Here is a 57,671-nt window from a genome sequence, read left to right as displayed (position 1 = left end):
CACGGCCCAGGTGCTGGTCGCCGAGCAGCGGCGCACCGCGGTTCGCGTGGAGGTCGAGCTGCACCCCGCGGAACCGGGGCCGGGCTATGAGTTCCGGGTCGATGCGTTCCTCTCGGCAGAAGGACTCTCGCGCGAAGACACCGAGACTCTGCTCACGGCCGCGCACGCCCGCTGCCCCGTGTCGAAGCTGATCCGCCGGGCGGCGACGGTCGACGTGCACATCGAGGAGTACGCCGCAGCCTGAGGCGCTAGTGTGCGGCGATCACCTCGAGCACGGCCTGACCGTACGCGTCGCGCTTCTTCTCGCCGATCCCGCTGATGCCGCCGAGCTCGTTCACCGACCCGGGTCGACGTTCGGCCAGCGCTCGCAGCGTGGCGTCGCCGAACACGATGTAGGCCGGCACGCCCTGCTCGCGGGCGGCCTCGGCACGCCAGCTGCGCAGCGCCTCGAAGAGCTCGCGGTCGCCCTCTGCCAGCGCATCCGCCGCGGATGCCTTGCGAGCGCGGGTCGTCGTGCTGCGGCCGATTGTGTCGCGACGCAGCGGCACCGGCATCTCGCCGTGAAGCACCCCCGTGGCGGCTTCACCGGGTCCGAGCGTGCCGTACTCCCCCTGTGCGACGAGGATGCCGCGGGCGAGCAGCTGGCGCACGACGCTGCGCCAGTCCTGCTCGGAGAGGTCGGCGCCGATCCCGTAGGTGGCGATCTTCTCGTGACCCATCTTGCGGATGCGATCTGTGGATGCTCCGCGCAGGATGTCGATCAGGTGCCCGGCGCCGAAGGCCTGGTTGCGCTCGCGCTTCAGCCGCACGATGGTCGACAGCAGCTTCTGAGCGGGGATGAGCCCGTCGTACGTGTCGGGCGCCTCGAGGCAGGTGTCGCAGTTGCCGCACGGCTGCGACTCCTGCCCGAAGTACCCGAGAAGGTTCTGCCGGCGGCAGGCGACGGTCTCGCACAGCGCGAGCATGGCGTCGAGGTGCTGCCCCATGCGCATCTTGAACGTGCGGTCGCCCGGACTCTGATCGATGAGGCGCCGTTGCTGCACGACGTCGCCCAAGCCGTAGGCCATCCATGCCACGGACGGTTCGCCGTCGCGCCCGGCACGCCCGGTCTCCTGGTAATAGCCCTCGACCGATTTCGGCAGGTCGATGTGCGCCACGAACCGCACGTCCGGCTTGTCGATGCCCATGCCGAAAGCGATCGTGGCGACCATGACGATTCCGTCCTCGCGCAGGAACCGCGCCTGATTGGCAGCACGCACCTCTGCGGGAAGTCCGGCGTGGTACGGCAGGGCGTCGACGCCCTTGGACGCGAGGTGCTCGGCCGTCTGCTCGACGGATTTGCGGCTGAGGGCGTAGACGATGCCGGCCGCTCCTTCGGGCTGGGAGCGGATGAACTCGACGAGCTGGCGGCGCGGATCGACCTTGGGGACGATGCGGTACTGGATGTTCGGGCGATCGAAACTGGCGACGTAGTGCTGCGCTGTCGTCAGCCGCAACCGCTCGGTGAGCTCCTTGTGGGTGGCACGCGTGGCGGTGGCGGTGAGCGCCATGCGCGGAACGCCGGGGAACCGCTCGGCCAGATCGCCAAGCGCCAGGTAGTCGGGGCGGAAGTCATGACCCCACTGCGACACGCAGTGCGCCTCGTCGATCGCGATCACGCTGAGGACGCCGCGCTGCAGCAACTGCGTCGTCTGCGGTGAGGAAAGGCGCTCGGGCGCGACGTAGACGAGGTCGAGTTCGCCCGCGACGTAAGCGCGCTCCACCTCGCGTCGCTCATCCAGCGACTGCGTGGAGTTCAGGTAGGCGGCGCGCACTCCGTTCGCGCGCAGCGCGTCGACCTGGTCGTGCATGAGGGCGATGAGGGGGCTGATCACCAGGCCCGTTCCCTCGCGCACGAGCGCAGGCACCTGATAGGTGACCGACTTGCCGCCGCCCGTCGGCATGAGCACGACCGCGTCGCCGCCGCCGATCACCTGCTCGACGATCGCCGCCTGGTCGCCACGGAACGCGTCGTACCCGAAGACGGTGCGCAGGGCCTCGATCGCGGTCGGGAACCGCGACGGCGCCGGAGCCGGCTCCGCGGCGAGTGCGGAGGCAGGGGACGTCGGCGCCGAACCCCAGTCCAGCGGCGGCTCCCAGCCGTCGGCGGGCGGCATCCAGTCCATCTCCTCCGGCTCTCCCCACGGTTCATCCGGGTACGGCAGATCCTCGTAAGGATCGGAGGGGAGCTGCGGCATCCCTCCAGCGTAGCCACCACCGCCGACGCAGGGCCCCGGGTGTCCACAGGGGCGGCGACCGCGTAGGTTGGACGGACTGAAGGAGGAGCCATGCCCGACATCACCGTCACCCGCAACGACGACGTCTCTCGCTACGAGATCCACTCCGACGGCACTCTCGCCGGATTCTCCGAGTTCGAACGGCGCCCCGGGGAGTTCCGCTTCATACACACCGAGATCGACCACGCCTTCCAGGACATGGGCCTCGCGACCCGGCTCGCGTCCGAGGCGCTGGCGGATGCCGCGGCATCCGGTGACGCCATCGTGCCGTACTGCTCGTTCATCCGGAAGCACCTGGAATCCCACCCCCTCGAGGGTGTGGAGATCCGCGTTCCCAACCAGGGCTGAAACGCCGCAGACCCAGGGCCACTCGCAGGACGTTCTGCGCAACGCAGAGGGACCGGATGCCGATCGGCATCCGGTCCCTCATTGCGCTGCGGCTACTGCGCGGCGTCGACCGTCACGATCGTGCGCACCTCGGAGTCGCCGTACTGCACGACGCCGAGATACTTCGAGCCGGCCTGCAGACCGGACCACGACAGGTCGTACGAGACGGCCTCACCGCGGGTGGTCTGCAGCGGGTTCGGGGTCGCCGTGAGCGAGCCCTGGTCGGCACCCGTGACCACGTTGGCGTAGGTCATGTCCCACGTCATCGGGTTCGGCGTCGAGTACATGTTCGCCACGACCAGGTAGGTGCCCGCGGTGGGCGCCGTGATGGTCACCCGCTCGTCGGCCGACGCGGTCGCCGACTGCCAGCGCTCGTAGTAGCGCAGGTCGGTCGGGGAGACCACGCGGTAGACCGTCAGGTCGAGGTCGCTTCCCTCGTCGTCGGACGAGTCGAGGTCGAAGCGCGACAGCGTCGTGCCCTCCGGCACGTCCACGATCCAGGTGACGTCCTTGTTCTCGTCGCCGGAGTCCTGGTCGCCGGAGTGCCCCTCGACGGGGTTGGCCTCGTCGACCAGCAGCGTCAGCGGGGTGAGCCCGTGCAGGTTGAGCGGCAGCTCACCGTCGACGCCGGGGGTGATCTCGATCGTCTCGGAGCCGTCGACACCGGCGCCGGAGACCTCGGCCGGTGCGTCGGCCGTGACCGGGAAGACGGCCAGCGGCGAGCGCACGTCGCCGTTCTCACCCTTCCAGGTCAGCAGACCGGTCGCCCACTCCTCGACCGGCGCCGTGGCGTTGTCGAACGTGACCGTGAAGGTCTTCGACTCTCCGGCCTTCGAGAAGCTCAGCGTCGAGGGTTCGACCGTCACGTCGACTCCTGGCAGATCCACCTCGGCGGTGTAGCTGCCGGGCGCCGTCGCCGTCACCGTGCGGGTGACGGTCTGCGCGCTCGCCAGCGATCCGATTCCGATCGACGCGCCGTTGAGGTCGCTGCCGTCGATCGGCTCGATGCCGTCGAACTCCGCGAGCCCGGTGCCCTCGATGTACGCCGCCCACTCCGCAGGACCGGCCAGGTACAGCAGGCCGGGCTCGAAGTAGCGGGTCGGGTCGACCTGACCGGCGCCCTGCGAGAACGGGTCGGTGTTCTTCGATCCGTCGGCGTTCACCGTGTCGTAGGCCGTGGTCATCATGGCCGACTTGATCTCGGCCGGTGCGGCGTTGGGGTGCTCTCCGAGGTAGAGCGCCGCCAGACCCGCGACGTGCGGGGCCGCCATCGAGGTGCCCGACAGGATGCCGAAGGTCGGCTCCGCATCGGGTGCGTTGTTCGTCGCGGCGAGGATGGCCACGCCGGGCGCCGCCACGTCGGGCTTGATGACGTCGGAGCCGTTGGCGTTCATCGGGCCGCGGCTCGAGAAGCCGGCGATCTGCGGCACAGGCGTGGTCTCACCCGTGACGTTCTCACCGATCAGCGTCACCGGGAGGTCGGTTCCGCCCTGGACGTACGCGAGCACAGCCGCGCGGTGTGCGGCCGCGAGGTGCACCGTGGGGACGGCGTGGAAGTCGTTGTCGAGCGAGTCGGCGCCGCCCGGAACGTTCACGAGGACCATCCCGATGCCGCCTGCGTCCTTCACGACGTCGGACTTCTCGGCGCGGGCGTTCTCACCGCGGTCGCAGACCACGATGTGTCCTGTGACCTTCGCGGCGTCCAGCGAGCCTGGCAGGCACAGCGCCGCGCCGTCGCCAGCGGCAGCGTCGCCCGCATAGATCGACGGTCCGGTCACCTCTTCGCCGAAGGGCACGCTCACCGAGGCGCCCGCCTCCTCGAAGCCGGGGAAGCGCACCGTGCCCTCCCAGGTCGGGATCGTGGATGCTGCCACCGTCGTGTACCAGGGCGATGCGTGGTCGGCCGTGACCGGGTCGGGGCCGTTATTGCCCGCGCTGACCGAGACGAAGACGCCGGCGGCGGCCGCGTTGAAGAAGGCGATGTCGTCGGGTTCGAGCACGCTGGTGGCCGCTCCCCCGCCGATCGAGTAGTTGATCACGTCGACGCCGTCGGCGACCGCCGCATCGATCGCAGCGACGAGGTCGCTCAGCGCGCAGATGTCGTCGTCGGTGACAGCGGGGTCGGGTCCGACGTAGCACGCCTTGTAGGCCGAGACCTTCGCCGCGGGTGCGACGCCGGACACGGTGCCGAAGTCGACGCTCTCGACGGAGGCCTCCACGCCGAAGTTCCCCGCCGCGGTGCTCGCGGTGTGCGAGCCGTGGCCGTCACCGTCGCGCGGCGAGAGGTAGTCGTACTGGAAGTCGAAGCCGGCAGCGGCAGCACCGGTGGAGAAGTACTGCCCGCCGACGAGCTTGGTGGAGTAGTCGTGCTTGTCCCAGCCCTGTCCGGTGACGATCGGGCTCTGGAAGGTGCCGCCGTCGGCCTTGTCGAAGTACACGTACGAGCCGTCGGTGTAGGGCTGCCCCTGCGACTTCTTGTGGTTCTGCTTCTTCAGCTTCGCGCCGTCGAAGGAGGGGTGCTCGGGCGCGATGCCGGTGTCGACCACACCCACCACGATGCCTTCGCCGGCGGTGTCCACCCCGCCGGTCTGCTCCCAGACGCCGCCGGCACCTGTGGCGTCGTCACCGAGACCGAGGAAATCGGTGGAGGTCTGCGCCTGCGGGTGGCGGATGCTGTCGGGATAGACGCCGAGTACATCCTTCGAGGCGCGAAGCTTGTCGACCTGGGCGCCGCTGAGATCGGCGCTGAACCCGTTCAGGGTGATCTGGTACTCGGCGTCCGGCGTCACGCCCGCCTGCTTCGCCAGCTTGCGCTGCTCGTTCTTGAGGTGCGCGCGGTACTTCTGCGAGTTCGCGGAGTTCGCGTCGAGCTGCTTGCCCTTCTGAGGCTTGGTCGCCTTGAGGCCGCTGACGCCGCCGTCGTAGGTGGCGAGCGGGTCGCCCTTCAGCACCACAATGTAGTGGCCCGGTGTGCCCTCGATGGGCGTGGGAGTCGTCACCCCCTCTGCTGCGAATCCGGACGTCGCCGTCGATCCGATGAACAACGCGGCCAGGGATAGGGCCGCTGTCACTCTGAGGGGTGGTCTTCTCATGAGGTGCTCCTGTTCCAGGTGCGGCGGCGTTGCCGCACCGTCGTTCAACATATCCCCGTGTGCGTCGTCACGCCAGCGCCTCGGCGAGCCTTCCGGAATATCGACGACGCTCGGCGGCTCCGTCTCCGCGGCCGGCCGATAGCCTTGAGCTGTGAGGACCCGGACGGCGCTGAACACGCGGACACTGCTGATCTGTGCCGCGATCGGCGTGGCCACCGGCATCCTGGGTGGCATCGCCGGCACCGTCACCCTGGGTGTGCTCGCTGTGGTGCCCTACGTGTACGGACTTGTGCTGGGTGTGCACGTGCTGCCCGGCATCATCGCCCAGGAGGTCCTGCGCCGACCGCTCGTCGCGCTGATCACCCACGTCGTCGCCGCGCTGATCTCGAGCGCGTTCAATCCGGTGTGGGCCATGCGGTTCATCGGCACGGCCCTGCTGTTCGGTGCGATACAGGAGGGCGTCGCGGCGCTGACCCGATACCGGGCGTGGGGCCGTTGGCGGTTCTTCGTCTCGGCTGCGATCATCGGCGTGATCGTCGCCGCGGTGGTCGGCGTCGTGGTCGATCTCGCCCGTTTCGAGCTGTGGGTGCAGGTGGTCTATCTGGTGGTGTCCGTTCTGGGCCCCATCGCCTGGACGGCGATCGGTGTCGCGATCGGCAACTCGCTGCGTCGGGCGGGTATCGCGCCGGCGACCTGATCGTCGCCTTCGCGGTGCACCAGTCCCCTGACGCAGGATCGCGGAGGCGAGCCGCGGACCAGGTAAGGATAGGCTAAGTAGCGAACCGCCCGCCGACCGAGGTCTCGCCGTGCGCCCATCCGCGCCCCTCCTCCGCGTGCAGGACCTCAGTGTCACGCACGCAGGCGCCGCGCACCCCTCTCCGCGTGGAATCTCGTTCGACGTACGACCCGGTGAGGTCGTGCTCGTTCTGGGACCGAGCGGCTCGGGGAAATCGACTCTGACGCTCGCCTTGAACGGACTCATCCCTCAGTCGGTGGATGCCACGATCGAGGGCGTCGTGCAGGTCGCCGGTCACGACACTCGCAGCACTCCGGTCGCCCGGCTGAGCACGGACGTGTCGATGGTGTTCCAGGACCCTGATTCGCAGCTGGTCACCGGATCCGTGCTCGACGAGGTCGCGTTCGCTCTCGAGAACCTCCTACTCCCGGCATCCGAGGTGCTGGAACGCTCCGAACGTGCTCTTCGGCAGGTCGGACTGTGGCAGCGGCGGTCCTGGAACCCCGATCTGCTCTCCGGCGGCGGACGACAGCGGCTCGCGATCGCCTGCGCCCTCGCGATGCGCTCGCGGGTCATCGTCCTCGACGAGCCGACCGCCAATCTCGATCCGCGGGGCGTCGACGACGTGTACCGCGCACTCGCCGAGCTCACCGCGGATTCCGAGCGCGCCATCGTGCTGGTCGAGCACAACCTCGACGCCGCCATGCGTTTCGCGACCAGGGTCATCGTCCTCGATCACGAGGGGCGGCTGCTGCTCGACGGACCCGCACAGCAGACGATCCGCGCACATGCCGGCGAACTGCACGATCTGGGCGTGTGGCTGCCCTCGGAACTCCTCGCGGACAGCGGCCGCGCGGGGCGGAGCGCCGCAGCCCCGCTCGAATCCGGAGCCGCGCGCGGGATGCCGGAGACTCCGGCCGTCCGCGTGCGCGAGCTCACCGTGCGCAAGCAGGGCGAACACGTACTGGCGGTCAGCGAGCTCGACGTGACGGCGGGATCGTTCACCGCGATCGTGGGGGCCAACGGCGCAGGCAAGACGACGCTGCTGCAGGCTCTGGGCGGGGTGGTGCCTCCGCCCAGGGGCGCGGTGATGCTGGGCGAACTCGATGCCGGCCGTGCGTCGCCACGTGAGCTGACGCGACATGTGGGATTCGTCTTCCAGAACCCCGAGCACCAGTTCATCGCGCATACAGTGCGCGATGAGCTCGCCCACGGTCTGCGCCTGCAGCGGGTGCCGCGATCCGAGATCGATGACCGAGTGGACCGGATGCTCGAACGCTTCGGCCTCAGCCACAAAGCCGACGTGCACCCCTTCGTGCTCTCGGGCGGAGAGAAGCGCCGACTGTCGGTCGGCACGGCGCTGATCACGCGCCCCCGGGTGCTCGCCCTCGACGAACCAACCTTCGGACAGGACAGGGCACGAGCAGCCGAACTGCTCGACCTGCTGCAGGAACTGCAGCGGGACGGCACCACGATCATCGTCGTCACTCACGATCTGCGCCTGGTCGCGCAGTACAGCACGCACACCGTCGTGCTGCGCGAGGGCGCCGTGCTCGCCGCAGGGCCCACATCGGAGCTGCTCGCCGACGACCCGATGCTGACCGCGGCGGGACTTCGCCCTGCGCCGGGGCGAGTCGGCGACGAGCAACCGCATCCGGTCGTAGCACCTCAGACCGCACCGACCCCGACCGACCCGTACGCCGAGGCGCCGGCATCCGGCCGCTTCTGGCTGCACCACCTCAATCCGCTCGCCAAGATCACGGCCGTGCTCCCGGCGATGGCGCTGCTCGTCGTGACCCGCGACCTCGTGACTCCGGCGGCCTTCCTCGCCCTGTCGTACGCTCTGCTGCTCAGCGGCGCCCGCATCAGCCGGCGCATCGCGGTGCTCCTGATCGTCGGGCTGCCGATCGCGACGCTGGTGCTGGCGCTCGGCTTCGCCGTCTGGATCGACCCGGCGCAGGTGGCCGATTCCCCACCCCTGGTGCGCGTCGCGGACTGGACGCTGCATCAGGGAGCGCTGCTCATCGGGCTCGCCACCTCGCTGCGCCTGGCCGCCATCCTGGGACTCGCCCTGATCGGCGGGATCACGACGAACGGCCCCGATCTGGTGCGCGCCGGCGTACAGCAGCTGCGGGTGCCCTACCGGATCGGTTACACGGCGCTCGCCGCGTACCGCTTCGTGCCGCGGTTCGGTTATGAGCTCTCAGTGATCCGCGCCGCTCATCGGGTGCGCGGACACGGGGCGGGCGGACCATGGGGCGGCCGCGATCCGGTCGCCCGTCTGGCGAGGGGCTGGGGATACATCGTGCCGCTGCTGGCCTCGGGCATCCGCCATGCCGAGCGCGTCGCGCTCTCGATGGACTCCCGTGCCTTCGGTGCCCACCCGGCGCGAACCGAGCGTCATGCCGTGCCGTTCCGCACACGCGACATCGTCTTCATCGCCGTGACGCTGGCACTGTCAGCCGCGATCCTCACCCTCACCTTCCCCTGGCGGCTCTCCTGAGAGGAACAGCATGTCCTTCAGCAAGCTCGTGAAGCCCGCGTCAGCCGAGCTGATCCACCTGACCGTTCAGCGCACCGAGCGCCTGTCTCCGCATTGGATGCGCGTGACGCTCGGGGGCGGGGAAGTGGATCGGTTCACGCCCATGGGATACGACCAGTGGTTCCGTCTGTTCCTGCCCATCGGCGGGGAGGCGGGGCTCGATCGGGTGCCGGCGAAGGCGAACCGTATGCTTGGCTACCTGAAATTCCTGCGCATCCCGGACGGCGAGCGTCCCGTGATGCGCAACTACACCGTCCGCGCCTACCGGCCGGGCGGCGACGACCGCGGCGCGGAGATCGACGTCGACTTCGTGCTGCACGGTTCGCCCACCGAGGGCACCGCGGGTCCGGCGTCGCGCTGGGCCGAGACCTGCCGGCCCGGCGAGCACGTGCTGATCATCGACGAGGGACTGACCTTCAATCCCGCACGGGGCCGGGAACGGGTCGTGCTCGTCGGCGATGAGACGGCCCTGCCGGCGCTCTCATCGATCTGCGCCTCGCTTCCCGCAACGGCATCCGGAGTCGTGATCGCCGAGGTGCCGAGCGCCGAGGATGCTCTGGAGTTCCCTCGACCCGACGGAATCGAGGTGCGCTGGATCATCCGGCCGGATGCCGCTGTCCCCGGCGCGGCGGCTCTCGAGGCGCTGCGCGACCTGGCGCTTCCCGACCATGACTTCCATGCGTACATCGCCGGTGAACAGGCACTCGCATCGGGCGGCCGCAAGCTGCTGGTGGGCGAGCGCGGGGTCGACAAGGGCCTGGTGAGCTTCTGCGGCTACTGGAAGGTCGGGGCCGCGCAGCCCGCCTCGAAAGCCGCGCGCGAGGCGGCGGCTCGTCCGGTCGGCTGAGCTCGCTGCCCGCCAGCCGCCTGGTCAGATCTCGGCGGCCGAGATGAGGTGCCTGTGCAGTGCCACGGCCAGCGCCTCATCGCGGTTGCGGGCCCCGAGCTTACGGTACAGGCTGCGCAGCTGGCTCTTCACGGTGTTGGTGGACACGAACAGTTCGGCGGCGATGTCGCCGACCGCGCTCGAACGCGCGAGAGCGTTGAGCACAGCCAACTCGCGCGGAGTGAGCACGGGCCGATCCGGCTGGATCAGCACAGGCTCGCACGGCGCCGGCTCCAGCACGTCGTGCGCGCCGATTCCCTCGAGTGTGCGCCGGATGGAGTCGACGTCATCGGGCGGCAGCAGGTGCAGCGCGATCCGTTGATCCGAATGCCGCAGCAGCGAGGCGAGCTGCCGGACCACCGCCATCGTGCGTCGGTCGGCACCGGCACGCAGCCCGGCCGCGGCCTCGACGCTCAGCGCCTCGGCGGAGGTGCGCACGCTCTGAGGGCGGCCGGCGATCGCGCGCAGCTCTTTGTACACCTCGCCGATGCGATCCGTCGCGAGCGCGAGCCTTGCCCGGTCGACGTGGTCCTGAGGGCTGTTGCCTCCGTCGCTGCGCAAGACGGTGCTCGCCGCCTCGTAGTTGCCCAGTGCGATGTGCAGCAGGCTGCGCATCGAACACAGCCGCTGCCGGGCGACCTTCGTGTCGCCCTCCCCTCCGCGCAGCACGGCGTATTCCTCCAATTCCACCAGCGCACGAGACGCGTCGCCGGCCAGCAGTGTGGTCAGCGCCTGCACACGAGCGATCACCGCCCAGTGCTCGATGGAACGGCGGTCGTGCTTCATCATGTCCAGGTGTCGTTGCGCCTGCACCACATCGAACCGTTCCAGGGCCAGAACGGCCTCGGCGATGCGGTAGAAGGTTCCGACGTACATGCAGCGCTGCTCGTCGGTCCACGGCTCTCCCCGGGCGGCGAGCACACGGTCCCCGGCCTCCGCGAGGTTACCCGCGAGGGCATGGATACCGGCGCTCATCGCCAGATTGCCGAAACTGGAGCGGTCGGACGGCCCCGCTTCGGCGAAGCCGCGGGCGAACATGTGAAGCGCCTCCGCCTCCTGGCCGCCGTAGAAAAGGCTGGTTCCGAGTTGCGCGTATAGGCGTGGCAGGTATCCGATCAGCTCGGAGCGTCCCTCGTGGATCGCCTCGAGCGCCTGCAGCCCGGCGCGCGCCGAGGAGACCGAGAGAGACGTCTTCCCCATGAGCCGAAGGGCGGCGCTCTCGCTGGTGAGCACCAGAGCACGCTCGGCCGGGCTGAGCCGCCCGGGGCGATTGCGCACGCCGGCGGCCGCGAGACCGAAGTAGTAGATGGCCTTCGACCGGCGGGCCCCGTCGGCGTTGTAGACCAACCCGAGCGCCATCGCCAGCAGTGGATGAGCCATCAGCTGTGCTGTGGAGAGCTGATCGAGCGTCTGGCGTACGCTGTCGCGTCGGTCATCGTGGAGCAGAGCGAACCAGCCCACCCTCACCACGTCGACGGCGAGCGAGAGATCGCCCGTCGCGACTGCGGCTGCGACGGCTTCACCGATGTTCCCGTGCTCGAGCGCGGCGCGCACGTCGGTGCCGGCGCGCTCGGGAATGGACGCGATGAGTCCGGCCGGCACCGGCTCGACACGTGACGCGGAAGGCTGTTCCGGGGGATCTGTGATGGTCATCTTTCTGCAGGTGAGGGGTCGAGGTCACCCCCAGAATGACCATGTACATACTACTACCGGGTACAGGACCTGTGGCCGTCCCTGCGGCCCAGTGGGGGCGCGGCATCACCGGTGCGGGGGATGCCGCGCCCCGAGGTCAGTCTTCGACGGCCATCGCGCTCCGTCGTCGGGCGGCCACCAGAACCGCGCCACCGATCAGCAGCGCTCCGGCGAGTGCGGCGAGTCCCCAGCCGACCGTCCCGCCGGTGATGGCGAGCGGAGGCGACGGAGGCACCTCGTGCTCGGTGACGCACGCCCCCGCCGGGTCGCAGATCGCGCGGTCATCGGGGCTGCTGACCACGTTGCGCAGGGCACCGTCGCCGACTCCGATCACCGTGACGGAGTAGGTGATGGTCACCACCTCGCCGACGGTCAGGTCGCCGTTCCAGACCAGACGGTCGCCATCGCGGGTGAGCGACCCCGACGAGGCTGTCGCGTCGTCGTTCCAGGCCGCGTCGTCGAGAACTGCGGAGAGGTCATCCACGATCGTGGCGCCGTTCACCGCACCCTCACCGCGGTGGGTGACGGTGAGCGTGTAGGTGATCTCGTCTGTCGCGTTGACCGTGGCACCGGTTACGGGGTCGGAGGTCTTCGAGAAGACGTATCCGCCGGTCTTGTGGATCGTGCGGCACCCCTCGGTGCCGTCCTCCGCGACCACGCACTCGCCTGCCTCACTCGGGCTGGTGACCACGTTCGCCAGGGTCGTGTTGCCCGCGCCGGTCACCGTGACCGAGTACGTGATCGTGACCACGTCACCCGGTGCGAGATCGCCCGTCCAGGTCAGCTCCGCGCCGTCCACCGCGACCGCTCCAGCCGTCGCGACGGCGTCACCGTTGTAGTCGGCGTCATCGATCACATCCGACAGGTCATCGACCAGCGAACCGGCAACCGCTGCAGGGCCCTGCTGCTCGACCGTGACCGTGTAGGCCACGACGTCGCCGGCCTGCACATCGCTGTTGTGGACCGGGTCAGCCATCTTCGAGAACACGAACCGGCCCGTCTGATGCGTGGTCGTGCAGCCCTCATTGCCGTCACCGGCCGGGACGCACTCGCCGTTCTCGCCCGGGGTGACGACGTTCGTCAGGGTCATGTCACCCGCCCCGGTCACCGTCACGGAGTACGTGATCGTCACCTTCGCCCCCACGGCCAGATCCCCCGACCAGGCGAGTTCGGTGCTGTCCGCGTCGAACTCACCCTCACCGGCAGTCACCGCGAGGTCATCGTTCCAGGTGGCGTCATCCAGCACCGCCGAGAGATCGTCCGCGAACGTCGCCGCTTCGACCGCGCCGGGCCCGCGCTGTGCGACGGTGACGGTGTAGGTGATCGTGTCGCCCACGACGACATCCGATCCCGGAGCGGCGACCGCCGTCTTCGACACCGTGTAGTCACCGGTCTGGTGCGTCGTGGTGCAGCCCCGGTCCGCAGAGCATCCATCACTCGTGACCACGTTCGTGAGAACCATATCGCCGGCACCCGTCACGGTGACCGAGTAGGTGACCGTCACCACGTCATCGACCGCGAGGTCGCCCGACCACGAGATCGTCGGCTCGGCGTAATCGACATCCCCGGCCGATGCGGCCAGGTCGTCGTTCCACGTCGCGTCGTCCAGCACCGCAGTCAGATCGTCGGTGAACGAAGCGCCATCGACAGGGGCCTCACCGACCTGCTTCACCGTGACGGTGTAGTCGATCGTGTCGCCGATCTGCACATCCTCACCGGAAGCCGGGTCACTGGTCTTGACCGTCTCGTACCGACCGGTCTTGTGCTCGGTGGCGCAGTCGGCAGCAGCTTCGCAACCGGGCGACTGCACCGTGTTCCCGATCAGCGTGTCGCCATCGGCGGTCACCGTCACCGAGTACGTGACCGTCGCGACGTCGCCGGGGCCGAGGTCGCCGGTCCAGGCGATCACGCCGTTCTCGTAGGTGAACTCACCGGCCGAGGCTTCGATGTCATCGTTGAAGGTGGCATCGTCGAGCACGTTCGCGAGGTCGTCGTTGAAGAACTGACCGACCACACGCCCCTCACCCGACTGCGTCACCGTCACGGTGTATGTGATCACATCACCGATCTGCACCTCAGACCCGGATGCGGGATCCGCGGTCTTCACCGTCGTGTACGTCGCCGTGTAGTGATCCGTGCTGCATGCATCCTCGGAAGAGCATCCGTCACTGGTGACCACGTTCCGCAGATGCGTGTCACCCTCACCGGTCACCGTCACCGAGTACGTGATCGTCACGACATCGTCAACGGCCAGGTCGCCCGACCACGACAGCTCGGCCGTCGCAGCCTCGAAACCGATCGTGCCCGCCGATGCCGTCACGTCGTCGTTCCACGTCGCGTCATCCAGCAGACCCGACAGGTCATCCACCAGCGACGCACCGTCGTACCCCGCCTCACCGACCTGCGACACGGTGATCGTGTATTCGATCGTGTCACCGACCTCGACGTTCGACCCGTCAGCCGGGTCGGACGACTTCTCGACGGTGTAATCCGCGACCGGGTGCTCCGTGGCGCAGGCGTCGATGCAGCCCGGGCTCATCACCTGGTTGCCGATCGTGTAGTCGCCATCCGCGGCGAGAGCCGCCGAGTCCTTCACCGTGACCGAGTAGGTCACCGTGGCGACCTCACCCACCGGAACCGTGCCGTTCCACGACAGCACACCATCCGTGACGGATGCCGTGCCGATTGACGCCGAAACGTCACCGTTGTACACCGCGTCGTCCAGCACCGAGGCGAGGTCGTCGCTGAACTCCGCGACAGCAGGAACCTCACCCTCCTGCGTCACCGCCACCGTGTAGGTGATCTTGTCACCCGGCTTGACCGTCTCGCCCGACGCCGGGTCGGACGACTTCTCCGTCGTGTAGTTCACAACCTGCACACCCGCCGGATCGCAGTTGATCGTCGGAACGATCTCCGAATCCTCCGGTTTCGGAGCAGCACCACACGCGTTGTTGACCACGCTGCCGCCACCGGTCATGACCGCGGAGAACTCGTGAGCATCCTCTTCACCCGGCGCCAGCTCCTCCACCGTGAACGAGCCCTGCGGGAACAGGTCATCGGTGATCTCCACATCACGCAACGTGCCCTGGCCGGTGTTCGTGATCACGATCCGATACGGCACCTCATCGCCCACGCGGTAGGTCGGATACGTCGTGACATCGTTCGCGTCGACCCACTCGCCATCCGCGTCCTGCACATACTTCTTCAAAGAAGCGGAGTACGCCGTACCCATCGTCAACGGCTCCGAAGTCCGCATCACCAGCGCGGTGTGCTCGGCGATAGCCTGCGCCCGGTTGACGTACACGTCGCCCGGCTCAGCGCCATCAGGCTCGATCGTCACTGTGAATGCGAACACCGCACCCGGTGCCAGCGGGCCGCCGATCACGCGGACCGCCGTCGGGTTCGGCACCGGCGTCGTCGACCAGTTCACCCTGTTGCCTTCGGTGCTGCCCGGAACTGTGCCGTTGGACGTATGCGACGGGTCATCGGACAGCGTCGCAGGCTCGGCGGTGGTGTAATACACGGTCGCACCGGCGGGCGCGGTCACGGAGGTCACCTCGTACGTGCCTGTGAAGTCGGTGCCACGGCCATCACCGTTGTACGGAAGGATGTCGATCGTGTCCGTGAATGCCTGGGGCAGCGGATCCTGCGACCGCAACGTCACCGTCCATGACCCCTCCTCACCAGAGCCGTCACCATCCGGGTTCGCGATGAACCACTGATCAGTGGACTTGCCGAGGTTGGTCACACCAGACGTCGATACCGTCACCTGCGCTGCGGTGGGAGGCGAGGTCACCCCTCCGACAGAGCTGGTCGCCGTGTTCGTCAGCACCTGGCCCGACTTCACGGACGCACCCGCGACAGCCTGGTAGGTCAGAACGTTCGGCACATTCGTGGGCACCTCGTCGAGCGACCAGGTGAGCACCTGCTGCCCGGTTCCGTTCGTCGAGACGTTGGGAGCAGGATCCGCCGAGCCGGCGACGTAGGTCATTCCGACGGGCAGGGTGTCGGTGATGACGTAGTCGTCCATCGTCTCCGGGATCGCTCCCGCGCCGTTCGCCGAGTAGGTCAGCGTGAAGTTGGCGGGCTCGCCGGGCTTCACGATAGAACGGTCGACGCTCTTCTGGATTGCCGGGGTCGCGGTGGTGATCCGGAGGATGTCACGACGGCCGTTGGTCCGCGGATAGCGCGCGTCGGGGGTCGCGCCGAGCTGAACGTTCTCCCGCGTCCAGGATCCGCCAGACATCACGGAGCCGAACATCCAGATGTCCTGACCGACACGGACGTCGTCGTTGATCCTGACGTAGCCAGCCAGCTGAATCCCTCGATAGCCCTCTTCCTCAGCGAGCGAGTGCGGATAGATGATCCGCATGGCCTCGACTGTGGTGAGGTCGGCAGGCTCCGTAGTCGTCCAGTTGTTGGGGTCGCTGCCGCAGTCGAAGACGTCCGGATCTCCGACGTCGCCGACGTAATACTCGACGGCAGGAGGGCTCTTCAGTTGGGCCGACGGACCGTTGTCGACGTATCCGCGGATCGTGGGAAGGGCGTCGCCCTCAGCCCACGGCGTGTAGGTGACGTAGTCGGCGTCGAACACGAGACACTGTCCCTGAGGAGTGGCATCGGGCACGTCATACAGGCTCGCGTTGTGGTTGATGTACTGCACAACCTTCGTGCCAGCCGATACGCGGTACGTGTCGTCCCAGTTGTTGCCACCTGCCCCGGTGTACGGGCGCCACCAGGATGCAGCCCACACTCCAGGAAGGACGTATGCCTTCGAGGTCGTGTTGTTCTCCGGCAGATCGACCGAGGACAGTCCGGTGGTCGACTGGTACGTCGGGGCGTTGGCCTGGAGGCTGATCGAGCCTGCCCGCTCCGTCGCCACACGGAACCAGAGGCTGCCGGAGGCGATGTACGACCAGTCGGTCGGCAGGAGATTGCCTGCCGCATCCCGCGTCGGAATCATCGCCATGTCGTAGTTGATCCCGCTGAGCGTGAGATCGAACACTCCAGGCTGCCCGGCAACCGGGGTCAGGGTGCACTCCTCGACGAACGAGGCCTCCTGGCCTCGGTAGGTCTCCTTCGCGGCTCCCTCCAGTCCGGAGAGCGGATGAGTGCCGGTGATGAAGGCGTTGTACGGCGAACATCCCTCGAAGTCTCCGTAGTAGCTGTCACCGAGACCGATCTGAGAGCCGTTGCTTTCCGAGAGCTGGAGTCGGTACGTCACGGAGTCGGGACCGGTGTCGGAACCGGCAGCCAGACGAAGCGACCACTCCAGGTCCACATCGACGGCGGTGTAGTCCTCGTTCCACTCATAGTAGGCGGTGTTCTGCCCGAACTGGAGGTCCATCCCGAAGGCGTTCTCGATGAGGAGAGGATCGAGACCCTTGCTCTGACCGTTGATCTGGCCGGTCGCGATGACCTCGTCGCCCGTGTTGCCGTCCACGCGTATCGGCGTCTGCACGACGACGGCGGATCCCTGGTTGATGGTCCCGAGGTTGCAGGTCAGCGCCTTGCCGTCCTCGGAGATCGCGGATACCGGATCCACATCTGCGGTGAGGCACACGTTCGGGACCTCCTTGAACACCCCGTTCTGTGTGGTCGCGGTGAACGTGACATTGTCCACCGGCTCGTTGCCTGGAGCCGGCGCATCGTCATTGACGTTGACGCGCCAGATCGCGTTGACGACATCTCCACGCCCGACGGTGCCGGGAGTTCCCTCCTCCCAAGCTCCGCGGATCTCGTACACGGTGGCCGCATTGGCGGCCGCCGCAGGAAAGAGCGACATGGTCAGCGACGAGATCACTGTCGCGACGCCCAGCGCCATCCGCTTCCGCGACGACCCGAGCAGAGCTCGGTCCCGTCGATGCTGTCGAGCCGCCGTCTTCCAGAATCGTCGCACGAGTTCTCTCCCCCACTCAGGACTAAAACACTCAGAACCATTCGTAATCGAGTCTGAGAAACCCGTGTGAGGATTTCACCCCGCTTTCACCCTGCGATCGGGACGGCACGGCACGGCAGACGAGGACACACCGGCGAGCGGCTCGGCAGCCCCGGCCGACAGCGCAGTGCGGAATCGCGCTCTCACCCCGAAGCGGCGGGCGCTGAGCTGCGCCTGCGCTCGCTGGGGGTGATCCCGAATCGCAGCCGGAACGCGCGGGCGAAGTATCCCGCGTCATGGAACCCGCACTGCATCGCGACGTCGGCGATGCTGCCGTCCCACGGCGCCTGAGCGAGCGCGATCCACGCATGATCAAGCCTGCGGCTCAGCAGCCAGCGCCCGAAGCTCGTCCGGTTCTCTGCGAAGAGCTTCGTGAGGTAACTGGGTGAGATGGCGACGCGCCTGGCCACGTGCCTCAAGGTGAGTTCCGTGTCGCCGTAGTGCGACTCGATGTCCTCCAATACTGCGCGGAACAGCGCCGTGCGGCGGTCAGCCGGCACCGGCATGCTCGCTTCGAGCGCGGCTGCGAGCAGCCCGACCACGTGGACGGCCACGGAGCCGGCCGCCCGGCCGCGGATCGGAGCGGCATGCAGCGCGAGTCCGGCGAACGCCGCGGCGGCGATCGCTCCGATACCGCGGTCACCGGGAACCGCGAGGGCGGTGGCGCACCGGGCATCGACGAGCGACGGATCGAGCACTGCCTTGGGGATCGTCAGCGAGATCTGCTCGAAGTCGCCCGCGTAATCGAGCTCGAACGGCCGATCACCGTCGACGACGGCGAAGTCGCCAGGACGCAGGTGAGCTGTGCGTCCGTCCTGGTGCACCGTGGTCGGACTGTCGAGCACGAAGTTGAGAAAGTACACGCCGCAGGGGGCGGAAGAGATCTGCGGCGCGGTGCGACGCACCTGCTGCGAGCCCGAGCGCAACCACGCGACGCCGATGTCTCCCACACCGCGCACATGACAGTCGGCTGCGAAGCCGCTCTCCGCGTCGGCGACGCCGCTGTCCAGTTCGACAGGCGCGAACGCATCAGCGACGATCGCCCGCCACGCATCGAACTGCTGCTCCTCACGGTACCCGGCTGTCGTGTACGAGCGGTCGGCTGCCCCCAGCATGCGCACATCTTACGCCCGGCATCGCAGCGACTGTGTGCGCTCGTACACGACGAGTGCGCGTGAGTCCTATGAAGCGGGCCGCGAAGCCAGGATGCTGGCCCACGGCGGGATCTCCGCCGTATGACACCGGAAAGTGCCCGGGGCGCAGCCCGGGAGAATGGGGACAGGTTCATGACTCGCAGGTCCATAACGACGGCCGCAGCCGCGGCCGTGCTATCGGCGGGACTCGTGTTCGCCGGCTCGGGAGCGGCGTTCGCTCACGAGTGCTACATCGTCAAACGCTCCGCACAGGGCACGGCGGGCGCTTCACACTCGGGCAACTGGTTTCATCTGACGCTCACCGACCTCTTCGCTGAGGCGCCGGAGATGCTGGGGGCACCGGCGCTCTCCGAGGCGCAGATGCAGTGGGCGCTCTCCGAGGCGCAGGCGAAGGGCCTGCCCGACAGCTTCGCGATCTTCGGAAAGTTCACGATCCCGAAGGGCAATGTCCCTGACAGGCTGATCACCGACGCCAAGGGCGTCGACAGCTTCTTCGCCTCGTACATGGATCAGCTCATCGCGATCTACATGGAGGCGCTCACACGGTAGGCAGGGGGACGCAGGAACGGCCGCCCGGGTGCACCCGGGCGGCCGTTCACGTGTCAGCGCTTGCCTGCGATCTGACGGCCGACCAGATCACGCATGATCTCGTTGGTGCCGCCGTAGATGCGGTGCACGCGGGCGTCGGTGAACGCGCGCGCGATCGGGTACTCCATGATGTAGCCGTAGCCGCCGTGCAGCTGCACTCCGGTGTCGAGCACCTCCCACTCGCGCTCGGTCGCCCAGAACTTCACCTTCGCCGCATCCTCGGCCGATAGCCTCCCGTCCTTGTATGCGAGCAGCGCACGGTCGATGTAGGCCCACATGGCCTCGGTCGTGGTGACCATGTCGGCCAGGCGGAACCGGGTGTTCTGGAAGTCCGCGATCCGCTCGCCGAACGCCTCGCGCTCCTTGGTGTACGAGATGGTCCAGTCGACGGCCGCCTGTGCCGCGGCGGCGGCGGCGACGCCGATCGAGAGCCGCTCCAGGGGCAGGTTCATCATCAGTTGGATGAAGCCCTGACCCTCCTTGCCGCTGATGAGGTTCTCGTCGGGGACGAACACATCGGAGAAGCTGAGTTCGGCGGTGTCCCAGCCGTGGAAGCCCATCTTGTTCAGCTTCTTGCCCTGGTCGAAGCCCTCCATGCCCTTCTCGATGAGGAGCAGGCTGAAGGCGTCGGGCCGGTTGCCCTCACCGGTCTTGACGAAGGTCACCACCACGTCGGCGGTGGTGCCGGAGGAGATGAAGGTCTTCGCGCCGTTGACGATGTATCCGCCGTCGACCTTCTTCGCATTGGTCTTGATGCCGCGGAGGTCGGATCCGGCACCGGGGTCGGTCATCGCGAGTGCGCCGAGCACCTCGCCGCTGGCCATGCGGGGCAGCCACTTCGCCTTCTGCTCCTGCGTGCCCATGTGCACCAGGTAGGGCACCGCCAGGTCGTCCTGGATGCCGAAGGCGCCGGCGAGCGAGCCTGCACCGGCGGCGATGACCTCCTCCATGACGATCGTGCGGAAGCGGTAGTCCTGCAACATCCCGGCGCCGCCGAACTCCTCGGGGACCGAAAGTCCGATCAGGCCGGCCTCGCCGGCCGCGAGCATCGTCTCACGATCGATCTCCCCTGCGGCATCCCACTTCTCGATGGCCTCGTTCGTGACGTGGCGCTTGACGAAGTCCTTGACCAGGTCGCGGAAGGCTTCGTGGTCCTCTTCGTAGATGTCGCGTTCCATGGCATCCTCCGATGTGTCTCGTGCGTCTTCGCACTCGGGATTCTACGTATGCCGCGTACGGCGAGACAGCGCGTTGTGGGAATGCGTTCCACGATCGATGAGACCGCGTTTCCTCTTTGTGGGATGCCGCAGGCGCGCCTCAGAAGTCGTAATCGGATGCCGCCGGCAGCGCGAAGAACTCCTCGAGAGTGCGGAAGTCGCCGTCGTGGTAAGCGGCCGCCAGGTCGGTGCCGATGTAACGAAGGTGCCAGGGCTCGGGCAGGTAGCCGGTCGTGCCCGTCTCGCCGTGCTCGTACCGGACGATGAATCCGTACTCCCAGGCGTGCTCGGCGACCCACCGCCCCTGCGCCGTGTCTCCGAAGGCGCCGATGCCCGTGCACCCCGAGTCGCAGGCGACCACGTCGATGGCGAACCCGGTCTGGTGTTCGCTGAAACCAGGACGCGCCGATCCGGCATCCGCCCTCTCCTGACCCTGGCTGCGGACATGCGACGAGTACGTGAGCTGCTGCACACCGAAGGAGCGGTAGCCGTTGTTGATGCCGATCACGCCGACACCGGCGTCGCGAGCCGCCGCCGCCATGCGCGCCAGCGCCTCCGCCGCCTCGGGCCGCAGACGGTTCGAGGGTGTGGTCGACTGCAGGGATACGCGCGTGAGCGCGCCCGGCTCGAAGGTCTCCGGCCGCAGTGGCCGCTGCTTGTTGATGACCACCCAGCTGCGGTTCGGGTCCTGCAGCGAGATGCACGGCGCGTTACCGGCCGTGACCGCTGCGCGGAACTCCTCGCCGCCGCCGAACGCCGCCACAGCGGCCGCGTCGTCACCCGCGGCCAGGGCGTCTCGCACCTCGGCCTCGCCACACGGGTCGGCGGCTCGCTCTCCGGTGGCCTGCACGACAGGCAGGGTCATCGCCGCGGCGGGAGCGGGCAGCTCGGTATACGCAGAGGATGTCGCAAACACGTCGCCGAGCGTCGCCAATGACGCGACAGCGGTGAACAGCACGCCGATCGGCAGGGCGACCTTGACGGCGAGCGGTGCACGCGACGCATGGCGGGAATGCGTGGCGCTCATGGTCCCATTGTCCCTCACGCAGGAGAGCCCCTGGAATGGCGAGTGGTGCGCGCGGCGACCCTACGCGCGGTGCGCCGCGGCGATGATCCGCTCGGCTGCGCGTACCATCGCGACATCGATGAAAGTCCCGTCCTCGAGGACGAAGGCGCCGTTGCCCTCTGCAGCGGCGGCTTCGACCCGCTCGAGGATGCGCTGCGCGCGCTCGACGGCGGTCGCATCCGGGGTGAACACCCGCCGGATGACCTCGATCTGCCGCGGGTGCAGCGCGGTGCGCCCGGCATATCCCAGCGCCCTGCCCTCCCGGCAGCTCCGTTCCAGCCCGTCGAGGTCGGCGACATCGGCCCACACCGCCATGAGGGGAGAGGGCAGCCCGGCGGCCGCCGCCGCGTTCACCACCCGGGCCCGCGAGTACGCCAGCCCGGGCTCGCCGGCGGCGCCGGCGGGGACGCCCAGTTCCGAGCGGAGATCCGCCTCCCCCGACGCGATCGTCGCCACCCCCGAGGAGGCGATCTCGAAGGCCCGTTCCACGGCGAGCGCCGTCTCGAGCAGCGCATGCACCCCGCGTCCTGGTGCCGCTGCCAGAACGGCGCGCACGTCGTCGGCCGACTGCGTCTTGGGAAGCCGGATGCCGAACTCGGTCGGGAGCGCCGCAACCGCCGCCACGTCGTCGGCGTGCCAGCGGGACCCGATCGCATTCACCCGCACCTGCACCGCGACACGCTCTCGTCCACCGGTGCGCCATTCGTCGGCGAAGGCCGCCAGCATCGCTCGAGCCTCCTCTTTGCGTGACGCCGTCACGGCGTCTTCGAGGTCGACGATGACCGCATCGGCACCCGCATCGAGCGCCTTGCCGAACCGATCAGGGCGGTCCGCCGGCGCGTACAGCGCCACCATGGCGAGACGATCGCTCATGCCACTGATCCCTCCGCTCGCAGCCGCGTGATGTCGTCATGCCCGAAGCCGAGCTCGGTGAGAACATCGTCGGTGTCGGCCCCGTGCGCGCGCCCGGTGAAGGCGATCGTCGAATCCTCGCGGGAGAGGCGGAACAGCGGTCCCTGCATCGCGATGTCGCCCAGGTCCTCGTCGTGGATCCGATGGATGGTGCCGAGTGCATTGAACTGCGGGTCTGCGACGATGTCGGCCGGCTCGTACACCGGTGCGACGGCGGCCTGCGCCTCCTCGAACGCGGCGATCACCTCGTCGCGGGAGTGTTCTGCTATCCAGGCTCCGACGGCCTCGTCGATCTCGTCGGCGTGTTCGGCGCGCGAGGAACCGGTGGCGAACCACGGCTCATCCGCCAGATCGGGGCGCCCCACCAGCGTCACGACGCGTTCGGCGATCGAAAGCGCGCTCGCGGAGACGGCCACCCACGATCCGTCTGCGGTGCGATAGGCATTGCGCGGTGAGTTGTTCGCCGAGCGATTGCCGGTACGCGGCTGCGCGGTCTGCAGCTGGTCCCACCGGGTGATCTGCGGGCCGAGCATCGCGAGGATCGGCTCGATGATCGCCACGTCGACGACCTGTCCTTCGCCCGATGCGGCGCGCGAGTGCAGCGCGACCATGATCGCGTACGCCGTCGCGAGCGAGGCTATGCCGTCGGCCAACCCGAACGGCGGCAAAGTGGGCGCCCCGTCCGGTTCGCCTGTCGAAGCCGCGAACCCGCTCATCGCCTCCGCCAGGGTGCCGAAACCGGGGCGGCTGCGATACGGGCCGATCTGCCCGAATCCGGTCACCCGCGCGAGCACGAGGCCCGGGTTCTGCGCCGAGAGCGTCTCATAGCCGAGGCCCCAGCGCTCGAGCGTGCCGGGACGGAAGTTCTCGATCACCACGTCGGCGGTGCGCGCCAGGCGCAGGAACGCGTCGCGGCCTCCTTCGGTGTGCAGGTCGATCGCCACGGTGCGCTTGTTGCGACCGAGGGTCTTCCACCACAGGTTCTGTCCGTCTTTGCTCGGGCCATGACCGCGCGCAGGGTCGGGCCTCGTGGGGTGCTCGACCTTGATCACCTCGGCGCCCATGTCGCCAAGGTGCATGGCCGCCATGGGGCCGGCGAACAGAGTGGATGCGTCCACCACGCGAAGGCCTGTCAGCGGCGTCGTCATTCGGTCTCCTCCCAGCACACTCGGAAGCCGATGGATGGCGAGGCATCCATCCCGCGCCCTGGCAGCAGGAACTTCAGGGCGAACTCGGGCCCGCGCACGCCGCCGTCCACGTACCAGTCCGATCCCACGCTCTCATGGGCGCTGCCGCCCTTGAGCATCACGAAGCGGGTTCGTCCGTCGGAATGCTCCGACTCGGTCCAGTTCCATACCTCGGGGGCGCGCCTGCGGAAGCCGGGCTGCACGGCGGCGAGCTGCCACTCGTCCTCGCTCGGCAGCCGCCCGCCCACCCACGCCGCGTACTCGCGAGCGCGCGCGAGGGTGACGCGGGTCGCCGGCGTCTCGGGGTCGCGGGATGCCGCCTGCTCGCCGATCGCGTCGAGATAGAGTGCGTAGTCGGCTTCACTGACCTCGGCGGCGGCGACGCGCACGGCTCGGGAGATGTCCACCACGCGCTCGAGCGTCCGCTGATCGTGCAGGCGGGGAGGGAGGGGCTTCCACTCGTCGACGTACGGCGCACCCTCGTACATGCCGGTCTCCCGGGCGCGGTAGCGCACCGTGAGCACGTGCTCGCCGGACGGGACGGTGACAGTGCGCTCGGCGGCGCGGGCGCGGATGACCTCGTCGGCGAGCGGCGAGCGGGCGTCGACTCGCGGCGCGAGCCGGCGAGCGCGCCGGTGCGGGAAGGATGCGTCCCTCACCGGCGTCTCCGCGGCCAGCGCCGCCCGCACAGCATCCAGCTCGGCGGGTTCCGTGCCGGTGACCCGCATGGCCGCGGCGATTCCGCGGGCGGGCACGGTGACGGTGCCCGTACTGTCGCCGGCGTGCAGCGGCTGCCAGCCTGCACCCTCCGGCTGGTACGCGACGTCGACGTCGGAGGTGTTGGCCAGCAGGAGCAGAGTGGATCCGTCGTGCGTGAAGGTCGAGCCGAACACCGGCGCCTCATGCACCGCGAGCGGGATCCACTCTCCTTCGACGAGCCACGTGTGCAGGCCGCGCTGCACGGGCAGCATCCGGCGCAGCGTCGCGGAGTCGCGGTCGTTCCAGCCGACCCACACTCCGAAGACGACCTCCCACACCATCATGCCGACGCCGTTGAGCCAGGCGGAGCGCAGCTCTTCGGAGTGGTCGCGGTGCCAGCGGCGGATGTGGTGCTGCATGTGTCGACGCTCGAACCAGTGCGCACGCAGCACCCCTGGCACCTCGGACTCGGCGAACCACTGCGCCCAAGAGAGCGCGTGATCGGCGATGCGCTCGGTCGCCAGCTTCGACTCGCCTTCCAGCCCGATGCCCGGCCGCGCGGCGTCCAGAGCCGCGACCATCTCGGGGTCGGCCTTCTTGAGCGTGTCGAGGAAGATCCCGTCTGCACCGAGCCGGCGCACCGTGGCTGCCAGCTCGGTCGCGTCATCCCCTGCACGTCGTGTGCCCGTGTCCCACGGGTTGTAGTCGATGAAGACCGCGACGCCCGTCTCCCGCAACGCTGCGGCCGCCTCCACCAGGCCGGGGACCTCGTAGAAATCCCACTGGTTGCGGTCGTCGATACCGATGATCGGGTAAGCGTGCCACAGCACGATGCCGTCGAGCCCGCCGAAGCGCTCTCGTGCATCGGCGAGGAACCGCTCGGGCGTGAATCGCTGCGCATCGAAGTCGAAGAACAGCTCGTCCCAGAGCCACACCTGAGCGACCGTGAAGCACCGGGCGGCCCACGACGACGCCGGCTCGTCGTAACGACGGGGGACGCCGTGCCTGGCACGTGCCCCTTCGCGCCACGACACCAGCTGTGCCCGCCAGTCGCCCAGCTGCGCCGGGTCGGACGGGGCGGCGAAGATCTTGCCGTCGTCCATCGTCAGGGCGGCCTCGCCGGAGGTGACATCGATGAGAGCACCGTCCGAGCGCAGCGGCACGTCTGTCGGTAGGTCCAGCTCTCGCGGACGGAGGGGATCGAATCCGCTGCTCATGTCGTCACTCGCTCTCTTCGCGCAGTCGTGCCACCTCGGTGGCGTGAGGGACGGCGTCCTGTGCGCCCGGACGCGTCACGGAGATCGCGGATGCGGCGGCTCCCCAGCGTGCGGCATCGGCGAGGAGGTCGGCATGCACGTCCTCGGGACGAGTGCCGGACATCGCGAGACGAGCGGCGAACACGCCGCAGAACGTGTCACCGGCGCCCGTCGTGTCCACGGCGTGCACAGCGTGAGCGGGAACCGCGACCGTCTCGCCTCCGACGACGGCGAGAGAGCCCTGCCGTCCCAGCGTCACGACGAGCGCGCGCACCCGCTGCGACAGGGCTGACACCGCCGCGACGCGGTCGGAGACCCCGGCGATCTCCAGCGCCTCGTGCTCGTTCACGATGAGCACGTCGATGCCGGGCAAGAGGTCGTCAGCGGCGAGCACGAATGGTCCGGACGGCGCGGCGTTGTGCACGTGCCATGCCCCATCGGGGCGAGCCGCCGCGGCATCCTGTACCAGCGAGACGGGCACTTCGAGTTGGGTGAGCAGCACCCGCGACCTCTCGACGACGGCCCGTTGCGCATCGGTCAGCCGCGCAAGCGCGGCGTTGGCACCCGGCACCACGACAACGGTGTTCTCGGCGATCTCGTCGACCGCGATCAGCGCCGTGCCGCTCGGACCGGCCAGCTCGGCGAGGCCGGACACGTCGATGCCGTCTCGCTCCAGAGACGCGCGCAGGATCGCTCCATCGGCATCCGTTCCGACAGCGCCGACGAAGGCGACGTCGGCGCCTCCCGCCCGGCGAGCAGCCACAGCCTGGTTCGCGCCCTTCCCCCCGCCGGAGCGTGACAGCGAGCTTCCCAGAACGGTCTCACCCGGACCGGGGATCCGGTCCACGCGGGCGACGACGTCCTGATTGACGCTGCCGACGGTCACGACGGTCATGGCGTCGGCTCCGACAGGCGCAGGGTGCGCTCGGCAAGCTCCCGGATGGAGCGTTCAGCACCACCGGGCATCGACGTGGCGATGCTGTCACGCAGCGGTGCCGTCCATGCCGCGTCGATCGCATCTGCGCCGATGAGGCCGCCCACGACCGAGCCGACCGTCGCTCCCACCGAGTCGGTGTCCCATCCGCCGGCGACCGCGAGCGCGATGGCCGACCCGAACTCCGTGCCGTGCGCCTGCACCGCGCAGGCGATGAGCGCGGCATTGTTGAGCGTGTGCACCCAGTGCATCCCCGAGAACTCCGTGTGCAGTGCGTCCAGCGCCTCGTCGGTCGAGAGCGTGCCCGCGCCGAGAGCGCGACCGGTGTCACGCCCCAGCCGCAGTGCCGCCGCAAGACGGGACTCCGGTGGGACCACCGCGTCGGCGGCGTCCAGAACCTCATCAGGAGCTGCCGCCACGACGGATGCCGAGCACAGCGCGGCGACCCACATCTCGCCGTAGATGCCGTTGCGCGTGTGACTGAGGCGCGCGTCGACCCAGGCCGACCTCGCCGCGGCCCTGACGTCTCCCGGGTGGGCCCAACCGTGCACGTCGGCGCGGATGAGCGCGCCGATCCACTCGCGGAACGGGTTGAGATGCGTTGCCGTCTCGGGCACGGGGCGGGCGTCGAGGATGTTCCGGTACGCGGCCCGCTCGGCGGTGAACACGCGACCGGCGGGCAGCGAGGCGAGCCAGGCCTGCGCGACATCATCGGTGGTGAGTTCGGCGCCGTGCTGCTCGAGCAGGTCGAGAGCGAGGATGGGGAAGTTCAGGTCGTCGTCCTCGGGCATGCCGTCGATGTTCTCGATGAGGGACGTGGGCGCCGACCGGCGGTTCCAGGGCCATCGCCGACCGATCTCCTCCGGCAGGCCCCGCGCGGTGAAATAGGTGCGGATGGGCCAGTTGCCCGTGGCGCGGGCGATCTGCTCGATGCCCTCGCGCGGGATCTTCTCCACCGGCTTTCCGAGCAGGCATCCGGCCGCCCGGCCGGCCCAGGCGCCGTGAAGACGGTCGAAACCGGTCTGCGCGCGCAGCGCGGGAGCGTCGGGCAGAAGCGCCTCGATCTCGCTCCACTCGTCGGGTTCAGCGGTGCTCGGCTGCTGCAGGAGCTGCAGCTCTTCGAGCAGCCCGCGCGCCAGCGCCCGCAGTTCCGGGCTCGCCGCTTCGGCGCTGGCGCCCGACGGCGCGAGAACGATCGAGCCGCCCGCGTCGGCCCAGCGCTGCTCCACCGCGGCGAGCACGGAACCATCGACACCCTGCTCCCGAAGCGCCGCGATCTCGGCCGGCACGAGGTCTTCGGGCTGAGCCCAGGTCAGTCTCACGCTGCGGCCTCCAGGCCGAGCATCTCACGCAGGCTCGCGGCACGGCGCGCCGCCTGCTCCGCATCCGCCCTGGCGATGTCGCGCACGACCTCGGTCATCGCTGCGATGACGGAGTCGAGGTCGAGCCGGCTGGCGGTGGTGACGTCGTGCACCCAGTCGGCGGGGATGACATCGAGTCCGCCGAGTCCGCCGCAGATGGCTCCGGCCATCGTCGCGATCGAGTCGGAGTCACGGCCGTAGTTGACGGCGTCGAGGATCGCGGCGCGGGCGTCTCCGTCGTGGGCGAGGACGAACCCGAGGGCGACGGGGAGCTCTTCGATCGACTTGGTGCGAGAGGGAAGGCGAGCGTCCATCGCGGGAGCCCGGTACTGATCGCCGACCGTGTCGTACGGGGCGACGGCGGCGCGGATGGTCCGGCCGAGCTCACGCGGATCGTCGGAGCCGCCGGCGGCGCGGAAGTCGTCGACGGCGGCGAAGACGGCGGCGATCGCGGCGGCGGTGCCGTCGTGCGCCAGCTCGGTGACCGCGGCGCGTACATCGGCGACGGTGGCGCCCGGTGCGGCTGCGGCGGCGACCGCGGCCGCGAACACTCCCGCCGCCTCTCGGCCGTACGAGGACTGATGCGCGCCGGCCAGGTCGATCGCCTCGGCGTAAGCGCCGCGCGGATCGCCGATGTGCACGAGTCCGACGGGGGCCATGTACATCGTCGCGCCGCAGTTGACGACGTTGCCGACGCCGGCCTCGCGCGGATCGGCATGACCGTAGTGCAGCTTGGCGACGATCCACTTCTCCGCGAGGAAGACGCGCTGCAGGATGAGCGCCTCGTCTTCGAGCTCGGGGATCCACCGCCGCTCGCCGATCATCAGCGGCACCAGGTCGCCGGCGATGTCGAACGCGTCGAGGTGGCGGCGACGCTTGCCGTAGACCTCGATGAGCGCGTGCGTCATGAGGGTGTCGTCGGTGACGTGCCCGTCGCCCTTGTGATAGGGGGCGATCGGACGAGCCGTGCGCCAGTCGGCGAGGAAGGGACCGACGATCCCCTCGACCCTGCCGCCGTGGCGCTCCTCGATCTGCTCGGGGGTCCACCCCTCCGTCGCTCCGCCGAGCGCATCGCCCACGGCAGCTCCCGCAAGCACTCCGGCCACTCGGCCCTGCAACGCGTCCATTCCGCTCCTCGTCTCGTGTGTCATGTCTTGGGGAAGCGGAGGCGGGCGGTGCCCGCCTCCGCTCACGGATCAACCCGCGATGTCGGCCCAGCCGTCGGAAAGCTGGGTGGCCAGCTGCTCCTTGGTGATCTTGTCGGCCAGGTACTGCTGGTAGGCCGGCGTCGCGATGGTGTCCTTCCACTCGGTGTACTTGTCCACCTTCAGGAAGGGCGGTCCCTCGAGGCCCTCGCCGGAGGCGAGCACCTGAGTCCACGCGGGGTTGTCGGCGGCGAGCGTCTCGACCGCGGCACGGGCCTCACCGGACGACGGGATGAGGGCGTCCGCGTAGGCGATCTCGGCGAGGTTCTCGGCGTTGAGGAAGTAGTTCAGGAACTCAGCCGACTCCTCCACGTACTCCGAATCGACGTTCACCGAGTACGTCTGCGGGTTCGCTGCCTGGACCGCACCGGCCGAGCCCTCCAGCGGCGGGAGCGCGACCCAGTTGAAGCCCTCGGGCGCATCGTTCGCGATGTTCGTCGCCTGGAAGGAGCCCTGGACGGTCATCGCGACCTTGCCGCCGTAGAACGACGCCAGCACGTCGGAGCCCGACTGGGTCAGCGAGGTCAGGTCGAGCGACTCGTCGGTGTAGGCCATCTCGTGGATGCGCTCGGGCACTGCGAGCTCGGCATCGCCGACCTCGATCGTCGCCTCTTCGCCCTCGCCAGAGAAGTAGCCTCCGTCGAAGCCGAGCGAAAGGCTCATGATCGTCGCGGTCGGCGAGGCCAGGCCCCAGCCGAGACCCTTCCGATCCGCCGTGGTGGTCGCCCTGGCGATCTCCGCCAGCTCTTCCCAGGTCATGGTGTCGCCGGTGGGGATCTCCACCCCGGCCTCCTCGAGCAGGTCCGCGTTGGCGAATGCCATGTACGACTGCAAGGTGGACGGGTAGGCGATGATCTCGTCGCCGACGGTCACGGAGTCCCAGATGCCCTCGGAGATGTCGGACTTCAGCTCGGGATCGATGTACTCGCTGAGATCCGCGAGGTATCCGTCCGCTGCGAACGAGACGATGGAGCTCGCTTCGAAGTGGATGATGTCGGGCGCGGTACCTCCGGTGAACTGTGTGATCAGCTTGTCGTAGGTGCCGTCCCAGCCGGCCTGGATGATCTCGACCTGAACATCGGGGTTCTCGCTGTTCCAGGTGTCGACGATCTCCTTGACCGCCGCCTGGGTGGTGGGCTGGTCCGACAGCGACTGGAACTGGAGCGTGACGGCCTCGCCTTCGCCGTCGCCGGGATCCCGTGACGCGCTTCCCTGTGTGCAGGAGGTCAGCGCAAGTGCTGCGACGCCGGCGAATGCGATGGCGCCGATGCCTCGGATTCTCTTCATGATGATCGCCTTTCTCAGTGATGCGGTGGATCGGGTGGTGCGTGGATCAGGAGGTGCGGGCGAGTCAGCCCTTGACGGCACCGGCGAGCATGCCGCCGGTGAGCTTCTTCTGGAGGATGCCGAAGATGATGAGCGACGGGATCGTCGCGAGCACAGCACCGGCGGCGAGGGGTCCGAGCTGCGTCTGGCCCTCGGCACCGAGGAAGGAGCGCAGTGCGATCGGCAGCGTGTACAGCTCAGGACTCTGCAGCAGCACGAGCGCGAGGAAGAACTCGTTCCATGCGGAGACGAAGGTGAACATCGCCGTCGCGACGAGTCCTGGTGCGAGCAGCGGCAGCACGACGCGCCGCAGGATGGTGAGCCTGTTCGCGCCGTCCATCTCGGCCGCCTCCTCCAGCTCGACGGGGATGGCCGCGACGTAGCCCTGCAGCATCCACAGCGTGAACGGCATCGTGAACGTGACGTACACGAGGATCAGGCCGAGGAGGGTGTCGTTCAGGCTGATCGTCCTCAGCAGCAGGAAGAGCGGGATGATGATCAGGATGCTGGGGAAGACCTGACTGGTGAGGATCCAGATCGTGCCGGCGGCCCTGAGCCTGCCGCGCAGGCGGGCCAGCGCATACGCCATCGGCATCGACAGCAGCACGGTGATGATCATCGTCGCCACCGCGACCAGCAGGGAGTTGCCCGCCGCTGGGATGAGGTTCTGCCGCTCCAATGCCGAGCTGTAGTTCGAGAAGTCCCACTGCGCGGGGATGAGATTCACGGCGAGGGAGTTCAGTTCCTGCGAGGACTTGAACGACGCCGACAGCAGCCACACCAGCGGGAAGCCGAGGAAGGCGAGGAAGAAGGCCAGCGCCGCATACATCAGGGCCGTCGCGTACCAGGGGCGTCTGGTGTTCATGCGCGCGCCCCCTTGTTCTGGCGGAACTGATTGATGAGGTAGAGCGAGAGGATGATCAGGATCGCTACGACCAGCACGTTGCCCATGGCGGAGGCCGCGCCGATCTCCCTGTTGCGGAACGCCTCGAGGTAGGTGAACAGGGGCGGGATCATCGTCTGGCCGCCCGGGCCACCCTCGGTGAGGACGTAGATCAGGCCGAACGAGTTGAACTGCCAGATGAAGTCGAGTGAGGTGACGGCGAAGATCACCGGCCGCAGTGCCGGCAGGGTGACGTGCCAGAAGCGCCGGAAGACGCCGGCACCGTCGACGGCCGCCGCCTCGTGCTGTTCGGCGGAGATCGACTGCATTCCGGCCAGCAGCAGCACAGTCGTCTGCGGGATGCCCGACCACACACCGACCACGATCACGGCGGGCAGCGCCGTGGAGAAGTCGCCGAGCCAGTTCACGCCGGGGATGCCGAGCCATCCGAGGATGCCGTTGAGAGGCCCGGAGTTCGGGTTGTAGATCATCCGCCACACGATGGCGATGACCACCGGGGGCATCGCCCACGGGATGAGCGCCAGCACCCGGGTGACGCCCTTCAGGCGCAGGTTGCTGTTCAGCAGCAGCGCGAGGCACATGGCGCAGACGAGAGTGAGCAGAGCGACGGAGGCGGACCAGATCAGTCCGATGCCGAACGAACCCCAGAACCGCTGGTTGTCGGCCAGGTCGATGTAGTTCTCGAGGCCGTTGAAGCTGATCTCGGCGTTCCGCTTGAGCGTGGCGTCCGTGAAGCCGATCGCCACACCGCTCACCAGCGGGATGACCGAGAAGATGATGATGGGCAGCAGCGCGGGGACGACCAGGGCGATCGCCTCTTTGCGCTGCGCACGCGTGCGGGCGCCGATCTGACGCACCTTCGGCCGTGCGGGGACCGTCGATCGCTTCTGCGTTGCAGTGCTCATCCGGCGGCCCTCTCATCTGCGACAGCCGCCGCCCGAAGTGACGTCGTGTCGCTTCGGGTCGACCCGCGGACGACGAGCTGCGGGGCGACGGCGACTGTGTGAGCGGCGCGATCGGGCTGGGCGATGCGCGCGAGGAGCAGCTCTGCGGCCACGCGGCCGCGCTCGGCCGCACCCATGTCGACGCTGGTCAGCCCCGGGCGCACCACGGAGGCGAGTTCTGTGTTGTCGATGCCGGTGACGGCCAGGTCGCGGGGAACCGACAGCCCGAGGTCCTCGGCGGCGCGGAGTACCCCGATGCCGATCAGATCGTTCGCCGCGATGACGGCCTGAGGTCGGTCATCGCGGTCGAGCAGAGGGATCGCGGCTTCGTAGCCGGCGTTGATGGTGAAGTCAGCCGCGGCGACGCTCTCCGCGCGAACATCGGGATGGGCGGAGAGCGCACCGGCGAACCCGTCGCGCCGGAACGCACCGGGAGTCGTGTCCACCGGGCCGTTGATGAATGCGAGGTGCTGGTGAGAGCACTCGACCAGATGATCGACGATCTGGCGCATCGCGGTCAGCGAGTCCGCTCGTACCGTGTCGAATCCGGCGTCCTCCGGAACGCGGCCGAGCACGACGACGGGCACCCGGACGGCGGCGAGGGCGGTGAGCAGTTCCTCGGTCACGCGCAGCGGAGAGATGATGAGCCCGTCGACGTACCCGCGGCTGAGGTCGCGCACGACATCGGCCGATGACGATGCGTCCCCCGTCGAGGAGAGGATCAGCCGGTACCCGGAGGCGGCGATGACCTGCTGGATGGCGGTCATCATCTCCACGTAGACGGGGTTGCCGATGTCGGCGACGGCGTAGGCGAGCTGGAAGGTGCGACCGCGCTTGAGCGACTGCGCGGTGGCATCGGCGACGTAGCCGAGCTCTTGGGCCGCCTGACGGACCTTCGCGACGGTCTCGGCGCTGGCGATCTGGCCGTTGAGCGCGCGGGAGGCCGACGCGATGGACACACCTGCACGCGCGGCGACCTGCGTGATCGTGGCTCTGGCCATGAGCTCTCCTTCGAGCGCTGTAAACGTTTCCAAGGTCTTGTTGTAAACGTTCTCACAACCGCGCCGGGCTGTCAAGGCCCGGCCGCGCGGCCCCGCACTCATACACGCGCGTGCCCGGGGCAGCGCTTTCGTATTACGTACCAATATGAGCCACCATTCATGGATCGTCATTAGTTTTTATGTTCTAATGGCGAGTATGCGATGGCAGGGCCAGACGATCGACGACGAGGATGCCGACGCGCTCCCCGGGCTCGAGAAGCGCACCGGAATCGTCCAGTCGGTGACCACCCCGGAGTTCGCGGGCATGGTCTTCCACGAGGTGCTGTCGAAGTCGGCGCTGAACCGCGTCCCCGGTGCGTCGCGGATGCCGTTCAGCTGGACGATCAATCCGTATCGCGGATGCAGTCACGCATGCGTCTACTGCTTCGCTCGGGGCACGCACGAGTACCTCGATCTCGACGGCGGGGCCGACTTCGACTCGCAGATCGCGGTGAAGACGAACGTGGTGGAGGTGCTCGAGCGCGAACTGCGGCGCGGGTCGTGGCAACGTGAGACGGTGGCTCTCGGCACCAACACCGATCCGTACCAGCGCGCGGAGGGGCGCTACCGGCTGATGCCCGGCATCATCCGGACGTTGGCCGACTCGGGCACGCCGATGTCGATCCTCACGAAGGGCACGCTGATCCGACGGGACATCCCCCTGCTGGTCGAGGCCGCCAAGCAGGTGTCCATCGACGTGCAGATGTCGATCGCGATGTACGACGACGATCTGCAGCACTCGATCGAGCCCGGAACCCCGACGACTCAGGCACGGCTCGACACGGTGCGCGCGCTGACCGACGCCGGCTTCCGCGTGGGCGTCTTCCTCATGCCCGTACTGCCGCATCTGACCGATTCGATCGCCGCGATTGACGCGGCGCTGCGACGCATCAAGGATGCCGGTGCCGATCACGCCGTATACGGCTCACTGCACCTTCGGCCCGGAGTGAAGCCGTGGTTCTTCCAGTGGCTGCAGCGCGAGCATCCGGAACTCATGTCGTCGTATCGCGGACTGTATCCGGGGGTGACCGTCGAGGCGCCCAAACCCTATCGCCAGTGGCTGGCCAAGCGGATGCGCCCGCTCATCCGCGCTCACGGTCTGTACGCGCAGTCCGAGGAGGAGCACGATCGGATGCGCGGCATCATGCGCGCCCGCACCCAGGAGCCGACGACGGCGAGGCCTGAGCCGGCGCCGATGCTCTTCTGAAATCGCACCGCACGGACGCCGGCTGGACCACTGATCGAAGCCGCGATGTTCATCGCGTGCATCGGATGCCTTCGAATGCACAGTGGGTCGACGCCGATTCTCGGTGCATTCGGCGAGTTCCGGTGCACTCGGCTGGTACACCGGAACTCTGCGACCTCAGGAGGTGAGCTCGGCGGCGGACGGCATCCGGCCAGCGATCTCCTCGATGACGTCGTCACCGGGCTGGGCGTTCTCGAACGGAGCCTCGATCTCTGCGCGCCCGAGCAGGTCTTCCATCCGACGACGGCGATGACGGGTGATCAGCGTGACCACGCGACCCGAACGGCCCGCGCGACCGGTGCGGCCGGCGCGGTGGAGGTAGGTCTTGTACTCGTCGGGAGCGTCGGCCTGCACGACGAGGTCGATGTCATCGACGTGGATGCCGCGCGCGGCGACGTCCGTCGCGACCAGCACCTGCACCTTGCCTGCGGTGAGCTTCTGCAGGTTGCGGGTTCGCTTGGCCTGGTTCAGATCGCCGTGCAGCGATACGGCCGCGATCCCGGCGTCCTCGAACTGCTCGGCGAGCATCTCGGCGAATGCACGGGTGCGGGCGAAGACCAGGGTCTGCCCATCGCGATCGACCAGCGAGGTGAGCACATCGGCCTTGTCGCGGTGCTCGATCACGAGCACGCGGTGGTCGATCGTGCTGGACTGCTGATCCTCGCCGGCCACTTCGTACACCGCCGGCTCGACGAGGAACTCGTCTACGAGCGACGCGACCTCACGGTCGAGCGTCGCCGAGAAGAGCAGCTTCTGGCTGGCGTCACGGTCGTCGAGCGCGGTGCCGGTGGCACGGAGGATGCGCTGCACGGGCTCGACGAAGCCGAGTTCGGTCATGTGGTCGGCCTCGTCGAGCACCGCGATGCGCACCTCGGAGAGGTCGAGCTTGCGCTGCTCGATGAGGTCTTCGATGCGACCGGGGGTGCCGATGACGATGTCGACGCCCTTCTTGAGCGCACCCACCTGTCGCGCCTGCGGCACGCCGCCGTAGATCTGGGTGGTGAACAGGCCGACGCTGCGTGCGATCGGCTGCACCGTGCGGTCGATCTGCAGTGCCAGCTCGCGGGTCGGCGCGAGGATGATCGCGCGCGGCTTGCGGCCGATCTCGCGACGCTTGCCCTTCTGGGACTTCAGGATGCTCTCGACCAGGGGCGCGCCGAAGGCGATCGTCTTGCCGGAGCCGGTGCGGCCTCGACCGAGCACGTCACGGCCCTCGAGGATCGCGGGAATCGTCGCGGCCTGGATCGGGAAGGGCGTTTCGGCTCCCAGGTTCTTCAGGATCTCGACGATGTTCGACCCCAGGCCGAGATCGCCGAAGGTCACGTCGGCGACTTCGCCTGCCTGCACGGCCTGCGCTTCGAGGCGCTCGTGAACCACATCATCGAGCTGCTCCTTGGGCGCAGACGGCGTGCGGCTCCAGTCACTGCGGCTGGGGCGGTCGTCGCGATTCCGGCGGACCGGGCGGTCTGCGCGGTCCTGGCGCGGCCGCTCGGCGCGACGCTCACCGCGATCGAGACGGTCCTCACGACGCGGGCGCTCGTCACGTTCGAAACGGGGGCGTTCACCGCCTTCGGCGCGGGGACGATCGTCACGGCGCTCGAATCCGCCACGCGCACCACGGTCGTCACGGACCGGGCGGTCGTCACGGACCGGGCGGTCGCCACGGTCGAAGCGCGGACGCTCGCTGCGCTCGAAACGCGGACCATCGTCACGACGCTCGAAACCGCCACGCGCACCACGGTCGTCACGGACCGGGCGGTCGTCACGGACCGGGCGGTCGCCACGGTCGAAGCGCGGACGCTCGCTGCGCTGGAAACGCGGACGCTCGTCACGACGCTCGAATCCGCCGCGCGCACCACGGTCGTCTCGACGCTCGAAACCGCCACGCGCACCACGGTCGTCACGACGCTCGCCACCACGTCGGTCGTCGCGGTCGAAGCGCGGGCGCTCGTTCCTGTCGAAGCGGTCGCCTCCACGCTCGGAGCGGTCGAGCCCGCCTCGGCCACCTGCGCGCTCGTCGCGTCGAGGGCGGTCGTCGAAGCGACGCTCGCCGCGATCCGCGAAACGACGCTCGCCGGACCTGCGGTCATCGCGACGCTCGTCGCGGTGATGCGGCGCCTCACGACGGCCGGACTCGGCGCGGTTGCGGATCGAGCGGGCCTCGTCGCGACCCGCCTTCTCCTGCGCCGTCCAGCGGCGCTTGGCATCGCCGGGCGCGGCCGCACGGTAGCCGCGGTGCTTCGGGCTGATGCTGCCGGGCCGGCGGTCGGCGGTGCGACGCTCGTCGTCGCGACGCTCACCGGCATCCGGTCGGCGGTCGTCGTCGCGACCGAAGCGGGCGCCTGCGTGACGATCGTGGAACGAGGTCTTCTTCGCGTAGCGCGGTTCGAAGTTGCGGGCGGGGCGACCGCCCTTGGGCTTGCCGTTCTTGGGCATGGTGTTTCCTTCACTGTCTCTGACACGAGAACAGCGTCCGCTCCGTGCGCACAGAGTTCAGCGCACGGCGGACATACCCGGGCATCCGTCGGCCGGGGCCATTCATGTGATGGTTTATGAACCATCGGCCCCTGGGCTCACAACGAGCTTGGTTCTGCTCAGAAAAGACCCCGCATGGCGCGGGCTGCCCGAAGCCGACCCCTCCAGTGTACCCGTCCCGCCTGAGAGACCGCCTCGCGCTACGATCGACCGGTCGGAGTCGTACGATGGCCGAATGGTCTCCCCCACCGGCATCCAGATCCATCTCCGCCGCGGCGATGTGACCGCTCAGATCGCGCAGGTCGGCGCCTCGCTCCGGCATCTGACGGTCGGCGGGGTCGACATCGTCCCGCCGTACCCCGACGATGCCCCGACGCCGATGGCCTCAGGGGTCGTGCTCGTGCCGTGGCCGAACCGCGTGAGGGACGGCATCTGGCAAGACGGTGAGACCACCCGATCGCTCTCGATCAGTGAGCCGAAGCTCCACAATGCCAGTCACGGCCTGCTGCGCTTCACGGCCTACGAGATCGCCGAGCACACCGACGACGCCGTCACACTCGCCGCTACGATCGTGCCGCAGACCGGCTACCCCTACCTCGTGGAGACAACGGCGCGATACGCGCTGACGGATGCCGGCATCGATGTCACGCACACTCTCACCAACCGCTCGGCCGAGAGCGCGGCCGTCGCACTCGGCACTCACCCTTTCGTCACGATCGGCGACGTCGACCCGCACGAGCTGGTACTGCGCATCCCCGCCGAGACCTACTTCGAGAGCGACGAGCGGATGCTGCCGGTGGGCGAGTCTCCCGTCTCGTCCGGCACCGACCTGCGCGAGGGGCGCCGTCTGGGAGACGTGCAGCTCGACACGGGCTTCGCCAACCTGCACCGCGATCCCGACGGCCGGGTTCGCACGACCCTCACCGCCCCGGACGGCCGCACGGTGACGGTGCACCAGGGTGCCGGATTCAACTTCGTGCAGGCGTTCACCTCAGACCGCTACCCCGGCCGGCCGCTCGTCGTCGCGATCGAGCCCATGACGGCGCCCGCCGAGGCGTTCAACTCCGGTCGTGGGCTGCGCCGACTCGCCTGCGACGAGTCGTGGCAGCTCGACTGGGGCATCGCCTTCGTCTGATCGGCGCCGCGAATCGTCAGTCGACCTTGTTGGCCGACGGCAGCCCGCGGGAGCGCAGCTCCCTGCGAGTCGGGTGGTACTCGGCGCTCTCGGCCGCGACCGATGCGACGACCGATGCGGCCGCTGCTGCAGCCGACGCGGCCGCAGCGGCGGATGACGCGGCAGCCGCGGCGGCGACCATGGGATCCATGCCACGGGTGTACCCATCCGGCAGGCTCGGCGCCCCTTCGGACGCATGCGCGATGACTCCTGACGGTGCAGCATCCCGGTCGCCCGATCCAACATCGGATGCCGGGGCCGCGAGCGGCGTCGCGGGATGGCCATCCGCAACGGAATCCGTCAGGTCCTGACGAGCGCCTCCCGAACCGGGCTCCGTGCCGTCCCCGCCAGGACGCTCCGTGCCGCCCCCGTCATCCGCTCCGCCGTCTCCTCTGGCGGCGCGCCTGGCGCTGCGGCGCTCTCTGGCCCCCTCGACGAGGTTGTAGAGCGTCGGCAGCACGATCAGGGTCAGCACGGTCGAGGACACCAGTCCGCCGATCACGACGATCGCGAGCGGCTGCGAGATGAAGCCGCCATGCCCCGTGATGCCGAGCGCCATCGGGGTGAGCGCGAAGATCGTCGCCAGCGCCGTCATGAGGATCGGGCGCAGACGCTTCTCGCCGCCGGCCATCACCGCGTCGGGCGTGGACAGCCCCTTCTCCCGGTACTGATTCACCAGATCCACGAGCACGATGGCGTTCGTCACCACGATGCCGATCAGCATCAGCACTCCGATCAGCGACGCCACGCCCAGCGGCACCCCTGTGACGATCTGCAGCAGGATCGCACCGGTCGCCGCGAACGGCACCGACACCAGCAGCAGCAGCGGCTGGCGGAGGGACTTGAAGGTCGCGACCATCACCACGTAGACGATGAGGATCGCCGCGAGCATCGCGAGCCCCAGCTGCGAGAACGAGTCGGCCTGCTGCTGGGCGACTCCGCCGATGACGGCGCGTGCGCCGTCGGGCAGTTCCACCGCGTCGAGCGCGGCGGTCACCGACGACGTGGCCACGGCGAGGTCGTCGGATGCCGGGGGCACCGTGATCGTCGCAGTGCGCCGACCCTGCTCGGTGGAGATCGACGTGGGACCCTCGCGCTGTTCGACCGTGGCGATCTCATCGAGCGGAACCGGCCCGACAGCGGTCGGGACCGCCAGATCCCGCAGCGCCTCCACCGACGTCGGCGGCTCGGGGTTCGCGATGTAGACCGTGAGCGCGGTGCCGTCGATCTCGACCGACCCGGCCTGCTGCGGACGCATGGTGTTCGACACGATCGAGCCGACTGCGGCCTCCGACAGCCCGCGCTCCGCCGCCGCTGCGCGGTCGATCTCGACGGCGATGTAGGGCAGAGACGCCGCGAGGTTGTGCGTGACCTGACCGATGCCCTCGCGTCCTTCGAGGTCGTCGATGAGCGCATCTGTGGCGTCCGTCAGCGCGTCGGCGGACGGCGCCGACACGGTGATCTCGATGTCGGTCGAGCCGAAGCCGCCGGACGCTGCGCTCACCGTCACTTCACCGGCGTCCTCGACTCCGTCGATCCGCTTCTGCACGTCGGCGCGCAGCTTCTCCTGGTCGACGCCCTCCTCGGTCTGGATGGAGTAGGTGATGCCGGCCCCGCCCGAGAAGGCGTCGCGCAGCGATGAACCGCTCGAGCCGATCGACGCCTGCACGTGCTCGATGCCGTCGACGCCTTCGAGCGCCTCCTCGACCTTCTTCGCCGCCTCGGATTCCGCCTCGAGACTCGCGGTCGCGCCGATGTCCTGCGACACCGTCATGGTGTTCTGCCCCGTGTCGCTGAGGAAGTTGATCTTCATCAGCGGGGCCGCTGCGAGCGTGCCGGCCAGCACGACCACGGCGAGCACGACCGTGATCGCGGAGTGCTTCAGCGTCCAGCCCAGGATAGGGCGGTACATGCGCTGCAGCGGCGTGGGAGGCGCGGCGGGATGCTCGGGATCGATCCTGCCTCCGTCCGAGTCGAGCAGCGGCTTGCCAGGCCTGAGGAACCAGTAGGCCAGCACCGGGACGATCGTCAGCGCCACGAGCAGCGACGCGACCATGGCGATGGTCACCGTCATCGCGAACGGCCGGAAGAGCTCGCCGACCATGTCGCCGACGAAGACGATGGGAAGGAACACCGCGACGGTCGTGATGGTCGACGCTGTGATCGCCGCCGCGACCTCGCGCACGGCCAGCCGGATCGCGTCGCCCTTGTCTGCACCCTCGACGTAATGCCGCTTGATGTTCTCGATCACCACGATCGAGTCGTCCACGACGCGGCCGATGGCGATGGTGAGCGCTCCGAGAGTCAGCACGTTCAGCGAGTAGCCGAATGCCTGCAGCCCGATGAACGTGACGAGCACGCTCGTCGGGATCGAGATCGCCGTGACGAGAGTCGAGCGGATCGACAGCAGGAACACCAGGATGACGAGCACGGCGAAGGCCAGTCCCAGCAGGCCTTCGGTCGCCAGCGTCTCGATGGACTGCTCGATGTACGGTGCCTGATCGAAGATGACGGTGAACTCCGCATCCGGGAACGACTCGCCGAGCTCGTCGAGTGCGGCGAGCACCCCCTTCGAGACTTCGACCGTGTTCGCGGCAGGAAGCTTGGTGACGGCGATCGACAGCGCGTCCTCGCCGTCCACACGCGAGATCGAGGTCACGGGGTCGGACTCCTGCGCGACGGTCGCCACGTCGCCGATCGTCAGCTCGCTGCCCGTCAGCGGAAGCGCCGCGATGTCGTCGGCCGAGGCGATCTTCACCCCGGTCTGCACGGTCAGGGTCTGACCGTCTTCGGTGATGTCGCCACCGGGCAGAAGCACACCGTTCTGCTGCAGTGCGTCGCCGATCGCCTGCTGGCTCTGCCCTGCCGCGGCGAGCTCCGCAGCGTCAGGCGTGATGGTCACGCGCTGTCCGACACCGCCGACCACTTCTGCCGCATTCACGCCGTCGACATCCTCGAGATCCGGGATCACCGTGTTCTCGAGGTCGGCCTGGCCGGACTCGGAGTCGTCGAAACCGGTCACGGCGATCTGGATCACAGGGAAGTCGTCGATCGAGACGCTGAGCACCTCAGGCGAGATGTCCTCGGGCAGCTGGGAGGAGATGCGGTTGATCGCCTGCTGCATCTTCTGCTCGGCCGTGGCGAGGTTCGTCCCGTACGAGAACATCGCCTGCACGATCGAGGCGTTCGTGGTGCTCGTCGCGCTCGTCGAGTCCAGCCCTGGCACACCCTGGATCGCGCTTTCGATCGGCGTGGAGACGTCGTTCTCCACCACCTCGGGCGACGCGCCGGGGTAGCTGGTCATGACGATCAGCGCCGGCAGCTCGAGCGAAGGGATCAGCTCCTGCTTGAGATTCGTCAGCGCCAGCCCGCCGAAGACGGCCGACACGATCGTGATGAGCGCGATCAGCGCGCGGTTGCGGAGGCTGAGGATGGCGAGTTTCGACATGTTCGGTCTCTCGATCAGGTGGCGGGCGCGTGGAGGATGGCGGCGAGTGCGTGTTCGATGAGTTCGGGGGGAAGCGGTTCGTCGTGGATGCGGGAGTGCCACAGGACGCCGTCGATGAAGACGGCGGCAGCGCTGGCACGTTCTGCGCCGTGCTCCTCTGCGAGGAACGCGGACAGCTGCGTGGACCAGCGACGTGCCAGCTCTCGCAGTTGCGGGTCGTCGATCGCGGCCGTCACGACCGCGCGGTCCGCCTCCATGGCGCGCGCGTCGGCGAGGCCCTGGACGATCAGCTCGGTGAGCACCGCGGGGGTCGCGCCTCGTTCCGCGAGGGCGGCGCGGACGCCGTCGATGCGCGCTTCCACTTCCACCGCCAGGTGGCGCAGGCCGTCGGCGCGCAGGTCGTCGAGCGTTGCGAAGTACTGTGTCGTCGCCCCCAGAGGCACACCGGCGCGCGCCGCGATCATGCGGTGGGTCAGGGCGTCGACACCGACCTCGACGATCAGCTCTGCCGCTGCGGTCACGATCTCGCGGCGACGCGCCTCGGGGTCGCGGCGACGGCGTGCTGCAGCGTCCGGCATGCCCCACCCCCTTCTGTACATTTGTACATTCGGCCCCCTAGGAATGCGCTGGGAGCCCGGCGCTACAGCGCGGCTCCGATCGCGAGCCCCGCCGCCGCCAGCAGCACGCCGGCGAGCAGCATCCCCATCGCGTTGGCGACGGATGCCGCGCGCTCACCGTCGCGCCATAGAGCGACCGTGTCGAGCATGGTGGTGCTGAAAGTCGTGTAGCCGCCGAGGAAGCCGGCACCGAGCACGAAGGCGGCGCCAGGGAGCGCGCCGACGATCACTCCGAGCGCGAAGGACCCCGTCAGGTTGACGAGCATCACGCCCCAGGGGAAACGCGCGCCGGCGACCTGGGCGACCGCGACGTCCACGAGATAGCGCACGCCCGCCCCGAGTCCTCCGAGCGCGGCGGCCACCAGCAGCAGGATCAGGCTCATGCCACCCTCCTGCGCCCGAGCCGGAGCCCCAGCGCCGCGGCGGCGAGCCCGAGCACCACGCTGCCGACCGCGTACCCCGCGGCGAGCGCCGGCGTCTGCATCCACAGCCCCGTGGCGCCCACGGCGAGCGCGCTGTACGTCGTGAAACCGCCCAGCACACCCGTGCCGAGGAAGAGCCGGGCGTCGGACGACCCGGGCAGACGCGACGCGAGGATCCCGAGCAACAGCGCCCCCGCGACGTTCGCGATCAACACCGCCAGGGGGATGCCGGCCGATTCGGGCACGATCACCCCGAGCGCCAGTCGCGCTCCAGTGCCGAGCGCGCCGCCCGCCGAGACCAGCATCGCTCTGCGCAGCAGGGTACGCGCTGACATCGGCGAGGTCACCCCCTCACCCTAGCTCCGGGCTGCGCGCAGGCGCGGTACGTAGACTCGACGCAGCGGCTGCGGCATCCGCAGCGGCTGACCGGCGAACGGAGCTGCAACGGGTCAGGAGGACGCATCCGAGTGCTCAGCAGAACCATGTTCGGATGGTCGCGGCTCCTGACCGCGACCGTCTGCATCGTCGCGCTCGTGCACCGGATGATCTGGGGCATGGGCTCGCAGACCCTCGCCAGCCAGAACTTCTTCGCCTATCTGACCATCCAGTCGAACACCGCTTTCGCCGTGCTCGCCATCATCGCCGGGGTCGTCGCTCTGCGCACCGCAGAGGATCCGCCCTGGCTGACCACAGCCAGGGCGCTGGTGCTGAGCTGGACGATCACCGCCGGCCTGGCGTTCGCGCTGATCGTCTGGCAGGCGGGTGTGCGCGGTATCCCGATCACGGTGCCGTGGTCGGATGTGGTGTTGCACTTCGTGCTGCCCGCCTGGACGATCGTCGCCTGGGTCATCGGACCAGGGCGGCGGGCCGCCTCCTGGCGGGTCGTGCCGTTCGTGCTGCTGTATCCGGTGCTGTGGGGCGTGTTCACGATCTGGCGCGGCGGACTCATCGGCTGGTACCCGTACTACTTCCTCGACATCCGGCAGGTGTCGGGGATCTTCGAGATGGCCCTGACCTGCGCTATCGCGCTGGCGATCTTCGCGACGGTCGCCTCCGCGCTGGTGGCGCTGAGCCGGCTGCATCCGACGGCGGCGCCTGCTGTGCCCGACCCAGTCAGATCCTCCGCATCCGTCGCACGGCGCGGGGGTGCCGCTCGGCCGGTCGGAGGAACCCGCACGGCTCAGGCGTCGTCCGACGCCGCCGGAGCGAAGTAGGCGAGGGACGCCAGGGCGGCCGTCTCGGCATCCGTGTCGCTGAGCTCGGCGAACTGTTCGGCCGCCGCGCCGCCCACCAGGCCCACCAGCACGGGCTCGCCCGTGGCGGGCTCGAGGTTGAGCCAGGTGCGGATGAGTCCGTCACCCCCGACGACGTGCCAGATGGTGGCCTCGGCATCCCAGAAGGGCTCATCGAAGCGCATCCAGATCGTCTCCAGCGCACCAGAGCCGAGAGCGGCGATGGCGCCTCGCTGCGCGAACGGGAGCGCAGGGGCGAACTCGATGCCCTGTCGCTGCAGCACGCCGAGCGGCACGGACACGACCACACGGTCGAACGACAGCGCCTCACCCGTACCCAGGCGAAGGCTCACCCCGCGGTCGTCGTAGGCGATGCGCACCACCGGGGATGTTAGCGTGACGTCGAGGCCGTCCAGCCTGTCGTCGATGAAGCTCGAGAGCTCTCCGGTCCGCCCCGTCAGCGCGTCGGGGACGATGGCAGGCGGGTACCAGCTGGATGCCAGAGAGGCGTCGGCCCCCGTGGTGGCTTCGATCCATGCGAGCGCCGCCGCAAGAGCCGGATCACTCGGGTCGGCGCCGTTCTGCTGCAGCGCCTCGCTCAGCGGAAGGTCGGCCGGATACCCCTTCGCCTGCTCGATCGCCTGCTGCACGGGCGCGGTGTCGATGCTCGGCGCTTCGCCCTCCTGTGAACGGCCCGACGCCGAGTCGAACACGATGCTTCCGTCTCCGAGGTCGATCAGTCTCTCCTGCAGCGCCGTGACGTCGGCATCGGCCACCAGCCACGCACCGAGCTGCGGAGGCGTGGGCCAGCTGTCGTCCGACACGCTGAGGATCCGGCCGCCGGTGCGGTCGCGGGCCTCGAAGATCGTGAGCTCGTGCCCGGCATCCGCCATCGTGCGGGCGGCGATCGCTCCAGAGGCCCCCGCACCGATCACAGCGATGCGCTCCCCGTCTTCCGCGGTCGCGATGACCGCCATGGCGGCGCGGCGCCCGGAATCGACGGCGCCGAGGACGGTGCCGGGGCGCGACGTGTCGGTGGCCTCGCCGGCGAAGAACACCCGCCCATCGAGGCTCTCGGCGAGCGCCTCGCGGTGCTCAGGCGCCGCCCCCGCCGGGAGGTAGCTGACCGAACCCGCCGAGTAGGGGTCCGTAGACCAGGCGCTTCTGGTCCAGCCCTTCGGGCGCGGAACGCCCGCCGGGGCTGAGGGCTTCGGCCGCGGCGTCGTGGGGCGCGGCTTCGGCTCGGTCTGGCCCGTGCACGCAGCGAGAAGGACCGCGACGGCACCGGTTCCGGCGCCGACCAGAAGGCTGCGGCGAGTGAGGCTCATCGTGGTGCCAGACTATCCCGCCCCGTCACGAAGATGCCATCCGGCGACTCGGCGGGCTAGGCTGAGGGAAAGCGCTTACTATCGTCGGGAGCATCGATGACGACGTCCCTGTGGACCACCCGCCAGCCCATGAAAGAACCGGCGTCACTGCCGGTGCGCTACGGCTCTCTCGTCGCACGCCGCGACGACGAACCCATGCAGCGGTTCCGCCGGTACGGGCTGGGGCAGTTCATCCACTTCGGGCTGTATTCGCTGCTGGGCGGCGAGTACGAAGGAGTCAGCGCCACCGGAGCGGCGCCGGCGCCGGAGTGGATCAGGGCGTGGCGTGGCCCGACGGCGCCGGAGAGCTGGACCGAGATCTACGACCGGCTGAATGAGAGCTTCGACCCGGCAGAGCTCGACGCGCGTGCCTGGGCGCGGCAGGCCAAGCAGATGGGCGCCCGCTACGTCATCTTCACCACGAAGCACCACGACGGCTTCGCGCTCTGGCCTTCGGAGCACTCCGGCTACACCGTCGCGAACTCGCCGTTCAGGCGCGACCTGGTCGGAGAGGTCGTCGACGCCTACACGGCCGAGGGCATCGATGTCTTCCTGTACTTCTCGGTGCTCGATTGGAATCACCCCGGCTACACCTCGGCCGTCCCGACGGATGCCGCCGGCCGCGCGGGATGGGAGCAGTTCCTCGAGTACACCCGGGCACAGCTGCTCGAGCTGCTGGAGCGCTATCCGGCGACGAAGGGACTGTGGTTCGACGGCACCTGGGACCCGTCATGGGTGGCGTCGCACGAGTTCACCCACCGGCTCGAGCAGGAGCTGCGAGAGAAGCGGCCGGGCCTGATCATCGGCTCGCGATTCCGCAACGACGAACACGGCTCGCGGCACTTCGACTCCAACGGCGCCCTGCTGGGCGACTACGAGCAGGGCTGGGAGCGGAAGCTCCCCGCGAGCCACGAGATGCTCGGCGGCAACGACTGGGACGGCGTGATGACCATCGGCCCGAACGCCTGGGGCTGGTTGCGCGACACGTCGGGCCAGTACCAGAAGACCGCCGACGATCTCATCGACCTGCTCATGCGGTGCCGCTCGATGGGCGGCAACCTCGTCGTCAACTTCGGCCCGGACGGATCGGGACGCATGACGGCCCATGAGGACGAGATCGCCGAGCAGCTGGGCGCGTGGGTGACGGCGAACGCCGACGCGATCTACGACGCAGGACACGTCGACCTCGACCGCACGGGCATGGGGTGGCTCACCGGCGGCGACGATCGGCTGTTCCTCACCGTCGTGAACAGGCCGGTCAACGGGATCGCGCGGCTGCGATTCCCGGCCGACGGCGATCGCCTTCCCGTCGCCGCCCGGATGCTCGAGACCGGCCGCGCGCTGGAGACGCGGATCACCGACATCGGGTACGACCTCGATGCCGCGGTGTACTGCGACGTGGTCATCCCCGCCGACTTCAGTGCGCCCAGGGCATTCGTCATCGAGCTGATTCTCGGCGAGACGGGCGCGGGCCCGGCGAAAGCGGAGCGCATCGACGCCTGGCAGTAGTGGGCGGGCACCAGCCCACCCACTACTGGAGCCCGCGCCCCAGACGCTGGCCCCCACGCCTCAGACGCGCACGCCACCCGGTTTGCCGGGCTGACCGTCCCATTCGACGACGGTGCACAGATCGAGTTCGACGTCGAGCTGATCGTCCGGCCATTCGACGCGCAGGGTCGTGCCGTCGACGTACACCCGGAGCGCTTCGATCGCCGCGACCGGATCTTCGTCGGCGCGCAGCAGCTGGTGCACGGCGACATGCACGGTCTGCTCGGCCTCGCGCGAGGCGGTGAGGGTCGGGATCGCGGAGTGCTCCCCCATCGCGTTGGTTCCGCGGTGGGCGACGACGCCGCCGGCGTCCCAGCCGTGCAGTCCTGTCAGCACCACGCGGTGCTCACCGTTCGATACGGACGCCTGCGGTCCCTCGACTGCGGTCGAGAGCGCCGATGCTCCGGCGAGCGCGAAGGCGCCTTCGCGGATGCGGTCATGCGTGACGGGTGCGGTGACCAGGTGCGCGCGCACCTCGGTGCCTCTGTGCACCACCGATGCCGTGACTATCCAGGCGCCGGGAAGCAGCTTCCGATCGATCTGCGGACAGTGCACCGACGCGCTCATGGGGCCGTCGGCCGCGGTGCCGCGCAGCATCACCCGGCGGCTGGCACGACCTTCCTCGTCGAACAGCGAGACATGACCGTCGACCGCCTCGATCCAGCCGTCGCCGACTTCGGGAGCGGTATGGGTCGAGTACGCGAACGATGCGTAGTGCGGGTCGTCGGTGTCGCGGATGCCGTGGTGCTGCACCGGCAGATCGGTGTGGTCACTGCCGTGGTTCACGAGCACGACGGGCGATCCCTCACCAGCCGAGCTGAGCGTGATGCCGGCGGGCTCGATGGCGCGCGTGAACGCTGCACGCGGTCCCTGGGCTTCGGCGGGAGAGGACCAGACGGGATGCTCCTCGCCGAGCGAGAGCCCGAGGAACCCGATGCCGGCGAGGTAGGGCGAGCCGAACCCGCTGTAGTCCTGCATCGCGGGCAGGTACTCGTCGTACCAGCCGAGGTGCAGTTGCCCGTCGTCGCCGACACCACCACGGACGAACCGGTCGAGCACCGACGTGGCGATGCGCCGGGTGCGCGCCGGGGCCAGCGGACCTACGCCGGAGATCTCCGCGCACCACAGTGGCGTGAGGGCAGCGGTGCGGTAGGTCAGCGAGCGACCGAAGTGCATCAGCGACCCGTCGTCGGCGACGAACGCCGGAAGCGTCTCGACGAACGCCGCCAGCCGCTCGAGATGCCGCTGCCCGTCAGCCGTCCGCACGCGGTCGGTCATGCGGTACCACGCCCAGAGATAGGGGTGGATGGCCCACGCGTTGTAGTAGTCGATCGCGTGCGACGGACCGTCGGTGTACCAGCCGTCGCCGAGGTACCAGCCCTCCACGCGCGCGACGTTGCGTTCGCCGTGCAGCCCCGACGCATCGCCGCCGCGGTGACGGATGAACGCCTCCGCCATGGCGGGGAACAGCTGCCAGTTGTTCTGCCACACCCCGCACAGAGCGTGGTGACGCAGCCAGGCGAGCACCTGATCCTGCTCGCGCGTGCCGAGCCGCGACCAGAAGCGGTCGCCCGCGATGTACAGCCCGAACGACAGGTTGGCCGCCTCGACGATCGAGTTGGTGATGCCGGTGAGCGGCGGACGGCACGTCACTCCTCTCGGCCAGCGCGACGGATGCTCCGGATCAGTGCCGTCGACGACGGCCTGCGCGTAGAACTCGATGAGCGCGTCCGCCTCGGCATCGCCGGCCGGTGAGCCGGCGATGCGCGAGGAGGCGAGCAGGAAACTGCGGCCGATGGTCTCCATCGACTCGCGACGGATGCCGTCGCCGGTCACCCTGCCGGGGAGCACGACCCCGGCAGGGTCATCCGCGCCGTGCTCGCGCACGGCGCGGAGCCACCGGTCGGCCGTCTGCATCCAGTACCGGCGTGCGGACGCTCCGTCTGCGAGGTCGTGCTCCATCGTCTACTTGCCCAGCGCCTTCTCGTATTCCTTGCGGATCTTGTCGCCGCCTGCGGACCGCCAGGACTTGATCGCGGCCTTGACGTCATCGAGGCTCTTGCGGCCGGCGATGAAGTCCTGGGTCGCGTCGCTGACGGGCTGGCGGATGGTCCCGCCCTTCTGCGCGTTGGTGGGGCTGAACAGCGTCGCGGTCGGGTTCTCGACACCGAGCGGGATCAGCGCCGAGTACGCGGCGTGGGTCTGCTTGATGATCTCGTCCTCACCGGGGAGGTAGAGCACCGGGCTGGGAGCGGAGATGTACTTCCACGGCACGGTGGTGTTGGCGAGCGCGGCCGGCGTCGGCAGGGGGTTGCCGTTCGCGTCGAGCGTGTAATCGGTGCCCTCGACGCCGTAGTTGATCAGCAGGTATTCTTCGCTGCCGAACGGAGCGGCGAGCAGGTTGGCGATGCCGAGAAGCTTCTTGATCGACTTCTCGTCGTTCTTCTTCAGCATCGTGCTGGCGAAGATGACGTTGTCGAGCCATGCGGTGGGCTGGCCGCCGCCCGCGGCGAACGGAAGGAACGGGGCGGAATCGGGGACGGTCGGGCCGTATCCGTCCGACTTGAAGTACGCGGGCAGGCCGTCGTAGATCTGCGCGACCTGGCCGTTGGTGAACGCGTTGACCATCTGCGACTTGGTCCACGAGTCGCTGCCGGGGACGATGTAGCCCGCAGCGGCGGCCTTCTGCACGAACGAGATCGACTCGAGGTACTCGTCGGTCTCGAACGAGTAGGTGAGCTTGCCGTTCTGCTCGCGCCACTGGTTCGGCACGCCGAACAGCTGGTGGAACGTGCTCAGACCGAAGCTGCTGGAACCGAATGCCCAGCGGTTGGCCTTGGCGTTCGTGAGCTCCTTCATGATCGACATGTACTCGTCGGCGTTCTTGATCTTCGAGGTGTCGGTGACGCCGACCTCGGCGAAGTGCTTCGCGTTGTAGAAGCCGAGACCCGCCGACCCGCCGCGCGGGATCGGCAGCGTGTAGATCTTGCCGTCGCGGACGGTCTGCTTCCAGTACAGCTCCGGGATGGCGGCGAGGTTCGGGTACTCCTTGATCGCGTCGCCGGAGAGGAAGGGCGTGAGGTCCTGGCACTTCGACTTCAGGAACCCGATGATGTCGGGGATGGAGGCTCCGTCGTCCAGCATCATGTCGGGGATGTCATTGCCCGCGATGGTGGTGTTCATCTTGGTGGTGAAGTCATCGGCCGACACCGCTGTGATGTCGAGCTTGCCGCCAAGACGCTTCTCGATCTCCTGCCAGGCGGCGTTCTTCTCGCGGCCGTTCGGCGGCGGACCGAAGATGTTCGTGATCGCCGTGAACGTCTCGCCGTTCAGCGGCGGGGTCGTGACGGTGCGGACGGGGTTCGCCGGGTACTTGAAGTACGCCGCAGGGACACCTCCGGCGGTGCCTGGGAGGTCGGGAGCGAAGCCCTCCGCTGCCACGAACGTCGGCAGCTTCACCGAGCTCGCGCCCGAGGCGACGAGTTCCTGACGCGTACCGCAGCCGGCCAGCGAGCCGACGGCGGCGGCGCTGAGCAGTCCGAGTCCGGCGACCTTGAGGAAGGTCCGCCGGTCGGCGGCGATCTGATTGATTGACATTTCCGATCCTCTCTGAGGGGACAGCAGGCGAAGCGCCTGGCAGGGGTGGGCCGGCTGGATCAGCCCTTGATGGCGCCGGTGAGCACGCCCTTGGTGAAGTACTTCTGCAGGAAGGGGTAGACGCAAAGGATGGGGACGAGGCTGATCACGACGACAGCCATCTGGATCGCCTGACTCGGTGCCGCGATCTCCGCCCCCGCGGAGGCGTCGATCGACGAGCCGAGCAGCACGTACTGTCGCAGCACCATGGCCAGCGGCCACTTGTCGCTGTCGACGTAGAGCATGGCGTTGAAGAACGCGTTCCAGTAGCCGACGGCGTAGAACAGCCCGACGACCGCGATGACCGCCTTCGACAGCGGCAGGACGACGTGCCACAGGATGCGCAGGTCGCCGGCGCCGTCCAGGCGGGCCGCCTCGACGAGCTCCGAAGGGATGCCCATCATGAAGGAACGGACGATCACGAGGTTGAAGGCCGACAGCGCCGTCGGCAGGATCAGCGCGGCGTACGTGCCGAGAAGGCCGAGCTCCTTGACCACCAGGAACGTCGGGATGATGCCGGGCGTGAACAGCATCGTCAGCAGCGCCGTCATCAGGAAGAAGCCGCCGCCCAGCAGCCCGCGCCGGGACAGACCGTAAGCCATCATGACCGTGAGCGTGACCGAGAGCGCCGTGCCGACGAGCGTGATGCCGATGCTGCGGATCAGCGCGTCGGTCACGATGCCGCCCGCGAAGATCGTGGTGTACGCGGTCAGCGTGGGCTGCGTGGGGAACAGCACGAAGCCGTTGTTCGCGGCGATCTCCTGCTGCGACGACAGGCTGGTGCCGATCACCGCGAGGAACGGGTAGATCACCGCGATGCAGACGAGCAGGAGCACGATGCCCTTCAGCCCCTGCATCGGGATGCTCGGCTTCTCCATCCAGACGGGACGGCGGCTGGCCTTGTAGCGGCGCGCGGCGTCCGGACCGAGGCGGACGGCGGTGGTCGAAGCGTCAGCGGTCACGGGAGTACACCCCATCCTGTCCGAACATGTGGGCGAGCTTGTTGGCGCCGAGCACCAGGAACAGACCGACGACGCCCTTCACCAGGCCGACGGCCGCCGCCGTGCCCCACTGGCCGTCGACGATGCCGTGGTAGAAGACGTAGGTGTCGAGCACCTCGCCCGCCTCGGCGCCCACGTTGTTGCGCTGCAGGATGATCTGCTCGAAGCCCACCGAGAGCGCGGTGCCGAGATTGAGGATGAGCAGGAGGATGACGATGGGCATGATTCCCGGTATCGTGATCGCCCACATACGACGCCACGGACCTGCGCCGTCGACCGCCGCGGCCTCGTAGAGCTCGTCATCGATGCTCGCCAGAGCCGCGAGGAACATGATGGTGCCCCAGCCGGCGTCCTTCCAGATCGTCTGCAGAGTGACGAGCAGCGGGAAGGTCTCGGGATTGGTCATCGGACTGATGCGCGGCAGACCGAGCGCCGCCAGCATGTCGGGGATCGCTCCGGTCGGGCCGAGGATCTGCGTGAACATCGAGATGATGATGACCCAGCCGAGGAAGTGCGGCAGGTAGATCACGCTCTGCACGAACTTCTTCAGCCCGGGGGACATGATGCTGTTCAGCAGCAGCGCCAGCATGATCGGCACAGGGAAGAACAGCACGAGTTGCATCAGCGTGATGACGAGCGTGTTGCGCAGGGCATACCAGAACGCCGGGTCCGAGAAGGCCACGGCGAAGTTGTCGAGTCCCACCCAGACGCTGTCGATGAAGCCGAGGTACGGCTGATAGTCCTCGAAGGCGATGATGTTGCCGGGGATGGGAAGCCAGTGGAACACCACGAAGTACAGGAAGCCCGGCAGCACGAGCAGCAGCATCACCCGGTCACGGCGGAAACGCGCGGCGAAGGACAGCTTGCTGGCGCCCTTGCGGTCGACGCGTCGCGTCTTCGGCGTCGGCGATGGCGGCGGCTCGGACTCGGCCACCTGCGGCCTGCTCGTGACGGGTGCTGATGTCACCGCATCCTCCGGACGTCGTTGGTGAGGGATGGATATCTCGCTCGGGCGGGTTCTAGTAAGCGATTGCTATGGACGGTAATGCATGGCATTTCGAGTTGTCAACGCGAACAACCGGATTCTTACGCGGATGCGGTGATTCCGCGGTCATCACTGGCGTCCCCGGCGTGTAACGTGATAGTAATCGCTTACTGATACTTTCCCATTCTGTGGAGCACACCCTATGAATCGGCAGCCCCGCGTCGCCTTCGCCATGAGCCGTGAGGACCATGCTTCCGCGTTCCCCGCCAGCCTGCTCGCCGAGCTGAGCGGCTTCGCCGAGATCGTGACGCCCGAACCGCTCACCGAACTGGAATCGACCAGCGCTCGGGCCGTGCTGGCCGAGACCGAGATCCTGATCACCGGGTGGGGTGCGCCGCGAATCGACGCGACCACCATCGGCCGCGCGCCACGACTGCGCGCGATCGTCCACGCCGCAGGAACGGTGCGCCCGATCCTCGACCCGGCGGTGTACGACCTCGGCATCCGGGTGAGCAGCTGTGCCAGCGCGAACGCGGTTCCCGTCGCCGAGTTCGCGCTCGCCAGCGTCATCTTCGGCCTCAAGCGCGCCAGCCGGTTCGCAGCCCAGCTGCGCGAGACCAAGGGAGTGCGCGACGTTCGAGGAATGCCGGCCATAGGCGCTCACCGCGTGGTGGTCGGCGTGATCGGAGCCTCCAGGGTGGGCCGCGAGATGATGCGGATGCTGCGCACGCTGGATGTGGAGATCCTGCTCAGCGACCCGTACGTCTCCCCCGACGACGCCAGGGATCTCGGCGTCACCCTCGTCGACCTGCCCGAACTCTGCCGGCGCAGCGACGCCGTGACCGTGCACGCTCCGCTGACCGATCAGACCGTGGGGATGATCGGCGCTCACGAGCTGTCGCTGATGCGCGACGGCGCTGTGCTGGTGAACACGGCCCGCGGAGCGCTGGTCGACACCGGCGCTCTCACCGCCGAGCTCGTCTCCGGCCGGCTGGACGCCTACCTCGACGTGGTCGATCCTGAGCCACTGCCCGCCGATTCGCCGCTGTACGACCTGCCGAACGTCGTGATCACCCCGCACATCGCGGGTGCACTGGGCAACGAGGTGGCTCGTCTCGGCGAACTCGCCGTCGCCGAGACGGCCCGATTCGCGGCCGATGGTACCTTCGAGCATGAAGTGCGTTCGGTCGACTTGGCGATCATCGCGTAGGGGCAGCGGATGAGGACTTCGACTTCTGACCATATCCACCGGCAGGTGCACCGTCGCCCTGCCACCATCAGCGACGTCGCTGCCGCGGCCGAGGTCTCGACGGCGACGGTGTCGCGGGTGCTCAACAGCAACTACCCCGTAGCCGCCGCGACACGTGAGCGAGTCCTCCGCGCGGTGGCCAAGCTCGGATACGCGGCGAACGCCAACGCCCGCGCGCTCGCGCAGTCCGACACCAAGACCATCGGCATCATCGTGCCCGAACTGGTGGACCCGTTCTTCGGCTACATGGTGCGCGGGCTCGAGCGCGCCGCTCAGGCGTCGGGGCGCCTGGCGATCATCGCGACGACGGGCTACGCGCCGAACGCGGAGCTCTCGCTCATCGACCGGATGCAGGAGCGCCGTGTCGACGCCGTCATCGTCGTGAGCGGAGGAAGCAACGACGCCACCTACCGCCGACAGCTCGCCCATCGCGCCGACGCGCTCGCGGCCATGGGCAGCAGGCTCGTGCTCTGCGCTCACCCGCCGCTCGGCATCCCATCCTCGGCCGCGGTGGTCGCCTACGACAACGAGGGCGGCGCGTATGCCGTCACCGAGCACCTGATCGCCAACGGCCATCGACGCATCGCCCTGGTGGGCGGTGAGACCGACCGGCCGACGATCGCGCTGCGCCGCGAGGGCTACCTGCGGGCGCTCCGTTCGCGCGGCATCGACGTGGACGAGTCGCTGATCAGGACGGAGGGGTTCGGCCACGACGCCGGTTACGCGAGCACGAAGGCGCTGCTCGAGGATGCTCCGGGGCTCACCGCCATCTTCGCCGTCAACGACACCATCGCGGCCGGAGTCTACGACGCGCTCAGCGATGCCGGCATCCGCATCCCTACAGACATCTCCGTCGTGGCGTACGACGACACCCCGCTCGCGGCCAGCCTGTCGCCGAAGCTGACGACTGTTCACGTGCCGCTCGAGCAGCTCGGCCGCGAAGCGCTGCGCGCGGCTTTCGACGAGCCGGACGCCTTCTCTCGCACGCCCGAGGACGGGCTCACCCTCGGCATCTACCTGGTGCATCGCGAGTCCGTGGCGATGCCGCCGCGCTGACGGCATCGCCACGTTCGATCATCCCGCGGCCGTCAGGCTCGCCGGTTCGGTCTCGACCTGCCCGTTCTCGAAGTAGGCGATGAGCGCAGGGTCGAGCTCTGGAACCTCGATGGCGGAGCCGTCACCCCGCAGCGACTGAGTGGCCAGGATGCCGGCGGCGACGGCCTCGCGCGCGGCGACAGGCGAGGTCTCGGTCAGCCCCCCGTCGCGCACGAAACGCAGGAACTCGGCGACCAACAGGGCGTCGGCACCGTCATGGCCGGCATCAGGCGCGGACTCGATCGGGAAGACCTCGTCGGCCTCGGAGTAGCCTCGATGGCGTCGGTTCCAGAGCTTGACGACCCCGCCCGACGTGTCACCGAAGTTCTCGATGCGACCCTCAGTGCCGATGACGGTGTAGTTGCGCCAGTAGTCGGGCGTGAAGTGGCACTGCTGGTACGAGGCGAGGATGCCGCCGTCGAGGCGCATGTTCACCATCGAGATGTCTTCGACGTCGATCGTCGGGTGCAGGCCGGTCAGTGCGGTCGGCGGCCAGTTGTCGACGCTGAACCAGTCGGGCATCCGCTCGTCGGATCGGTCGCGGCGATCATCGATGTCGCCGTACACGCTGAGCTCGCCCATCGCGGCGACCTTCTGCGTGTACGCGCCGGCGAGCCAGTGGATCACGTCGATGTCGTGCGCGCCCTTCTGCAGCAGCAGGCTCGTCGTGCGGGTGCGGTCGGCATGCCAGTCCTTGAAGTAGAAGTCGCCGCCGTGGCCGACGAAATGGCGGCACCAGATGGCCTTGACCTGCCCGATGCGCCCCTGCTGGATGAGCCGGCGCATCAGGGTCACGACCGGCATGTGCCGCATGTTGTGGCCGATGTAGAGCCGCGATCCCGTGCGACGGGCGGTCTCCAGCATGGCGTCGGCGTCGGAGAGCTCGATTGCGAGCGGCTTCTCGCAGAACACCGCGACACCTGCTTCGAGGGCGCGGATGCTGATCGCGGCGTGAGCGTGGTCGGGCGTGAGGACCATCACGGCGTCGACCCCCGAGGCGAGCAGCTCATCGAGCGAATCGGTGATGAAGGCTTCGGGAAGAAGTCGGCGGGCGTCGTCGCGGGCGCGTTCGGAGGGGTCGCACACCGCCGTCACCCTCGAGCCCTCGCCGGGGCGGTGCACCTCCTTGCGCAGTGAGGCGCGCGCGCCGAATCCGATGATGCCGATATTGAGATCCATGGTTCTCCTTCGAGGATGTGCGCGTCGTCAGCGCAGACGAGCGCCGGGGGCGTCGAGGTCTGTCGAGTCGCCCGGGAACAGCGACCAGGGGAAGTCGTGCACGCGCGCTGGCCCGAGGTCATCCGAGAGCGCGCGCTCCACGATGATCCGGGCCTGCCGCGCGTAGAAGTCGGTCGGTCCGACGGTGGTCAGGGTGGGGGCGACGAGCCGCGCGTCCGGTGTGTTGCCGACACCGATGACGGCGACATCGTGCGGCACGCGCAACCCGAGCATGTGGGCCGCGTTGATCGCGGCGAGCGCGGCGAAGTCGGTCGTGGCATAGACGGCGGTCGGGCGGGTGGGCGCGGAGAGCAGCCGTACCGCGGCGGCGAACGCACTCGCCTGCGTCTCCGCGTACGTCTGCGTCCACGAAGGATCGGCGCGGAGTCCCCGCTGCGACATCCGCTCGACGTACGGCGTGTACCGCGTCGTCTGCGTCGACGCGAGCCGCACCGCGTTGTCGGATGCCAGGCAGCCGATCGCGCTGTGCCTCTCGAGCAGGTGATCCATCGCCAAGTAGCAGCCGGGCAGTGCGTCCGAGCGGATCACATCGAACCCCTCGGGCTCGAGCGTCTCCGAGAAGACGACGAGCCGCCGGCCGCGCTCGACGAGATCGGCCAGCTTCTCGCGGCTGTCGTGGTCGACGCCCGCGCCGTCCAAGTACGCGACATCGCTCTCCACCCGGTCGAGGGCCGCATGCCAGTCGCCGTCCGCCAGGATGAGCGTCGTCAGATCGTGCCGGTTGGCCTCGAGGTTCACGGCGTCCGCGACCGCGAGAGACCAGGGATCGCTGAGCATGTGCAGTGACAGCTGGATCATGCCGCTGCGACCGGTGCGCATCGCCCGCGCCGCGCGATTGGGCCGATAGTTCAGCTCCTCCGCGGCGGCGTGCACCCGCGCCGCGGTGGCCTCCGCCACGCCGGAGCCGGATGCCGACCCCGCTCGCCCCGAGAACACGTATGACACGGTCGCCGTCGACACCCCTGCGAGCTCCGCGACCATGCGGAGGGTGGGGCGCCGCCGCGCCTGGCGCTCGTCCTGCGGCATCCGTCAGCCCTTCGATCCGCTGAACGCGATGCCCTGGATGAACTGGCGTTGCAGGATCATGAACGTGATCAGCATCGGCAGCGTCGCAAGCAGTGCACCGGCCATCAGCACCGGATAGTCGGTGCCGTGCAGGCCGACCAGCTGCGAGAGACCGACCGACAGCGGCATCTTCTCGGGGTCGGTCGTGACGATGAGAGGCCAGAGAAGGTCGTTCCACGACCAGAGCACGGTGAACACCACGAGAGCGATGATGCCAGGCTTCGCGAGCGGAACCATGATGCGCCAGAACGTCTGCCACGGATTCGCCCCGTCGATGCGCGCGGCCTCCTCGAGCTCGGCGGGCAGCGACATGAAGAACTGCCGCATCAGGAAGGTGCCGAACGCGCTGAAGATGCCGGGGACGATCAGCGCCTGCAGCGAGTTCAGCCAGCCGAGCGACTGGATGATCTCGTACTGCGGCAGCAGATACAGCTGCGAGGGCACCATGAGCACCGAGAGGAACAGCACGAAGAGGGCGTTGCGTCCGCGGAAGGGGATGCGCGCGAAGGCGTATCCGGCCATCGTGCACA

General features: G+C 68.7%; 42 protein-coding genes (2 of these 42 cut by a window edge). 12 read left to right on the top strand and 30 right to left on the bottom strand.

Annotation, left to right across the window (positions count from 1 at the left end; genetic code table 11):
* Positions 1-244: the 3' portion of an OsmC family protein gene (locus tag RIN43_RS10835; protein WP_309128929.1), read on the top strand. Its footprint begins 167 nt before the window's first position; 244 of the gene's 411 nt are visible here — the last part of the coding sequence; the start codon falls outside the window, past its left edge; it ends in the stop codon at positions 242-244.
* A gap of 4 nt (positions 245-248) precedes the next feature.
* Here RIN43_RS10835 and recQ read toward each other — a convergent pair whose 3' ends face one another.
* The gene (gene recQ / locus RIN43_RS10830) at positions 249-2,237 is read right to left on the bottom strand and encodes a DNA helicase RecQ (RefSeq protein ID WP_309128928.1); all 1,989 of its coding nucleotides are present in this window, start codon (positions 2,235-2,237) and stop codon (positions 249-251) included.
* Positions 2,238-2,327: 90 nt separating this feature from the next.
* On the opposite strand from recQ, the gene RIN43_RS10825 reads away from it, so the two are divergent.
* The gene (locus tag RIN43_RS10825; protein WP_309128927.1) at positions 2,328-2,624 is read left to right on the top strand and encodes an N-acetyltransferase; all 297 of its coding nucleotides are present in this window, start codon (positions 2,328-2,330) and stop codon (positions 2,622-2,624) included.
* A 92-nt stretch (positions 2,625-2,716) separates the two neighbouring features.
* Here RIN43_RS10825 and RIN43_RS10820 read toward each other — a convergent pair whose 3' ends face one another.
* Positions 2,717-5,755, bottom strand: a complete 3,039-nt coding sequence (locus RIN43_RS10820; RefSeq protein ID WP_309128926.1) for a S8 family serine peptidase — start codon at positions 5,753-5,755, stop codon at positions 2,717-2,719.
* A gap of 151 nt (positions 5,756-5,906) precedes the next feature.
* Here RIN43_RS10820 and RIN43_RS10815 point away from each other — a divergent pair, with 151 nt between their 5' ends.
* The 3 genes from RIN43_RS10815 (at position 5,907) to RIN43_RS10805 (ending at position 9,880) form a co-directional block, all read left to right on the top strand.
* Positions 5,907-6,452 (top strand): ECF transporter S component, encoded by a 546-nt coding sequence (locus RIN43_RS10815; RefSeq protein ID WP_309128925.1) that lies wholly within the window; start codon positions 5,907-5,909, stop codon positions 6,450-6,452.
* A 109-nt stretch (positions 6,453-6,561) separates the two neighbouring features.
* On the top strand, positions 6,562-8,994 hold the full coding sequence (locus RIN43_RS10810) for an energy-coupling factor transporter ATPase (RefSeq protein ID WP_309128924.1): 2,433 nt from the start codon (positions 6,562-6,564) through the stop codon (positions 8,992-8,994).
* Positions 8,995-9,004: 10 nt separating this feature from the next.
* Positions 9,005-9,880, top strand: a complete 876-nt coding sequence (locus RIN43_RS10805; RefSeq protein WP_309128923.1) for a siderophore-interacting protein — start codon at positions 9,005-9,007, stop codon at positions 9,878-9,880.
* A gap of 24 nt (positions 9,881-9,904) precedes the next feature.
* Here RIN43_RS10805 and RIN43_RS10800 read toward each other — a convergent pair whose 3' ends face one another.
* The 3 genes from RIN43_RS10800 to RIN43_RS10790 all read right to left on the bottom strand — a co-directional run bounded on the left by RIN43_RS10800 (position 9,905) and on the right by RIN43_RS10790 (position 18,664).
* On the bottom strand, positions 9,905-11,572 hold the full coding sequence (locus RIN43_RS10800; protein WP_309128922.1) for a LuxR C-terminal-related transcriptional regulator: 1,668 nt from the start codon (positions 11,570-11,572) through the stop codon (positions 9,905-9,907).
* Positions 11,573-11,708: 136 nt separating this feature from the next.
* Entirely contained in the window at positions 11,709-17,435 is a 5,727-nt protein-coding gene (locus RIN43_RS10795) for a hypothetical protein (RefSeq protein ID WP_309128921.1), read from the bottom strand.
* A 257-nt stretch (positions 17,436-17,692) separates the two neighbouring features.
* Positions 17,693-18,664, bottom strand: a complete 972-nt coding sequence (locus RIN43_RS10790) for a helix-turn-helix domain-containing protein (RefSeq protein WP_309128920.1) — start codon at positions 18,662-18,664, stop codon at positions 17,693-17,695.
* Between the two features lie 171 nt (positions 18,665-18,835).
* On the opposite strand from RIN43_RS10790, the gene RIN43_RS10785 reads away from it, so the two are divergent.
* Positions 18,836-19,252 carry a hypothetical protein gene (locus tag RIN43_RS10785; RefSeq protein ID WP_309128919.1) on the top strand — a complete coding sequence of 139 codons (417 nt, stop codon included), beginning with the start codon at positions 18,836-18,838 and terminating at the stop codon, positions 19,250-19,252.
* 53 nt (positions 19,253-19,305) lie between these two features.
* Here the strand turns inward: RIN43_RS10785 and RIN43_RS10780 are convergent, their stop codons facing one another.
* From RIN43_RS10780 to RIN43_RS10725, 12 genes are all read right to left on the bottom strand, one after another.
* Positions 19,306-20,469, bottom strand: coding sequence for an acyl-CoA dehydrogenase family protein (locus RIN43_RS10780; protein WP_309128918.1), 1,164 nt, complete (start codon positions 20,467-20,469; stop codon positions 19,306-19,308).
* 139 nt (positions 20,470-20,608) lie between these two features.
* The gene (locus tag RIN43_RS10775) at positions 20,609-21,535 is read right to left on the bottom strand and encodes a M15 family metallopeptidase (RefSeq protein ID WP_309128917.1); all 927 of its coding nucleotides are present in this window, start codon (positions 21,533-21,535) and stop codon (positions 20,609-20,611) included.
* Positions 21,536-21,595: 60 nt separating this feature from the next.
* The gene (locus RIN43_RS10770) at positions 21,596-22,447 is read right to left on the bottom strand and encodes an aldolase/citrate lyase family protein (RefSeq protein WP_309128916.1); all 852 of its coding nucleotides are present in this window, start codon (positions 22,445-22,447) and stop codon (positions 21,596-21,598) included.
* Positions 22,444-23,634, bottom strand: a complete 1,191-nt coding sequence (locus RIN43_RS10765; RefSeq protein ID WP_309128915.1) for a CoA transferase — start codon at positions 23,632-23,634, stop codon at positions 22,444-22,446. Before RIN43_RS10765 ends, RIN43_RS10770 begins: the two co-directional genes overlap by 4 nt.
* Positions 23,631-25,589 carry an SUMF1/EgtB/PvdO family nonheme iron enzyme gene (locus RIN43_RS10760; protein ID WP_309128914.1) on the bottom strand — a complete coding sequence of 653 codons (1,959 nt, stop codon included), beginning with the start codon at positions 25,587-25,589 and terminating at the stop codon, positions 23,631-23,633. The genes RIN43_RS10765 and RIN43_RS10760 overlap by 4 nt, the downstream gene beginning before the upstream one ends.
* Before the next feature lie 4 nt (positions 25,590-25,593).
* Positions 25,594-26,523, bottom strand: a complete 930-nt coding sequence (locus RIN43_RS10755; RefSeq protein ID WP_309128913.1) for a ribokinase — start codon at positions 26,521-26,523, stop codon at positions 25,594-25,596.
* Entirely contained in the window at positions 26,520-27,884 is a 1,365-nt protein-coding gene (locus RIN43_RS10750) for an ADP-ribosylglycohydrolase family protein (protein WP_309128912.1), read from the bottom strand. The genes RIN43_RS10755 and RIN43_RS10750 overlap by 4 nt, the downstream gene beginning before the upstream one ends.
* Positions 27,881-29,050 carry an ADP-ribosylglycohydrolase family protein gene (locus tag RIN43_RS10745; protein ID WP_309128911.1) on the bottom strand — a complete coding sequence of 390 codons (1,170 nt, stop codon included), beginning with the start codon at positions 29,048-29,050 and terminating at the stop codon, positions 27,881-27,883. Before RIN43_RS10745 ends, RIN43_RS10750 begins: the two co-directional genes overlap by 4 nt.
* 69 nt (positions 29,051-29,119) lie before the next feature.
* Positions 29,120-30,415, bottom strand: a complete 1,296-nt coding sequence (locus RIN43_RS10740; RefSeq protein WP_309128910.1) for a sugar ABC transporter substrate-binding protein — start codon at positions 30,413-30,415, stop codon at positions 29,120-29,122.
* A gap of 64 nt (positions 30,416-30,479) precedes the next feature.
* Positions 30,480-31,319 carry a carbohydrate ABC transporter permease gene (locus tag RIN43_RS10735; protein WP_309128909.1) on the bottom strand — a complete coding sequence of 280 codons (840 nt, stop codon included), beginning with the start codon at positions 31,317-31,319 and terminating at the stop codon, positions 30,480-30,482.
* A complete protein-coding gene (locus tag RIN43_RS10730; RefSeq protein WP_309128908.1) occupies positions 31,316-32,263 on the bottom strand; it encodes a sugar ABC transporter permease in 948 nt (315 codons plus the stop codon). Before RIN43_RS10730 ends, RIN43_RS10735 begins: the two co-directional genes overlap by 4 nt.
* On the bottom strand, positions 32,260-33,303 hold the full coding sequence (locus tag RIN43_RS10725) for a LacI family DNA-binding transcriptional regulator (protein ID WP_309128907.1): 1,044 nt from the start codon (positions 33,301-33,303) through the stop codon (positions 32,260-32,262). The genes RIN43_RS10730 and RIN43_RS10725 overlap by 4 nt, the downstream gene beginning before the upstream one ends.
* A 196-nt stretch (positions 33,304-33,499) precedes the next feature.
* Here RIN43_RS10725 and RIN43_RS10720 point away from each other — a divergent pair, with 196 nt between their 5' ends.
* Positions 33,500-34,549 (top strand): Rv2578c family radical SAM protein, encoded by a 1,050-nt coding sequence (locus RIN43_RS10720; RefSeq protein ID WP_309128906.1) that lies wholly within the window; start codon positions 33,500-33,502, stop codon positions 34,547-34,549.
* A 156-nt stretch (positions 34,550-34,705) separates the two neighbouring features.
* Here the strand turns inward: RIN43_RS10720 and RIN43_RS10715 are convergent, their stop codons facing one another.
* Positions 34,706-37,024 carry a DEAD/DEAH box helicase gene (locus RIN43_RS10715; RefSeq protein ID WP_309128905.1) on the bottom strand — a complete coding sequence of 773 codons (2,319 nt, stop codon included), beginning with the start codon at positions 37,022-37,024 and terminating at the stop codon, positions 34,706-34,708.
* Positions 37,025-37,298: 274 nt separating this feature from the next.
* On the opposite strand from RIN43_RS10715, the gene RIN43_RS10710 reads away from it, so the two are divergent.
* A complete protein-coding gene (locus RIN43_RS10710; RefSeq protein WP_309128904.1) occupies positions 37,299-38,198 on the top strand; it encodes an aldose 1-epimerase family protein in 900 nt (299 codons plus the stop codon).
* 16 nt (positions 38,199-38,214) lie between these two features.
* Here RIN43_RS10710 and RIN43_RS10705 read toward each other — a convergent pair whose 3' ends face one another.
* From RIN43_RS10705 to RIN43_RS10690, 4 genes are all read right to left on the bottom strand, one after another.
* On the bottom strand, positions 38,215-41,685 hold the full coding sequence (locus RIN43_RS10705) for an efflux RND transporter permease subunit (RefSeq protein WP_309128903.1): 3,471 nt from the start codon (positions 41,683-41,685) through the stop codon (positions 38,215-38,217).
* Between the two features lie 14 nt (positions 41,686-41,699).
* Positions 41,700-42,263 (bottom strand): TetR family transcriptional regulator, encoded by a 564-nt coding sequence (locus RIN43_RS10700; protein WP_309128902.1) that lies wholly within the window; start codon positions 42,261-42,263, stop codon positions 41,700-41,702.
* Between the two features lie 62 nt (positions 42,264-42,325).
* Positions 42,326-42,685, bottom strand: coding sequence for a CrcB family protein (locus tag RIN43_RS10695; RefSeq protein WP_309128901.1), 360 nt, complete (start codon positions 42,683-42,685; stop codon positions 42,326-42,328).
* Complete coding sequence (locus RIN43_RS10690; RefSeq protein WP_309128900.1) at positions 42,682-43,071, bottom strand: CrcB family protein; 390 nt, start codon at positions 43,069-43,071, stop codon at positions 42,682-42,684. The genes RIN43_RS10695 and RIN43_RS10690 overlap by 4 nt, the downstream gene beginning before the upstream one ends.
* 120 nt (positions 43,072-43,191) lie before the next feature.
* Between RIN43_RS10690 and RIN43_RS10685 the strand changes: the two genes are divergently transcribed.
* Positions 43,192-43,938, top strand: coding sequence for a Pr6Pr family membrane protein (locus RIN43_RS10685; RefSeq protein ID WP_309128899.1), 747 nt, complete (start codon positions 43,192-43,194; stop codon positions 43,936-43,938).
* Here RIN43_RS10685 and RIN43_RS10680 read toward each other — a convergent pair.
* On the bottom strand, positions 43,905-45,284 hold the full coding sequence (locus RIN43_RS10680; RefSeq protein ID WP_309128898.1) for an FAD-dependent oxidoreductase: 1,380 nt from the start codon (positions 45,282-45,284) through the stop codon (positions 43,905-43,907). The genes RIN43_RS10685 and RIN43_RS10680 overlap by 34 nt on opposite strands.
* A 96-nt stretch (positions 45,285-45,380) precedes the next feature.
* Between RIN43_RS10680 and RIN43_RS10675 the strand changes: the two genes are divergently transcribed.
* The gene (locus tag RIN43_RS10675) at positions 45,381-46,832 is read left to right on the top strand and encodes an alpha-L-fucosidase (RefSeq protein WP_309128897.1); all 1,452 of its coding nucleotides are present in this window, start codon (positions 45,381-45,383) and stop codon (positions 46,830-46,832) included.
* 60 nt (positions 46,833-46,892) lie between these two features.
* Here the strand turns inward: RIN43_RS10675 and RIN43_RS10670 are convergent, their stop codons facing one another.
* The 4 genes from RIN43_RS10670 to RIN43_RS10655 are packed head-to-tail and all read right to left on the bottom strand — an operon-like array spanning position 46,893 to position 52,475.
* Positions 46,893-48,833, bottom strand: coding sequence for a DUF2264 domain-containing protein (locus RIN43_RS10670; protein ID WP_309128896.1), 1,941 nt, complete (start codon positions 48,831-48,833; stop codon positions 46,893-46,895).
* Between the two features lie 3 nt (positions 48,834-48,836).
* Positions 48,837-50,468 carry an extracellular solute-binding protein gene (locus tag RIN43_RS10665; protein ID WP_309128895.1) on the bottom strand — a complete coding sequence of 544 codons (1,632 nt, stop codon included), beginning with the start codon at positions 50,466-50,468 and terminating at the stop codon, positions 48,837-48,839.
* Between the two features lie 59 nt (positions 50,469-50,527).
* Entirely contained in the window at positions 50,528-51,469 is a 942-nt protein-coding gene (locus tag RIN43_RS10660) for a carbohydrate ABC transporter permease (RefSeq protein WP_309128894.1), read from the bottom strand.
* The gene (locus RIN43_RS10655) at positions 51,459-52,475 is read right to left on the bottom strand and encodes an ABC transporter permease subunit (protein WP_309128893.1); all 1,017 of its coding nucleotides are present in this window, start codon (positions 52,473-52,475) and stop codon (positions 51,459-51,461) included. The genes RIN43_RS10660 and RIN43_RS10655 overlap by 11 nt, the downstream gene beginning before the upstream one ends.
* Positions 52,476-52,695: 220 nt before the next feature.
* On the opposite strand from RIN43_RS10655, the gene RIN43_RS10650 reads away from it, so the two are divergent.
* Entirely contained in the window at positions 52,696-53,703 is a 1,008-nt protein-coding gene (locus RIN43_RS10650) for a hydroxyacid dehydrogenase (RefSeq protein WP_309128892.1), read from the top strand.
* A gap of 9 nt (positions 53,704-53,712) precedes the next feature.
* Positions 53,713-54,798: a LacI family DNA-binding transcriptional regulator gene (locus RIN43_RS10645; RefSeq protein WP_309128891.1), complete on the top strand. Its 1,086-nt coding sequence runs from the start codon at positions 53,713-53,715 to the stop codon at positions 54,796-54,798.
* An 18-nt stretch (positions 54,799-54,816) separates the two neighbouring features.
* Here RIN43_RS10645 and RIN43_RS10640 read toward each other — a convergent pair whose 3' ends face one another.
* The 3 genes in view from RIN43_RS10640 to RIN43_RS10630 are tightly spaced (at most 27 nt apart) and all read right to left on the bottom strand, a layout consistent with a single transcriptional unit that may run on beyond the window.
* Positions 54,817-56,016 carry a Gfo/Idh/MocA family oxidoreductase gene (locus tag RIN43_RS10640; protein WP_309128890.1) on the bottom strand — a complete coding sequence of 400 codons (1,200 nt, stop codon included), beginning with the start codon at positions 56,014-56,016 and terminating at the stop codon, positions 54,817-54,819.
* Between the two features lie 27 nt (positions 56,017-56,043).
* Positions 56,044-57,102, bottom strand: a complete 1,059-nt coding sequence (locus RIN43_RS10635) for a LacI family DNA-binding transcriptional regulator (protein ID WP_309128889.1) — start codon at positions 57,100-57,102, stop codon at positions 56,044-56,046.
* Positions 57,103-57,105: 3 nt separating this feature from the next.
* On the bottom strand, positions 57,106-57,671 hold the 3' portion of the coding sequence (locus tag RIN43_RS10630; RefSeq protein ID WP_309128888.1) for a carbohydrate ABC transporter permease. It continues 331 nt past the right edge of the window; only the last 566 of its 897 coding nucleotides appear in the window; its start codon lies beyond the right edge, outside the window — the gene reads right to left on this strand; its stop codon occupies positions 57,106-57,108.

The sequence above is a fragment of the Microbacterium sp. genome, assembly GCF_031178445.1.
Lineage (GTDB): Bacteria > Actinomycetota > Actinomycetes > Actinomycetales > Microbacteriaceae > Microbacterium.
Note: the sequence above shows the minus strand (reverse complement) of the source record. Positions and strands in the feature narration are given on the sequence as shown.

Excerpts from the sequence above, each read along its gene's own strand:
- RIN43_RS10805 (WP_309128923.1), top strand. The coding sequence starts at position 9,005 with ATGTCCTTCAGCAAGCTCGTGAAGCCCGCGTCAGCCGAGCTGATCCAC.
- RIN43_RS10795 (WP_309128921.1), bottom strand. The coding sequence starts at position 17,435 with ATGGCGCTGGGCGTCGCGACAGTGATCTCGTCGCTGACCATGTCGCTC.
- RIN43_RS10700 (WP_309128902.1), bottom strand. The coding sequence starts at position 42,263 with ATGCCGGACGCTGCAGCACGCCGTCGCCGCGACCCCGAGGCGCGTCGC.
- RIN43_RS10755 (WP_309128913.1), bottom strand. The coding sequence starts at position 26,523 with ATGACCGTCGTGACCGTCGGCAGCGTCAATCAGGACGTCGTCGCCCGC.
- RIN43_RS10730 (WP_309128908.1), bottom strand. The coding sequence starts at position 32,263 with ATGAGCACTGCAACGCAGAAGCGATCGACGGTCCCCGCACGGCCGAAG.
- RIN43_RS10740 (WP_309128910.1), bottom strand. The coding sequence starts at position 30,415 with ATGAAGAGAATCCGAGGCATCGGCGCCATCGCATTCGCCGGCGTCGCA.
- RIN43_RS10635 (WP_309128889.1), bottom strand. The coding sequence starts at position 57,102 with ATGCCGCAGGACGAGCGCCAGGCGCGGCGGCGCCCCACCCTCCGCATG.
- RIN43_RS10710 (WP_309128904.1), top strand. The coding sequence starts at position 37,299 with ATGGTCTCCCCCACCGGCATCCAGATCCATCTCCGCCGCGGCGATGTG.
- RIN43_RS10775 (WP_309128917.1), bottom strand. The coding sequence starts at position 21,535 with ATGAGCGCCACGCATTCCCGCCATGCGTCGCGTGCACCGCTCGCCGTC.
- RIN43_RS10820 (WP_309128926.1), bottom strand. The coding sequence starts at position 5,755 with ATGAGAAGACCACCCCTCAGAGTGACAGCGGCCCTATCCCTGGCCGCG.
- RIN43_RS10790 (WP_309128920.1), bottom strand. The coding sequence starts at position 18,664 with ATGCTGGGGGCAGCCGACCGCTCGTACACGACAGCCGGGTACCGTGAG.
- RIN43_RS10800 (WP_309128922.1), bottom strand. The coding sequence starts at position 11,572 with ATGACCATCACAGATCCCCCGGAACAGCCTTCCGCGTCACGTGTCGAG.
- RIN43_RS10780 (WP_309128918.1), bottom strand. The coding sequence starts at position 20,469 with ATGGAACGCGACATCTACGAAGAGGACCACGAAGCCTTCCGCGACCTG.
- RIN43_RS10720 (WP_309128906.1), top strand. The coding sequence starts at position 33,500 with ATGCGATGGCAGGGCCAGACGATCGACGACGAGGATGCCGACGCGCTC.
- RIN43_RS10765 (WP_309128915.1), bottom strand. The coding sequence starts at position 23,634 with ATGACGACGCCGCTGACAGGCCTTCGCGTGGTGGACGCATCCACTCTG.
- RIN43_RS10680 (WP_309128898.1), bottom strand. The coding sequence starts at position 45,284 with ATGAGCCTCACTCGCCGCAGCCTTCTGGTCGGCGCCGGAACCGGTGCC.
- RIN43_RS10665 (WP_309128895.1), bottom strand. The coding sequence starts at position 50,468 with ATGTCAATCAATCAGATCGCCGCCGACCGGCGGACCTTCCTCAAGGTC.
- RIN43_RS10825 (WP_309128927.1), top strand. The coding sequence starts at position 2,328 with ATGCCCGACATCACCGTCACCCGCAACGACGACGTCTCTCGCTACGAG.
- recQ (WP_309128928.1), bottom strand. The coding sequence starts at position 2,237 with ATGCCGCAGCTCCCCTCCGATCCTTACGAGGATCTGCCGTACCCGGAT.
- RIN43_RS10725 (WP_309128907.1), bottom strand. The coding sequence starts at position 33,303 with ATGGCCAGAGCCACGATCACGCAGGTCGCCGCGCGTGCAGGTGTGTCC.
- RIN43_RS10650 (WP_309128892.1), top strand. The coding sequence starts at position 52,696 with ATGAATCGGCAGCCCCGCGTCGCCTTCGCCATGAGCCGTGAGGACCAT.
- RIN43_RS10745 (WP_309128911.1), bottom strand. The coding sequence starts at position 29,050 with ATGGACGCGTTGCAGGGCCGAGTGGCCGGAGTGCTTGCGGGAGCTGCC.
- RIN43_RS10645 (WP_309128891.1), top strand. The coding sequence starts at position 53,713 with ATGAGGACTTCGACTTCTGACCATATCCACCGGCAGGTGCACCGTCGC.
- RIN43_RS10770 (WP_309128916.1), bottom strand. The coding sequence starts at position 22,447 with ATGAGCGATCGTCTCGCCATGGTGGCGCTGTACGCGCCGGCGGACCGC.
- RIN43_RS10670 (WP_309128896.1), bottom strand. The coding sequence starts at position 48,833 with ATGGAGCACGACCTCGCAGACGGAGCGTCCGCACGCCGGTACTGGATG.
- RIN43_RS10675 (WP_309128897.1), top strand. The coding sequence starts at position 45,381 with ATGACGACGTCCCTGTGGACCACCCGCCAGCCCATGAAAGAACCGGCG.
- RIN43_RS10705 (WP_309128903.1), bottom strand. The coding sequence starts at position 41,685 with ATGTCGAAACTCGCCATCCTCAGCCTCCGCAACCGCGCGCTGATCGCG.
- RIN43_RS10640 (WP_309128890.1), bottom strand. The coding sequence starts at position 56,016 with ATGGATCTCAATATCGGCATCATCGGATTCGGCGCGCGCGCCTCACTG.
- RIN43_RS10760 (WP_309128914.1), bottom strand. The coding sequence starts at position 25,589 with ATGAGCAGCGGATTCGATCCCCTCCGTCCGCGAGAGCTGGACCTACCG.
- RIN43_RS10735 (WP_309128909.1), bottom strand. The coding sequence starts at position 31,319 with ATGAACACCAGACGCCCCTGGTACGCGACGGCCCTGATGTATGCGGCG.
- RIN43_RS10785 (WP_309128919.1), top strand. The coding sequence starts at position 18,836 with ATGACTCGCAGGTCCATAACGACGGCCGCAGCCGCGGCCGTGCTATCG.
- RIN43_RS10695 (WP_309128901.1), bottom strand. The coding sequence starts at position 42,685 with ATGAGCCTGATCCTGCTGCTGGTGGCCGCCGCGCTCGGAGGACTCGGG.
- RIN43_RS10715 (WP_309128905.1), bottom strand. The coding sequence starts at position 37,024 with ATGCCCAAGAACGGCAAGCCCAAGGGCGGTCGCCCCGCCCGCAACTTC.